The 57,671-nt window shown below is 45.0% G+C and carries 46 protein-coding genes and 5 pseudogenes (1 of these 51 running past the window's edge); 8 read left to right on the top strand and 43 right to left on the bottom strand.

Going from position 1 to position 57,671, the window contains the following annotated elements:
* The 6 genes from FU659_RS16345 to FU659_RS16320 form a co-directional block, all read right to left on the bottom strand.
* Positions 1-755: the 5' portion of a GerAB/ArcD/ProY family transporter gene (locus tag FU659_RS16345; RefSeq protein ID WP_147948562.1), read on the bottom strand. Its footprint begins 352 nt before the window's first position; only the first 755 of its 1,107 coding nucleotides appear in the window; the start codon lies at positions 753-755; its stop codon lies off the left edge, out of view.
* A gap of 63 nt (positions 756-818) precedes the next feature.
* Complete coding sequence (locus tag FU659_RS16340; protein WP_147948561.1) at positions 819-1,943, bottom strand: Ger(x)C family spore germination protein; 1,125 nt, start codon at positions 1,941-1,943, stop codon at positions 819-821.
* Entirely contained in the window at positions 1,940-3,046 is a 1,107-nt protein-coding gene (locus FU659_RS16335) for a GerAB/ArcD/ProY family transporter (RefSeq protein WP_261807859.1), read from the bottom strand. Before FU659_RS16335 ends, FU659_RS16340 begins: the two co-directional genes overlap by 4 nt.
* A gap of 40 nt (positions 3,047-3,086) precedes the next feature.
* Positions 3,087-3,506 (bottom strand): Ger(x)C family spore germination C-terminal domain-containing protein, encoded by a 420-nt coding sequence (locus tag FU659_RS16330; RefSeq protein ID WP_261807857.1) that lies wholly within the window; start codon positions 3,504-3,506, stop codon positions 3,087-3,089.
* Positions 3,503-4,207, bottom strand: a complete 705-nt coding sequence (locus FU659_RS16325; protein ID WP_147948558.1) for a Ger(x)C family spore germination protein — start codon at positions 4,205-4,207, stop codon at positions 3,503-3,505. Before FU659_RS16325 ends, FU659_RS16330 begins: the two co-directional genes overlap by 4 nt.
* A gap of 29 nt (positions 4,208-4,236) precedes the next feature.
* Positions 4,237-5,793: a spore germination protein gene (locus FU659_RS16320; protein ID WP_147948557.1), complete on the bottom strand. Its 1,557-nt coding sequence runs from the start codon at positions 5,791-5,793 to the stop codon at positions 4,237-4,239.
* 64 nt (positions 5,794-5,857) lie between these two features.
* Here FU659_RS16320 and FU659_RS16315 point away from each other — a divergent pair, with 64 nt between their 5' ends.
* The gene (locus FU659_RS16315; RefSeq protein WP_147948556.1) at positions 5,858-6,043 is read left to right on the top strand and encodes a hypothetical protein; all 186 of its coding nucleotides are present in this window, start codon (positions 5,858-5,860) and stop codon (positions 6,041-6,043) included.
* A 42-nt stretch (positions 6,044-6,085) separates the two neighbouring features.
* A pseudogene (locus tag FU659_RS16310) lies at positions 6,086-6,421 on the top strand (alpha/beta hydrolase); the annotation flags it as partial.
* A 508-nt stretch (positions 6,422-6,929) separates the two neighbouring features.
* On the opposite strand, the gene FU659_RS16305 reads toward FU659_RS16310, so the two are convergent.
* From FU659_RS16305 to FU659_RS16250, 12 genes and pseudogenes are all read right to left on the bottom strand, one after another.
* Entirely contained in the window at positions 6,930-10,478 is a 3,549-nt protein-coding gene (locus FU659_RS16305) for an Npt1/Npt2 family nucleotide transporter (protein WP_147948555.1), read from the bottom strand.
* Positions 10,479-10,658: 180 nt separating this feature from the next.
* Entirely contained in the window at positions 10,659-11,396 is a 738-nt protein-coding gene (locus FU659_RS16300; protein ID WP_147948554.1) for a discoidin domain-containing protein, read from the bottom strand.
* Positions 11,393-14,593 (bottom strand): BNR-4 repeat-containing protein, encoded by a 3,201-nt coding sequence (locus FU659_RS16295; RefSeq protein WP_147948553.1) that lies wholly within the window; start codon positions 14,591-14,593, stop codon positions 11,393-11,395. Before FU659_RS16295 ends, FU659_RS16300 begins: the two co-directional genes overlap by 4 nt.
* 99 nt (positions 14,594-14,692) lie before the next feature.
* On the bottom strand, positions 14,693-15,727 hold the full coding sequence (locus FU659_RS16290; RefSeq protein ID WP_147948552.1) for a glycoside hydrolase family 88/105 protein: 1,035 nt from the start codon (positions 15,725-15,727) through the stop codon (positions 14,693-14,695).
* Positions 15,682-16,971, bottom strand: a complete 1,290-nt coding sequence (locus FU659_RS16285; protein WP_147948551.1) for a hypothetical protein — start codon at positions 16,969-16,971, stop codon at positions 15,682-15,684. The genes FU659_RS16290 and FU659_RS16285 overlap by 46 nt, the downstream gene beginning before the upstream one ends.
* A 25-nt stretch (positions 16,972-16,996) precedes the next feature.
* Entirely contained in the window at positions 16,997-17,860 is an 864-nt protein-coding gene (locus tag FU659_RS16280; protein ID WP_147948580.1) for a carbohydrate ABC transporter permease, read from the bottom strand.
* A gap of 24 nt (positions 17,861-17,884) precedes the next feature.
* Positions 17,885-18,846 (bottom strand): annotated as a pseudogene (locus FU659_RS16275) (ABC transporter permease).
* A gap of 76 nt (positions 18,847-18,922) precedes the next feature.
* Complete coding sequence (locus FU659_RS16270; protein WP_147948550.1) at positions 18,923-20,548, bottom strand: extracellular solute-binding protein; 1,626 nt, start codon at positions 20,546-20,548, stop codon at positions 18,923-18,925.
* Between the two features lie 234 nt (positions 20,549-20,782).
* Positions 20,783-23,053 (bottom strand): helix-turn-helix domain-containing protein, encoded by a 2,271-nt coding sequence (locus FU659_RS16265; protein ID WP_147948549.1) that lies wholly within the window; start codon positions 23,051-23,053, stop codon positions 20,783-20,785.
* Positions 23,054-23,316: 263 nt separating this feature from the next.
* The gene (locus FU659_RS16260) at positions 23,317-23,757 is read right to left on the bottom strand and encodes a DUF6526 family protein (protein WP_147948548.1); all 441 of its coding nucleotides are present in this window, start codon (positions 23,755-23,757) and stop codon (positions 23,317-23,319) included.
* Positions 23,754-23,981 (bottom strand): helix-turn-helix domain-containing protein, encoded by a 228-nt coding sequence (locus tag FU659_RS16255; protein ID WP_147948547.1) that lies wholly within the window; start codon positions 23,979-23,981, stop codon positions 23,754-23,756. Before FU659_RS16255 ends, FU659_RS16260 begins: the two co-directional genes overlap by 4 nt.
* A gap of 276 nt (positions 23,982-24,257) precedes the next feature.
* Positions 24,258-25,013: a GTP pyrophosphokinase gene (locus tag FU659_RS16250; protein WP_147948546.1), complete on the bottom strand. Its 756-nt coding sequence runs from the start codon at positions 25,011-25,013 to the stop codon at positions 24,258-24,260.
* A gap of 252 nt (positions 25,014-25,265) precedes the next feature.
* Between FU659_RS16250 and FU659_RS16245 the strand changes: the two genes are divergently transcribed.
* Together FU659_RS16245 and FU659_RS16240 are read left to right on the top strand one after the other, a co-directional pair.
* Entirely contained in the window at positions 25,266-25,844 is a 579-nt protein-coding gene (locus FU659_RS16245) for a hypothetical protein (RefSeq protein ID WP_147948545.1), read from the top strand.
* Complete coding sequence (locus FU659_RS16240) at positions 25,837-26,076, top strand: hypothetical protein (RefSeq protein WP_147948544.1); 240 nt, start codon at positions 25,837-25,839, stop codon at positions 26,074-26,076. The genes FU659_RS16245 and FU659_RS16240 overlap by 8 nt, the downstream gene beginning before the upstream one ends.
* Here the strand turns inward: FU659_RS16240 and FU659_RS16235 are convergent.
* Complete coding sequence (locus FU659_RS16235) at positions 26,073-26,969, bottom strand: LysR family transcriptional regulator (protein WP_147948543.1); 897 nt, start codon at positions 26,967-26,969, stop codon at positions 26,073-26,075. The two genes, FU659_RS16240 and FU659_RS16235, sit on opposite strands and share 4 nt — an antisense overlap.
* A 113-nt stretch (positions 26,970-27,082) precedes the next feature.
* Here FU659_RS16235 and FU659_RS16230 point away from each other — a divergent pair, with 113 nt between their 5' ends.
* Both FU659_RS16230 and FU659_RS16225 read left to right on the top strand, forming a co-directional pair.
* Entirely contained in the window at positions 27,083-27,469 is a 387-nt protein-coding gene (locus FU659_RS16230) for a tautomerase family protein (protein WP_147948542.1), read from the top strand.
* A gap of 37 nt (positions 27,470-27,506) precedes the next feature.
* Positions 27,507-27,842: a carboxymuconolactone decarboxylase family protein gene (locus tag FU659_RS16225; protein ID WP_147948541.1), complete on the top strand. Its 336-nt coding sequence runs from the start codon at positions 27,507-27,509 to the stop codon at positions 27,840-27,842.
* 146 nt (positions 27,843-27,988) lie between these two features.
* Here the strand turns inward: FU659_RS16225 and FU659_RS16220 are convergent, their stop codons facing one another.
* The 7 genes from FU659_RS16220 to FU659_RS38325 form a co-directional block, all read right to left on the bottom strand.
* Positions 27,989-28,942: an acetylxylan esterase gene (locus FU659_RS16220; protein ID WP_147948540.1), complete on the bottom strand. Its 954-nt coding sequence runs from the start codon at positions 28,940-28,942 to the stop codon at positions 27,989-27,991.
* Positions 28,943-29,111: 169 nt separating this feature from the next.
* Positions 29,112-31,682 (bottom strand): winged helix-turn-helix domain-containing protein, encoded by a 2,571-nt coding sequence (locus FU659_RS16215; protein WP_147948539.1) that lies wholly within the window; start codon positions 31,680-31,682, stop codon positions 29,112-29,114.
* Positions 31,683-32,017: 335 nt separating this feature from the next.
* Entirely contained in the window at positions 32,018-33,754 is a 1,737-nt protein-coding gene (locus tag FU659_RS16210; protein WP_147948538.1) for a methyl-accepting chemotaxis protein, read from the bottom strand.
* A 305-nt stretch (positions 33,755-34,059) separates the two neighbouring features.
* A complete protein-coding gene (locus FU659_RS36400) occupies positions 34,060-34,407 on the bottom strand; it encodes a hypothetical protein (RefSeq protein WP_222708562.1) in 348 nt (115 codons plus the stop codon).
* A gap of 367 nt (positions 34,408-34,774) precedes the next feature.
* Positions 34,775-35,506: a hypothetical protein gene (locus FU659_RS16200; protein WP_147948536.1), complete on the bottom strand. Its 732-nt coding sequence runs from the start codon at positions 35,504-35,506 to the stop codon at positions 34,775-34,777.
* A gap of 14 nt (positions 35,507-35,520) precedes the next feature.
* Positions 35,521-36,177, bottom strand: a complete 657-nt coding sequence (locus FU659_RS38330) for a double zinc ribbon domain-containing protein (RefSeq protein ID WP_315971328.1) — start codon at positions 36,175-36,177, stop codon at positions 35,521-35,523.
* A gap of 52 nt (positions 36,178-36,229) precedes the next feature.
* Complete coding sequence (locus FU659_RS38325; RefSeq protein WP_315971327.1) at positions 36,230-36,742, bottom strand: SPFH domain-containing protein; 513 nt, start codon at positions 36,740-36,742, stop codon at positions 36,230-36,232.
* 772 nt (positions 36,743-37,514) lie between these two features.
* On the opposite strand from FU659_RS38325, the gene FU659_RS36395 reads away from it, so the two are divergent.
* A complete protein-coding gene (locus tag FU659_RS36395; protein ID WP_147948535.1) occupies positions 37,515-38,159 on the top strand; it encodes a transmembrane-type terpene cyclase in 645 nt (214 codons plus the stop codon).
* A 98-nt stretch (positions 38,160-38,257) separates the two neighbouring features.
* Here the strand turns inward: FU659_RS36395 and FU659_RS16185 are convergent, their stop codons facing one another.
* Genes FU659_RS16185 through FU659_RS16175 form a run of 3 tightly spaced genes read right to left on the bottom strand, consistent with a single transcriptional unit; the run spans position 38,258 to position 43,021 of the window.
* Positions 38,258-39,397: a response regulator gene (locus tag FU659_RS16185; protein ID WP_147948534.1), complete on the bottom strand. Its 1,140-nt coding sequence runs from the start codon at positions 39,395-39,397 to the stop codon at positions 38,258-38,260.
* A 4-nt stretch (positions 39,398-39,401) separates the two neighbouring features.
* On the bottom strand, positions 39,402-40,283 hold the full coding sequence (locus tag FU659_RS16180) for a CheR family methyltransferase (protein ID WP_147948533.1): 882 nt from the start codon (positions 40,281-40,283) through the stop codon (positions 39,402-39,404).
* Between the two features lie 8 nt (positions 40,284-40,291).
* On the bottom strand, positions 40,292-43,021 hold the full coding sequence (locus tag FU659_RS16175) for an ATP-binding protein (protein ID WP_147948532.1): 2,730 nt from the start codon (positions 43,019-43,021) through the stop codon (positions 40,292-40,294).
* A 252-nt stretch (positions 43,022-43,273) separates the two neighbouring features.
* On the opposite strand from FU659_RS16175, the gene FU659_RS16170 reads away from it, so the two are divergent.
* The gene (locus tag FU659_RS16170; protein ID WP_261807856.1) at positions 43,274-44,017 is read left to right on the top strand and encodes an SGNH/GDSL hydrolase family protein; all 744 of its coding nucleotides are present in this window, start codon (positions 43,274-43,276) and stop codon (positions 44,015-44,017) included.
* 135 nt (positions 44,018-44,152) lie between these two features.
* Here the strand turns inward: FU659_RS16170 and FU659_RS16165 are convergent.
* The 14 genes and pseudogenes from FU659_RS16165 to FU659_RS16110 all read right to left on the bottom strand — a co-directional run.
* Positions 44,153-45,423 (bottom strand): annotated as a pseudogene (locus FU659_RS16165) (alpha-L-fucosidase).
* An 81-nt stretch (positions 45,424-45,504) separates the two neighbouring features.
* Positions 45,505-46,455 (bottom strand): ROK family protein, encoded by a 951-nt coding sequence (locus FU659_RS16160; protein ID WP_397355863.1) that lies wholly within the window; start codon positions 46,453-46,455, stop codon positions 45,505-45,507.
* A gap of 36 nt (positions 46,456-46,491) precedes the next feature.
* Positions 46,492-47,175, bottom strand: a complete 684-nt coding sequence (locus tag FU659_RS16155) for a copper homeostasis protein CutC (RefSeq protein WP_147948530.1) — start codon at positions 47,173-47,175, stop codon at positions 46,492-46,494.
* Positions 47,172-48,650 carry a M17 family metallopeptidase gene (locus tag FU659_RS16150; protein WP_147948529.1) on the bottom strand — a complete coding sequence of 493 codons (1,479 nt, stop codon included), beginning with the start codon at positions 48,648-48,650 and terminating at the stop codon, positions 47,172-47,174. The genes FU659_RS16155 and FU659_RS16150 overlap by 4 nt, the downstream gene beginning before the upstream one ends.
* A 62-nt stretch (positions 48,651-48,712) precedes the next feature.
* Entirely contained in the window at positions 48,713-49,711 is a 999-nt protein-coding gene (locus tag FU659_RS16145; RefSeq protein WP_147948528.1) for an ABC transporter ATP-binding protein, read from the bottom strand.
* The gene (locus FU659_RS16140) at positions 49,708-50,712 is read right to left on the bottom strand and encodes an ABC transporter ATP-binding protein (RefSeq protein ID WP_147948527.1); all 1,005 of its coding nucleotides are present in this window, start codon (positions 50,710-50,712) and stop codon (positions 49,708-49,710) included. Before FU659_RS16140 ends, FU659_RS16145 begins: the two co-directional genes overlap by 4 nt.
* A gap of 13 nt (positions 50,713-50,725) precedes the next feature.
* Complete coding sequence (locus FU659_RS16135; protein WP_147948526.1) at positions 50,726-51,637, bottom strand: ABC transporter permease; 912 nt, start codon at positions 51,635-51,637, stop codon at positions 50,726-50,728.
* A gap of 92 nt (positions 51,638-51,729) precedes the next feature.
* Positions 51,730-52,655: pseudogene (locus FU659_RS16130) on the bottom strand (ABC transporter permease subunit).
* A 96-nt stretch (positions 52,656-52,751) separates the two neighbouring features.
* Positions 52,752-54,343 (bottom strand): annotated as a pseudogene (locus FU659_RS16125) (glutathione ABC transporter substrate-binding protein).
* A gap of 85 nt (positions 54,344-54,428) precedes the next feature.
* Positions 54,429-55,433: an asparaginase gene (locus FU659_RS16120; RefSeq protein ID WP_147948578.1), complete on the bottom strand. Its 1,005-nt coding sequence runs from the start codon at positions 55,431-55,433 to the stop codon at positions 54,429-54,431.
* Positions 55,434-55,564: 131 nt separating this feature from the next.
* Positions 55,565-55,975 (bottom strand): ROK family protein, encoded by a 411-nt coding sequence (locus FU659_RS37230; RefSeq protein ID WP_261807855.1) that lies wholly within the window; start codon positions 55,973-55,975, stop codon positions 55,565-55,567.
* Positions 55,976-55,986: 11 nt separating this feature from the next.
* Positions 55,987-56,721 carry an ROK family transcriptional regulator gene (locus FU659_RS37225; RefSeq protein WP_261807854.1) on the bottom strand — a complete coding sequence of 245 codons (735 nt, stop codon included), beginning with the start codon at positions 56,719-56,721 and terminating at the stop codon, positions 55,987-55,989.
* Positions 56,722-57,164: 443 nt separating this feature from the next.
* Positions 57,165-57,338: a hypothetical protein gene (locus FU659_RS35515; RefSeq protein WP_187274187.1), complete on the bottom strand. Its 174-nt coding sequence runs from the start codon at positions 57,336-57,338 to the stop codon at positions 57,165-57,167.
* A gap of 207 nt (positions 57,339-57,545) precedes the next feature.
* A partial coding sequence (locus FU659_RS16110; protein ID WP_147948525.1) for an IS3 family transposase occupies positions 57,546-57,671 on the bottom strand: 126 nt, incomplete at its 5' end.

Genomic DNA, 57,671 nt, shown 5'->3' with positions numbered 1-57,671 from the left:
CCTGGCTCATTGTAGGCTAGTATTTCATCAGGACTAAAATAGGCAAAGCAGGCGATTGTGACGAACAAATACGCGAGCATCGTCAACGTATAGGAAATAATAATTCCTTTGGCAGCCTTCTGCTTGTGCTTCAAAAACGGATACAAAATGAACGTGGTTACAAATCCGACGTGAAAATAAATCGTATTTGATATCGCTGAAAGTAGAGGTTTCCAGCCCACATCGAGTATGGGAAGCAAATGGAGCCAATGGGCATCTTTGAGCGAAAGTAAATAAACAAGAGGTATCCATAAGGAAATAAGAATAACCATTTCCACAAATTTGCCCAAAACTCGCAGGCCACTGCGCACAATTACATAGGTGGGAATCAGCAGTAAAATCAGCAAGAGAAGTGCTGAAGTTTGCGGGAGAAGCCATTGCTTCGTAATAAGAACCGTGTAAACGAGACCCGTATACCCGTAAAAAAAGAAATAAAGCGCAAACAGAATGGCTCCCGCTTTACCTGCCCATTTGCCCAAATATCGCGTTAATAAATCCAAAATGGTACCATCTGGATACCTTTTCATCACTTGAATGACGATCAAGCTTGCTGCCAAAGTAATGGCCCAACAGAGGATAAGCGCGATCCAGCCAGACACACCCGCTTTTTCAGCTAATACTCGCGGCAAGGCCAAAAAACTGATGCTTACAACCATGCCGAAAGTGAGGAAGATGTACTGCATGAAGGTAATCTCATTATATGCATATTTTTTCATTGTCCATCCTCCTGCTCTAGCAAGCTATATTGCCGATTAAATTGCGTACTGGATTACTTTCTGTCATTTTACTGGTCCCATGCTATCGATTGTCGCTTTCACTGAAACGTGAATATCCGCTTTAGCCAACGACTCGCCCCAATGATCTTTCACTTTTTTGTACTGGCTATTTTCATGAGCTCGCGCGTAAAGTCCTAATCCGATCGGATCAATTTCATGCGCTTGTATTTTCTTAATAAGCCCCTCCAATTGCTTTTCTAATTGTTCAGCGATCTTTACCTCCAGCTCTTTCCCTTGATATCGCACATCGTAAGGAAATAAATGCTCTGTCAATCCAACATGCATGTTGATCTTTATTTCAAAATGGAATTTGTTCTGACGATAAGAGGTTGCTAGTTTGGCTTTTATGTTATTGGCAGTAAAGCTTAGTTTGTCGGTATCGAATGGACCGATCTTCTCTTCACCCGGAATGGATATCGTCAAATTGACAGACTTTTTTGCTTTATTCTGCAAAATTCGCAGTAAAATACTTTCCGTTGCATTTAATGAAACGATGTATTTGCCCTTATGATTAAGCAGTGCTGTTCCATTCAGCTTAATGGCTTGTTTTTTCTGCAATTTAACCTCGGAAATAGCAGGAGTTACACCCGTCTCATACATTTGTCTGTGCAGTTCCTGCACCGTTGTTTTTACTGTTTCAGATTGGGCGCTTTTCGTATCGACCATTCCCCGCAATAATATGGGCATCATTGGCTGGTCTTTCGGGTTCAAGTATATTATTTCAGAAACAGGCCCGTCGTAAACGACAACGCGATCGGATACACTATTCTTGGTATCGCGAAAGAGAACATCCAGCAGCGGAAACCAGTCTTCATGCTGCAGGAGACGTTTGCCCACAATCAGCACCTGATAGTTCCTGCCTTGAAAAACACCTGCCGAAAAGGCATCTTGCTTGGCTCTCGACTCTCGTAATGTTTGTGCACGCTCTATAGTTTCCAACGTTTTCTTCTTAGCTCTTTTACTAAAGGCAGGGCTCGTCGAATACATCATAAGCTTGTTTTCTTCGTTAAGATCCACGCCAAGCGCAAGAGCCAGTGTGGCATCCTCCATATCCAAACGGTCCGCACACCCCGGAACAACAACTATCATTGCTGTAATCCATAACGCATACACCAGCCGCTTGTTCATTCGTATACCCTCCACCCAAGACGATCATGTATACACACATATATCAACAAGCAAGCTGGAAATACATATTCACAACAAATGCCTGCCCATGCTAGAGCTTTATCCATTTGGTCGCTCTGATTAAAAGTTGGTATATAAAAGAAAGTAGCAACGGCAATTATTAGCCAAAGTAACCTCAAATGGCTGCGGTGATCCTGCTTTCCGAACAACCAGCTTGTGCAAAATACGCTTAAGTACATAGTCGGTATCCATGAAAATGAAAATATAAACAAATAGAACGCGACAAACAGCATTTCAACTCGTTCTATAAACTTAAACTCGATGGTTTTTAATACATTGACCACAGGTTCGTTGTACGCTTTCATTTCGTCTGGGCTAAAATAGACGAAACAGACGATCGTAATGAACAAGAATACGAGCATCGTCATCGTATTGGAGATCACAACACCCATGGAAGCCTTAGTTTTATTTTGCAAAAACGGGTACAAAATCAACGTTACTCCAAATCCCAAATAAGAAAAAATGGTTACTTGAGCCGCTGAGAATATAGGTTTCCAGCCTTCTTTGAAGATAGGGAACAGATGAAGCCAGTGGGCATCCTTTAGGGGGAATAAATAAACAAACACGATCCATAAGGAGAGGAAAATAATGAGTTCCACATAACGGCCTATGATACGAAGTCCATTACGGGCAATCGTATATGTAGGAATAAGGAGCAACAACATCGTGATGTAAGCCGAAGTTTGCGGCAAAAGCCAATCCTTCGTATAAAGAATCGTTCTCACAATCCCGAGATAGCCAAAAAACAAGTAGTAGAGGGCATAAAGAATAGCTCCACTCTTACCTGCCCAATTCCCCAAATATCGGGTCAGTAAATCCACCACGGTGCCGTCCGGGAACTTTTTCATCAGTTGGATAATAATCAAACTTGCCCCTGTGGAAAAGACCCAGCCGATGGGAATTCCAATCCAGCCTTCCGTACCAGCCCGTTCGGCCAAAACTTGAGGTAATGCCAACAACCCAATACTTATTTGAACGCCGAAATTCATAAAAATAAATTGCATAAGTGTGATCTCATTCAAGCCATATTTCTTCATGGACATCACCTTTCGGACAAATCATGAAACAATCATCAGATTCATCTCATTTCACTGGCCCCCAGCTTGCAATGCCTACCTTTACGGAAACATGTATATCCGCTTCAGCCAACGCTTCGCCCCAGTGATCTTCAACTTTCACATATCGGCTGTATTCATTAGCACGGGCGTAGAGCCCGAGTCCGATCGGATCGATTTTATTCTCCTGTATTTTTTTGATGAGGTTCTCCATCTGCTTTTGTACTTGCTCGCCTGCCATTTTCTCTAATTGTTTTCCGTTTTTTTTCATATCGTAAGGAAAATAACGTTCCGTCAGTCCAGCAGCTATTTTGATTTCAATGTCAAAATGAAATTTGCCCTCTAGATAGGAGGTCTTAATTTTCGTTTTCACTTTATTTGTACCTATACTTATTTTGTTTGTATCGAATGTACCTGGCTTCGGGTTGCCTGGAATGGACAGCGTCAAGTTGACTGGCTTTTCACTTGATTTTGTAAGATACATAGTAATACGGTTTCTGCCGTTTTCAAGGAAAGAACATATTTCCCCTTATGATCCAACAGAACCGTTCCGTTCAACTTAATTTGTTTGTTCTCCAAATTAATTTTGGCGATAGAGGGGGTCACTCCCTTCTCACTCATTTGCCGGTGCAGCTCTTGTGTAGTCGTTTTTACCGTTTCCGATCTGGCGCTCTTCGTATCGATCATTCCCCGGAGCAACAAGGGGAGCGAAGGCTGGTCTTTCGGATTTAAGTACATAATTTCAGAGAGTGGTCCGTCGTAAACGACAAATCTTGTTGTCAACGGGTTTTTCGGATCGCGAAATAAGACATCCATCGTTCGGAACCAGTCAGGGTGCTCCAAAAGGCGTCTGCTGACCAGACTGACGAGAACCTTCCTGCCCTGAAAAATACCCTCCGTAAAAGCACTCTCTTTTCCCCTCGCTTGACGGGCCGTCTGAGCCCGCACACTGATTTCTTGCGTTTTCTTCTTGGCATTTTTGCTGAACACAGGACTTGCTGTATAGAAAAGAAAATTGTTATTTGTATCAAGATCAAAGCCCTGTAATAATGGGATTGTGCCATCTTCCAAATCCAGCCGATCACTGCAGCCTGTAACCATGACAAGCACGATTGTGATAAGCAAAGAATATAGAAACCGCTTGGTCATTGGATCGTCCTCCGCTTACACCCGACGTTTCAACTTTCATCACCTTTAGGACGATTTGGACCTTTCCTTTCTAATTGAACGGGTCTTGCACTTAAAGGTCGATTCACCATTTTCCATAACGGCAAACGGACGAAAGTATCTTTCCAATCAGCAAATCGTACAGGAGCGAAGGGGGAACTGTAAGGCGTTCCAAGCGATTCAAGCGCTACGAGATGTCCGACCATCGTCATCATACCGACGATAATGCCGACAAAACCGAACATCGAAGCAGCAAGCATCATGGCGAAACGGATAAGCCGGACGGCGGCGACCATGTCATAATTAGGCAGGATAAAAGACGCAATAGCTGTAAAAGCGACAACGATCACCATAATATTATTAATGAGTCCTGCCTGTACGATTGCTTGTCCAATGACAATCCCCCCAACAATGCCTACGGTCTGCCCGACCGGAGCAGGGAGCCGCACTCCTGCCTCACGCATCATTTCAAGCGTTATCTCCATAATGACAGCTTCCACGAATGGCGGGAACGGCACACGCCCTCGGAATTCCCCAATGGTGAGCAGCAATTTAATAGGGATGATTTCAAAGTGATAGGATAGGACTGCTATATAAAATGCCGGCAAAAAAATGGCAACGAAAAACGCGAAATACCTTAACAACCTCATAAAGGTAGCAATCGACCAACGGGTGCTGTAATCATCGATGTTTTGAAAAAACGAGGCAAAGGTCACCGGCGCAATCAGCACACTTGGTGAACATTCAACGACAACCACGAATCTTCCCTGCAATATTTGCGAAGCGGCTGCGTCCGGACGTTCCGTCAAAATAAATTGCGGGAATGGAGAGTACGGGTTGTCCTCTATATACTCCGCCAACTCACCTGTGTTCATGATGATATCGACATCTAATTGCTGAATCCGGTCTACCAACTCTTGCAGCACTTCCGGATGCGCCACATCCGCTAGATATAGAATAGATAAGACAGACTGTCCTCTTCGTCCAACCAGCAGCTCCTTTATTTTTAGTTCTCGGTTGGGAATATAACGGCGGATTAAAGCAATATTCTGACTGCTGGTTTCAACAAAACCCTGGTGCGCTCCTTTCAAAGAGGTTTCGAGCTGTGGGTCTTCAATCGCCCTCTGCGGCCAACCTTGCGTACCAAGGGCGTAAGCTTCATCCCGTCCATCGACTAACAGAACGCTGCTGCCTTGAAAAATAACAGACTCGATTTGCCGCCATGTATGCAGTAAGTTAATTTGGCCGACCGTTAACGCAAGCCCACCGATTCCTTCGGCACTTCCTGTTTCAAACTGGAGCGGACGCAGAACGTAGTTATTAATTGCATTTTTATCTGTTAGCCCGTTTAAATAAATTAGCGCAGCTTGATGACCTGTCTGCTTGATTGTAAACTGCCTTACAATGAGGTCTGGGGTTTGAGTGAAAAGGTTGTGTATTTCGTTAATATTTTCCTGTAAATCCTTACTTATAGGATCGTTGGACTGCTGATTGTAAGACGGTTTGTACTTCTTGTGCTGTTCGACCGAATGATACTTCTTCCTTCCGAACCAGCTAGAGAATTGCATCGATCTTCACCACGCTCATCCATATAGTTTCTTTTATTATCCAGTTGTTTTGGGATTTTTATGCATGATTGAAAGTAGATCGGGGCAAATTCGAATCAAAGCCTCCAATTCCATTTATGGTGGGATCGGGGGCTTTGTCGTTGCTTTTACAGCAATCAAGAATCCAATTGCGGCCCAATGCGTATCTTCGGCTATTGGGTTTGAATTCCTACACCGAAGTGTAAGTACTAGTAAGCTTATTTTTACTTAACTCGCTGCACAGACTAGCTGTATGACAAAGGAGGAACTATTTATGTCTAACAGGGTTCAACTTGAAGCTGCCGCACAGAAGTTTGCCGATGATAATGCCAATCCCCCTTATCTATTCGATCTGGGTCCTGACAAGGGACTCGAGACCGTAGATAAGGTACAATCAGAGCCTGTCCACAAAGAACCCGTCGATATCGAGGATTTGATGATCGAAGGCGGCCCTAGCGGCCATGTTTCCATACGCATTTTACGTCCGAAAGATGCGCCGGAGATCCTTCCAGTCATCGTTTAAATTCACGGTGCGGGATGGGTTTTCGGCAACGCACATACGCATGACCGGCTGATTCTGGAGCTAGCGGTGGGCGCTCATGCCGCCGTATGCTGAATGCCCTAGCTGATACGGCCGCTGCCCGTGGTGCCATTACACTCACCAATGCTTGGCTGCGAGAATAAGCCCTTCGGCACATAAGTTTTTATCTTCTTTCTCATGTCCTTGACTGTAGCTCTCTACGCTAACGAACCGTAGGATGCTTATCGAGGAGAAATTAGCTTGTCCATTCCTCTAACGAACTGAAGCGACGTTATGGAGTCAATAATGCGTGAAGTGAGGCGCTTTTACTTGGAATAACACGTCTGGAGTGCGTTAAAACGATAATTCTTTGTATTTTGATCAAATAAGGTTTGCTGGGTTCGTAAGGAGTTCCCGGCAAATGTTGAAATTATCAATTTTCCTCTTTATGTTTTGCATACGATTACTTTCTGTTGTTTGCTTAGAGTAGGCATCCCTAGAAGAATCTATAGTAAATGTCGCTCGCTTAACCGAAAACCCAAAACATCTAAATTCTTATCTTTTGACAAAAGAGCACCCGCTAAGGTGCTCTTTCTTGTTAAAGCATATTCTTAAGCCGCTCTGCGATGACGCGCATCATACTTTTCAGCACGTTCATATTTTGGAAGCAAAAGCTGAAAACCTGATCCCTATGAAGCTCCAGCAAGACGGTCCTCTTCCTCGCCGTACAATCCGCAGAACGAGGTCCGCTGTCAATAATCGCGATTTCCCCGAAAAATTCTCCTTCTTGAAGAACAGCGTATTCTTCCACGCCTCTATGTACTCGGATGCTTCCTTCAATAATGCCGTACATGGTATCTCCATAATCGCCTGTTCGAAAGATCGCTTCGTCCTGGTCAAAGGCGACCTCCTCTACCTTATGAGCAAGCCATAAGAAATCATTCGGAGCCAAATGCGCGAACAAATCAATTTTTTGCAGGACTAATATACGTCGTAAAATAACATCTTCCTTCGTTAAGTCAACCTCACTCTTAAAAGCAGATAATCCATTATGAACTACACTGAAAGCCTGATCAGGCAGCGCATTGGCATTCACGGTTTCGTTGCTGCGGGCTAATTCTGATCGAAGCCTGCGCGAAAGCAGCTTCATCATTTCTATCGCGATACTTGTCTGATCGAACATCATTTCATAGAAATCGCTTGAATCCAGCTGCCATAAACGAATATCCGTTTCTGCGCGTATCGTAGCTGTCCGAAGTCCTTGCGTCAGAATGGCCATCTCACCAAAGCAATCCCCCCTCTTCAGCTCGACCAGCAGCTGATCATTTCGATAAATGCCAGCCTGTCCTTCGTCGATGATCATTAGCGAATCGCCCTGATCCCCTTCTTGAATAATGATGCTCCCTTTGTCTCTATTTACCTGATGCAGCTTCAAAGCAATTATCGATAAATCTTTACGCGTCAATCCCTGAAAGAGAGAAACATTGCGGAGCAATTGTACGCGCTCTATTTGAGCAGACAATTCTGCATTGGGCATGGTCCCGGCAATCCTCTGCCTTTGGTACGTAATTGTTTCACGAAGCCATTCGTCACCTTGTGCTGACAGCCATTTCATATGTTCCGTTAATTGTTCTTCTGTGGTACTCACTCTATTCATTTTTTGAGAACCTGACATGAAAGGAGTTAATGCCGTTCTAAGACTTCCCTGCAGCGTTTGATCGATCACTTCTTCCGCATTAGCCTGCTGCCTGGAGTCTCCCTCCGACCAGTCTTTATAAACCGCCTGCATCGTTTTTTCGTCATACAGAAGGGATAATAATTGAAATACGCGTTGACAGATAGCGGCTCTAATATCCGTAATCATTTCCTCAATATCGGAGTAACCTTCTACCCCAGCTATACAAGCGCTATGTTCTCCGAACTGGGCATGCAGCTGAATTTCATGTAAAATAAGCGACTCCACTTTCTTGCTCTCCACAGGAGGCAATTGTTTCTGCATGCGAAGCATTGCTTCCAATATTCGACCACGCATATCATATGAAGCTTCTTCGTAGTATGCGAACAGCATGTCAAAAGCCTTCTGCGTGCCTATTCGTTCAAATACTGCTGGTAGGTATAGCTGAATCTCTTTATCCGTTAAGCCGGGCCCGAGCTGCGGCAAAAGATCCTGTTCATCAAAAGCGGCAAGTGCTTGAATGGCATAGCTCCGGGTTTGACTATCTTTTAATAATTTAACAATCGGTACAATTAAGGGAGGTACGTGCAGTATCGCTGCCGATTCCAAAGCACGTATCCTTACTTGAGGACTGCTGTCACGCAATAAGGAAAGGAGTGGCTTATAGAAATTTTTGACCCCAATTTGCCCGAATAAGGCAGCCATGGCTATCCGTTCTTCTTCATATCCGCTTTCCATCCACTCTTTCAGCTTTCCAACTGCCCTAAACATGCCCTCTATACTATAATATTTCACTAAACCGGCAACAGCCGCTGCTTGAATCCCCACCGATGAAGCTTCCAAATGTACCGTGATTTCCTCCAAATATTCTTCTTTGGCATAAGCAGCCAGCGCTACCAACGCTTTGGCCCTTACCTGTTCACTCGCACTGGCTATCAACTCTTGTAAAGCGATTTCAAATCCATCCGGCACCTTCTGCTCCACATAGGACAACGCCGCTACGGCCACTTCCGGATTAGGGTGATGCAGCAAAGCATCTAAGTGAGGCGTGAAGTCGAAGGTATCAATCTCGCGTAAAATACCGAAAGCATACAAAGCTTGCTGTTTGTCTGAGCTAGATAACGCATCTACCAAAATTTGGCGACTGGCAGGGTCCATAAGATGGAGCTCAGTTTGCTGAAAATCGTCACCTTCTGTTTTTAAGTTGGATAAAAGTGTATGCAGATAGGCTTTCTTGACCTTCACACCCGCGAAAATCCCGACGCCAAGCAACACTAGCACAATATAACTTAGCTGTTCAGGAGCCAGCAGCCTTGATACGATCAGCAATGTAACGGCTGCGAGACCCTTGGCCCCATTCCGCACAACGCCATCCAAGAAGCTCTTCGCTTTGCCGCGCCATTCGGGAGAGACAGGGAACATCACAAGTTGGCTCACCGAGGAGTATAAGGTATCACCTACTACTTTATCACTGCCTTTAACAACAACTGCCATAGCCAATACAGGGAGCAGCAGAATGCCAAAGCTGCCAGCAATTAGTGTGATGGGAAACACAAGCAGTGCCGTCATGACGCCAAAACGCGTCAGTATGCGACCCGAAATGAACAACTGAACGAATAAAGCAATAAGTCCTGAAAATCCATAAAAGCTGCCCATAAATCCAGCCAGTGCTTCATTCTGTAAGGTTCCTCTTAAAATGACCTTGAATTGATAGTCAATTAAGGTTAATGACAACACGAGCGCCGCGGCTAAAATCGCCACATATTTCAAATGGGGCACGTTCGCAAATAACCCCGTTTTTCGCTGCACAGCATTTTTCGTCGAAGTAGACTTAGGCTGTACCCTTTTGGCCTCAACGGATTCTTTGGTGCGGAGCAAGATGAGGTAGACAGCTGCCATAGCTAATAATTGTAAACCAGCGTAAGCGTATATTAGATTTGCTGTACCTATAAGCGGAACGAGTGCCTTAAGCCCAAAGCCGCTTAAAATTCCGCCGGTGATGCCCCCGCTTCCGACGATACCAATCATTTTTTTCGCTTTTCTTTGATCCATTACCGATGTTGCAAACTGCCAAAAACAAACGATCATAAGAAAGTTAAACACGTCATAACCAATGTATATAACCGGAAATACCCAACGTAGCTCAAGTCCCACACCAAATCTGGAGGCGAGAACCAGCACCGAGATGAGCGGTATCAACCATTTAATGAGAGACTCCAGACGAACTTTAGGTGAATATCGCTGAAATAGCAAGCCTGCCAAAATCATAACAATGGCTTGGGGCAAGTACATCAGGGAGAGATAGGAATTATCAAAACGGCTCAAAAAAAGCGTATCTGCGGCAGTCCTACCAATGGTTGAAGCAGACACCACACAAAATAAATAACCAAATAACAGAAGAATTTTCACGTATTCTTCCTTGTCCTCTACCCATTTATGGAGAGGAAATTTACGACTAATGACATTGCTCATGACCGCACCCCATCTAATCTCTTCACTTAAAAGCTATTAATGAGATTGTAGCAGAATTCTAGTCTAAATTACCTATCTTTTTCCTAAAATACCTCGGCTCTCATCGTGATCCCGGCCAGAAACCCAAAGGGAACAGTCCCATCGCGACTGTTCCCTCTAACCAACCATCCTTTATTTCAGTTACGGAGACAAGACATAATCCGTCCACATCTCTCCCAACTGAAACACATAATCATTATTGTTGTCCACTCCCAATTTGGAAGCGTATATCCGTATATAGCGAGCTTCTACTGGCTGCGAAAAGGAAAACGTCTGGAGCACATTTCCCGGATTAGGGAATTGGGTGTAGGTCTGTCCCGGCACGACCGTCCAATTCAACGCATCTGTACTAGCTTCGATCTGGAAATCTACAGGGAAGCCATAGCCGTAATCATATCGTGGAGCCAGTCTCACTTGCTTCACGTTGAAGGACTGCCCCATATCCAAATAGACCGACTGGACGACACTTGTTTTGCTGGTCGGCGTAGACCAGAACGTTTTGACATTGCCGTCCATAATCCGGGCCACTGGAAACGTAGGGTGCGATTGCGATGCTCCGGCGCTTACACGCGGAGCTGGGTGCAATTGTCCAGGCGTCTCCCATGCTGCCACCGTGACGCCAACCGTATCCGTAGCCAGCGGGTTGCCGGCGCGATCCTGTATCGTGCCGTTGCCGCCGGCGGTATAAGTCGCTGTCACGCCTTTTAAAGCTGACGCTCCCATATTCGCTACCGTCAATACCACATGCCGGGCATCCGCCCCCTGGGCAATTGAGATTATGGCGTATTGTACATTCCCGTTCCCTACTTCACTCACCGCAAAGCCGCCATCATTCGCCTTGCTCAAGTTCACTGCTTGTTCGCTTAGGGCAACCGTCAACTGGGTATCGCTGTTCCTAACGGCTCCGTTAACTTCGGAGGAAGCAAGTCGAAAAGCGTCAGCGCTCCTGTGGTTTGAGCTGCGGAAATGGCTTTCCCTGCCTGATCGTAAAGCGATGCCCCATTCGCGGGCTTGATTTCAATCGTCTCCACGCCACTAGGCACTCCCGTTATCGTCAGGAAGACGCGAATCGTCGTTTCACCACCGGTCAAAGCGCTTGCAGTTTCCGGAGATGCCCCATCACTTTTTTTCACCGAGGCGATAGCAGCTTGGGTCGCTTCCCCTCCGTTGTTCGCAAAGATCAGCGCAAGATTAGACCCCGTCACAGCCCCGGTTCCCTCATTCGTACTATAAATGCCCTTGCTGACAGTCATGTCGATATAAGCATTTCCTGCCCCCAATGTGCCTCCTGATATAACGGGAACATTCGTGGCTTCGTCTGAAGGGAAAAGCACATAATCCGCCCAAAACTCTCCCAATTGCAGCACATAATCATTATTGTTGTCCTTCCCCAAGGTTGTCGCGTTTAATCGAATATAGCGAGCAGGTACCGTTTGCGAAAAAGTAAATGTTTGCAAATCATTACCAGGGTTAGGATAGTTACTGTAGATTTGTCCCGGCACCACAGTCCAGTTGACAGCATCCTGGCTGTATTCGAACCTGAAGTCTACCGGGAAGCCATAGCCGAATTCATTACGGGGAGCCAGTCTCACTTGTTTCACATCCAGCGTCTGCCCCATATCCAGATAGACCCATTGCCCCGCATTCGTTTTGCTTGTGGGCGTCGACCAAAATGTTTTTACATTGCCATCCATTAATCGAGATACAGGAAAATTGACATGCGACTGGGAAGCATTCGCAGCGACCCGTGGAGCAGGAAAAGACAGTTGATACAAGCTATCGGCTTTTTGCTTCCAAACGGATGCATGACTGAACTCCGGAAACAATGTTCCAGCCGCTTGAAGTGCCCCCGCCACCCGCTGGATCACAGCCGCTCCATCCGTTAAACCTGGATTGTAGTCGGCCAATAAATCGGCAGCTTGAGGCAGCAGACGAAACAGCGCCGCAAACTCTTCATCGTTCACTTCAGGGGCATCCAAAAATTGGTGAATATTATCGATAAGAGCTCCCGACAGTCGAATTCCCGTTGCGGATACACTCCACGGTCCTTGATCCTTTAACGCTTCAGGCACCGGATTATCATAGATCCAATCCATCATATCGTGCGCCCATTGACGCGCATATTCAGGGTTTCGCGTTGCGAAATAAGCTTGACCAAACGTACCTAGATGGGTCCAGGCATTTAAGTGATTATACCAACCGGCAATCGAATTTATTTGCTCCAAATCATCGTAGCCGATCGGCTTGCAAGTATCGAACTGGAGATCGGCATTCCAGCAAGCGGTCATCTCATCGTTATAAGGCCACCAGGTCTTAATGTCGTACGAAGCCGTTCGTGTTAACCCACTCCATGAAAAGCGATGCTTGAGCATTTCTTCACCTGCGGAGTCTTTACCGGGCGTATTCGTAGGAACCGCATGGGACATGGGATCAAATCGATAGACCAGCTGTGTCCGGTTCTTCAAATAGTTTCTCATTTGATGAGCGACTTCTTTATACTGCCCGGCCAACACCAAGGGCTCGATTTGCTTTAACGCTGGCGAATGATCAAAATTCACGCTCTGGAAAAAGGACGAAGCGGACGATGTCCGGGATTTCTCGGGAACATAAGGTCCTGGGCATACGAACGGCTCCGCCGATTGCAGGCAAGCAGGCGCTCCATTCACCGGAAGCTTCAATTCGCTATAATTTTTTTCTAATTCGATAATCTGCAATTTTTGGTTTTTGGGCAAATCATTCAGATTGACAATATCTCTGGCCGCGTCCAGCGTCTCCCAACGAAGAAGGAACACTTTGCCATTCGACTGGAATTGGGAGTAGTCTTCTATCAGATTTACCTTCATACCTGGGATAGCGGATTGAACCGCTCCCACCTCATCCGGATAGATCAGCACTGGCTGCGCCTTCGGCTGAAGCGTCGCCTCATCCAGCAAATAAGCGTACTGCCTGCCGTTGCCCGCCTGGCTAGTGTTGCTGAATTTCATCCATAAACCGATTTCAGGACCCATATAATCCACACTGCCCATGGATATGACATTCGGCAAGCTGCCTCCTCCGTTAAAATCCCAACGTCCGATCCAGTCGGTCATTTGATACGTCTGCCAACCAACCGTGTTCCGACGACTGGAGTAAATTTGCGTGTCTCCGTCTCCGTCGAATTTGATATAAGTCAGAATCGGGTTATTGGCCGAGTCAAATCCCATTTTGACATTATTTAATATGCCTGACTTTGATTCGACCGGGTCGACCACTTCACTGGTTGAGTAAGTAATCGGAAGCTGCAGCGGTTGCCCCGAACTGGTCGTCCAGTTTTGTAAATCTGCGCTTTCCATATAAGACAGCTTAGAGTTTGTTTCTGCACCGGGGGTATCCCTCCAAACCCAGCCGATATGAAACTTGCCATCCGCTCCCAGCCTCGTGGCCGAAGTGTAAGCACTTCTCAATGATTCTCCGTCAAACATCGGGGCAGCCAGAAACCGGCTCCACGTTTTGGAAGTTGTATCGTATACGTTGATCAACTGATTGCCGTTGCCGCTTGATCCGTTTCGATAGGAGAACAATAATCTCCCATCCGGCAATTTCATAAACAGCGGATATGTCACGTTGCCCTCTTCCGTGCCGACCATGGAAGTTACCCGAACGAAGCTGGTAATATCTCCGGGGATCTCAGTTCTCCAATATTTCAGGGGATTCACATGCATATTCCCTGACATATGTATGTATCCCGCACTGTCAACAGCCAACGTCACATAGTTGTGCGCATCGAGAGCCACATATTCGTCCAATTTGTAAAATTGCCACGTCGTTGAAGCAAGATCTCTTTTGCCAACGGTAAGCTGCCGGTCCGGATCGTAAAAGGCAACGTACTGATAACCACCGTAAGTCAACCATGAAATGCCTACGGGGTTGCCTGCAAACGCCGGCGCTACATCAATCACTTGCTTGACTTTAAAAAGCGGCTTTTCGCTCTCTTGAGCTGTACCCGTGTTAATCGAACCATAGACCAAATTGCTATTGTAAGGAATCAATAGAAGAAAGATCAATAACACCAAAAGCTCCGTTTTACGACGTTTCATGAATGACCTCACCCTTCTTTTAAATTTGCTTTACCCGCAGTCGTCTCCTTGCTTCATTGATTGCTGAACCCGCCAAAAAATGCCTCATCATCACCCCTTTCAAGTAAGCGCATGCAATTGCCATTTCGCCAATTCACACATTTCGGATGCAGCCAGTAAAACGATGCCTGTTCCATGGTCGTCATTGATGTAAGTCGGAATGTCAAAATAATACGATGCATGCATCGAACATCCGGAACCGAGGCATACCCCGTACACATTGCCCTCGTGATCGACACAGCGATTCAACAAACCGTCCCAGCCTCTATGGACACATGCCAGAAAGCCGGAATCCAGCCACCCATAGCGAATTCCCCTAGCGATCGATACGATGAACATCGCCGTACATGACGTTTCCTCATACGAATCACGTTCATCCAGCACCTGATGCCACAATCCGGAGTCGGCTTGATAAGTAGCGATCCCTTCAGCTAATTCCTTGAACTTTGCAAGTACAGGCTCCCGCTCCGGATGTTCACAGGCAAGATGCAGCAAAATTTCCGTCAATGCCAGGAGCATCCAGCCATTCCCGCGCCCCCAAGGCACGCCACTGTTAATGCCTTCATGGGGAAAATAAATATGCGCATACAGCTGTTTATCCTGCATCCACAAGCGATGATGGAATCCTGCCGCCTGTCGGATCACTTCGTCGTAATATCGGGCATCACCGGTAAATCGTCCCATTCGCACGAGAAATGGACAGCTCATAAACAAATCGTCGGCCCACATCGTTTCTTTGCGGTAAAAGGTGCCATCCGCCATTCGCGGCACAACGTTCATGACGGCTTCAGCCAACCGCTGAATAACAGGGAGCATGGCTGCTTCTTTGGTACGTTCGTATGATTCAAGCAGCATCATGCCTGCGGCTCCGCACGGGTCCAGTTCCTCTAACTGCCCAGCTCGCGGAATCAAAGAAGGAACCCCAAATTGCTGCGCATCCCAAAGTGCGTAGTCGTGATATTGAGCCATCACGGACATGCTGTCGGTCGCATATTGAACCAACGCTGCTTCACCAATCGTTTCCGCAGCTTTAAGCAGCCCGAACAGACCTACCTGGATCGCATAAAACCACTGTCCGAAAAAAAATCCGTCCATATACGGTCTGACAAAGGTAGAGGGAGAAGAAAGCCTCCAAAAGTAAACTTGCCGGGCTCGCCCGTCGGATACGGACGATCGAACCTTGCTTCGCGCTCAACGGGGAAAGTATGTTCCAACAAATCCCGTGGATCCGAGTTTGAACGGCCAAAGGGGCCAATATAGAGCCATCGAGCTTCGTCCCCCCGCCAGGTATCCAGATCAGGCAGCTCATCTACGCGTTGATCGGTTAACATATCGATGATTGCGGCCTCAAACCCCCACTTGACCTCTGAGCGAACGGATTTCACAAGCACCTGCCCTCGTGTCCCTCCTTGAGGAATAGGAATTTCCCTCCATCCTTCGCTCATCGAACGGTATACCTCTTCGCCGTCGATCCAGATCCTGACTGCACTTGTATGATAAATACGCAAAGCCAAATCGGTCAATCCCGTCCTCGCAGCAGCATAATAGGTCAGTCCATATGCACAGGCAGCTTCCTCCCCGTAAAGTTCATTCAAATCAACGAAGCCCGTTACGTTACGTTCAGAAGCGGTCGGTTGCCATGACAAAGCTCCTTCCGGAGCGTCTATTCGAAGTTCGTCAGTCTCCGGAAAATAAGGAAATTCCGGACCAGGAAGCAAGAACCCCTCGTTACCCTCTTCCTTTTCGGGCTCAAAAGGCCCGATATAGGCAAATCCTTCTTCACCTTGCAAGTCTTTCTGCGGAAATGTGGGGCGCGTAGCGAACAAATAATCTTTAGCCCACATCCCCGGATATCTCGGAAACCCGATTGTCAAATGAAACCCCCATCGCGCGTAATCCCGGATACTTTTCAGAAGCAGCTCATTCCAGCCTTTTCTCATACACACAGGTATCATGAAGGAACCGTCCGGCGCGATACCGTTCGGAGCTCCCTTCCATTCCGCGCCATCCAGAGTACTCAGCAGCAGCTCGTTGTTGAACCATAACTTAAGGGTTCCACCTACCGTAAGGATGACCTCCTGCTCACGGCTGGCATAGAAGCGTGCTGCCGCATATGCCGCCCAACCCACCTTGGCCTCAGGCCAGCATGCAGTGAAATCGGCCTCATACGGCCCGAATGGGGAATTCTGCCGAATCGCTTGCTCCATATAGGGCCGCAGCCGAATCGATTGTCTGGGTCGGGTATCGAGCATTCGCTCCGATATGATCCGGATGACTTGTTCGGGATTGGTTATTCCTGCATCTGACAAAGATTTGCCCATCTCCAGCTTTTCGTTCATGGTATACCTCTTTTCGCCTGTTTACCTATCCCTTTAATGCGCCAATCATCATGCCTTTAACGAAATACTTCTGCAGAAACGGATACAGAGCCAGCACAGGCAAAGTAGCCACCACAATAACAGCGTATTTTAACGTCTCCGCTGCTAATCCCCTATCGAATGAATCCGTGCCTACCAGCATCGCATTCGTGTCGTTCTGCACCAGAATCTCCCGCAAGACGAGCTGCAGCGGGTACAAATCTCGATCCCGGATAAACAACATCGCATTGAACCAGGCATTCCAGTGCCCGACGCCGTAATACAGAATCATGACGGCTACTACAGGCATAGACAAAGGCAGAAATATGCGGAACAAAATCGTCAAATGGGAAGCTCCGTCCAATTTCGCGGACTCCTCGATCTCATCCGGAATTCCGAGAAAGGAGGTACGCATAAGAATCAGGTTGAACGTATTAACGGCAGTCGGAATAATAAGCGCCCAATACGTATTGTCCAGAGAGAGACCTCTCACTGTTAAATAATAAGGGACCAAACCGCCGCTAAAGAACATCGTGAAAACGATCAACAGCATGATTGTATTTCTCCATAACACGCCTTTGCGCGACAGGAAATAGGCCCCAAGCGAAGTCATCAGCAAATTGATGGCAACACCGGCAGTGACAACTATGACTGTATTTACGTATCCGTGAATAATCATTCGATTGGACAATACCATTTGATACGCGTCCAGAGAAAATCCCAGAGGCCTTATCAGCAGTCCCCGATGTGCCAAAAAGTCCGCCGGGTTACTAAACGAAGCCAGAAAAACATAGAGGATCGGGTAAGCTGTCATCAACGACAGCAGTGTTAAGATGAAACCGTTCAAAATATGAAATCCTTTTCTGCCCATGCTTTCCTTCAAGTTCAAACCCTCCTACCACAAGCCGGAATTGTTCATTCTCTTGCTGATCCAGTTTGCACTCACCAACAGAAGAAAATTTATCGTGGAATTGAACAGCCCCACCGCTGCGCTGTAGCTCCAGCCAAATTCCTGCAAACCCTTGCGGTATACAAAAGTAGAAATCACATCAGATGTTTCGTAAATCGCCGGGTTATAGAGCAAAATGATTTTCTCATATCCTACGCTAAGGATGCCCCCGACCTTTAAAATCAGCAAATGATGATCGTCGACGCAATACCAGGTAATGTCACATGAAGCGTTTGCTTCCACCGATTCGCACCATCAATCGTAGCCGCCTCATACAATTGCGGATCGATCGATCCCATCGCCGCCAAGTAAATAATCGATCCCCATCCCACCTCTTGCCAAATCTCGGATATGACATAAATGGGGACGAAATTCCCCGGGTTATTCAACATCGTTGCCTTCTCGCCTCCGAAAAAGCCGATAACCGTATTCATAACGCCGCTGTCCATCGTAAAATCGATGATTAAACCGCATACTACAACCAAAGAAACGAAATGCGGCATATAGGTTACGGTTTGCACAAACCTAGAAAACAAACGGCTCTTTACCTCATGAATCAGCAATGCGAGAATAATCGGTGCAGGGAAGCCGAAAACGAGCGATGTAAGACTGATAACAAGCGTATTTTTTAATATTCGCCAAAAATAGTAACTATCGAAAAATTCTTGAAAATGTTTAAAGCCTACCCATGGACTTCCCCAAATCCCTTTTGTCGGGACATAGTCCTTAAAAGCGATGATGGCGCCATATATGGGAACGTAATGAAAAATAATGTAATAGATCAGCACGGGTGACACGAGAAGGTACAAGGAATAATGCTTCAACCAATCCTTGCGGAGCTTATGCCCTATATGCTCCCGTCCGGCCTGCCTCTCCAACCTTTGCAATCGCGATGAAGATACATTCATGTTGTCAGCCACTCCCTCTTCGAGGTTAATAAGCGAAGACCAGGGAGATTTGCAAGCCTCCCCGGCACACTGTTTTTTATCTTTTGTTATAGCGATCGAACGCAGCCTGCTGCATGTCAATCGCTTTTTCGATGCCTAGCTTTTTCATTTGCTGAACATATTTATCGAAATTGTCAATCGGTTCCGTTCCCATAATAAATTTCAACAACATTTCATTTTCGTAAGTCGTGACTTCGTTCATAATTTTGGCCATTGCTTCTCTTTGCTCGGGAGAGACAAACACGGGAGGCAGGAAATGTTTGGCCGCATCGGTATTGGCCCATACTTTGACCGCCTCAGCCTGTACGGGTATCATGGTCTGCATCACGTCTGCACTTTGGACAAATGGCCCCATGTCGTGGGAAAGCGTATAGTTAGCCATCGCTTGGCTAAGTGGGAGCTTATTCGGATTGTTCACAATAACATCTGTAAATTTGGGCTTGCCGTTCTCCTTGGTGTAGCTCTTTCCTTCAACCCCAAAATTTGCCAGCATTTGTCCTTCCTCGCTGTACAAGAAATCGAGAAATTTGGCAGCTGCTTCTTTGTTCTTGCTATTGGCGGAAATCGCCGACCCAAAGCCGACAAACGGAAGTGAATACTGCCCGAACTGTGGCTTATCCCCTTGCTTCAATACTGGATACGGCGCGCCGATCACCTTGAATTTGGGGTCTTTGTCTTTCATCGTTGTCGTCCATTTGGCTACGCCACTTGCGGCGCTTGCTACCGTCGCGCCCGATTTTCCGTCAAGTATATTGGCATCTACGGTTTTGGTATCCAATGTAGCAAAGTTGTTATCCAGCAGCTTTTCTTTAAACCATTGATTCATCGTCACTATGAAGTCTTTATAGGCAGGTTCAATTTGACCGTATGTGACTTTGCCATTGTCTACAAAAAAGCCTTTGGTAATTCCGTATGCGCCGATAAACGTACCCCATGAAAGGACACTATTTTGAAAATTCCAGTACGGACTAAACGGCGCTGTCGCCCCTTTCTTATCTTTAAAAGCTTTCAATACGGTATGCCATTCATCGATCGTTGTCGGCGTTTGCAGACCCAGATCATCCAACCAATCCTTCCGCAATACGGGGCCAGCCGAAACTAGCAATCCCTGATCCCCCCGGATAAACGGGAATGAATAGTAGCTGCCTTCATCCGTTTTTACCATCTTCTCAATATCGGGGTGTTGTTTCAGATACTTGGACCAGTTAGGCGCATATTGATCCTGCAAATTGTTCAGCTTGGCGATAATCTTATCCGAAATCGCTTTTTCCGGTCCACCCGGATACTTCGTCCAGTCGTACTCTATAATGTCGGGCAAGTCGCCGGAAGCAATCATCAGATTCAACTGTTCATCCTCTTTGCCTGAGGCAGGATGAATATATTCGACCTCAATACCGGTTCGTTTTTTCAGCTCTTTGGCAAATTCCGTTTCACCGATATTTTTGGCAATTGCCGAAGTGTTTGCCGGCAAATGCGTCCAGTACTTCAGCTTGATTCCGCCTTGAATCGGATATACCGGTCCTTGTCCGGCTGCTGTCGAACTTGGCTTATCCGTAGAACTGGCCGCGCCCCTGTCGCCCCCTCCTTGCGTACATCCTGCCGACACCCCTGCTAGCATCACCGCTGCGGTTAATGTTGGAATCCATTTTGCGCGTTTCTTCATGCTGCGCCTCCTCTTTTTTCTGTTTACTTGATTCCGGTTGTGTTGTGGTCAACCTAGCCCAAAGTATAGAAGCATACTCGCCAAACCTAAAGAGACAGTTTATGAACTAGGAGGTCAAAATCTGAATTCAGCTCCAGAGCCTGCATGTACGTGAGATCGGATACACGGGACATTTTTGAATTTCAAGGGACAAAAACAACAAAAAGCCATGATTTCCATGGCTCGAATCTACGTTTATTCAATTAAATCTGAGTATTTCCCCGGCGTGATCCCTTCATATTTAGCAAAGGCCCGCCGAAACGTGCGAACATTCGAATAACCTACCGATAGTGCAATGTTTTCCATCGTGATGTTTGGTCCCTTCATCATTTCCTTTGCTTTTTCAATTCTGATTTTCCCGATATAATCAAGCAGCGAGACCCCGTTCCGTTCTTTGAATAATTTAGAAACGTAAGCAGGATGAAGTCCGATTTGTTCGGCGATGAAAGCGATGCTCAAATTGAGATCCCTATATTGGTTATGAACCATCTCCATAATGCACTGCAAAACTTCAGTCGTTCGTCTGCTGCCCTGCTCCTGCCCGATATAGCTGCAGAAGCTTTGCAAGATGTCTTTCAACTGCTGCTTCATTTCACTGACCGTGTGGCAATTCAACAATTGCTCAATGGGGCTCAGCTCCTCCAAAAAGGAATTGTCGTAAATGCTGCCAATCTCATTGATCGTCTTCAGCATCGTGCTGACCAAATCGACAAACAAACATTTAGCTATCTTTAGAGGAAGTTTCCGCTGCTCTAGGTTGTCCTTGAAAATCTCATCGACGATCTTCTCCGCGCTTTCATAATCTCCTGTTTTAATATAGTTCATCAACGCTTGCTCTTTCTCAAGTGGATAATAGTACTCCTCCTTCGTACGAGGAATATCCATATCGCTGTAATGCATGATGCCTTTTACACCATAAATGTCTTGATATTCCATCGCTTCAAGAGCTTCGTCATAAGCCTTGGAAATACCGATGGATGCATAATGCGGACTGCTGATGGCGATCGAAACAGCAACGTGATAGTACATATCCATAAAGCTCTCTACCTCAGTCGCAATCTTGGATAGATCCCGCTTCCACTCTTCCGTCTCCGGACTTGTCAGATTGATCAAGCATACCAGCAGATCATCGATTTCGGTCATAAACCCTTGATGGATCTGGCCTGCCCATTCTTCCGTCACGTTCATAATTGCGAAGCGAATGAGCGGATATGACATATCCTGATCCTCCTCCACATTCAAAATCATGACGGCAAATGCATCCGAAACAAAGCGGGCTCCGTACGATTCAAGCGATTGTTCGAGCGGAATAGCACTGGCCCTGCCCTTGAGCAATTTCTCGATAAAATGCCCGCGCATGAAGCTTTTTTGCCGCCATAGCCTGCTGCTCATGTCCGTATTTTCCATTAAAGTGGAACGGATCGCTTGACGCATAAAGTCATACTCGTTTAACGGCTCTCTCTCTTCACCTATAGCTTCCTTTTGTTCCTTAAACAGCTCCATCATCGCTCGAACCGGCGAATAGTTTTTACGAACAAAGGCATAAGACAGTCCGCCACCGACGATCAGACACGCGAGCAAACTGATGGCCGTCGCTTTTTTGATATACTCCGATTTATCCCAGAACACATGCTGCGGCATCATAATCATATACTTCCAATCGGTTGCACCGGAACTGATGTATGAGATAACCACATCTTGGTCATTCCATTTAGCCGTGACAACGCCGCTCTTTTCATGAAGCTCACTATAGCTTACCGGCATTGGACCCGTCACAGGCTCCGAAGATGCAACAATCCGATCGTTTTTATCCAAAATCGCAGCGGTTCCGCTATGAATATAATTTTCACCGCCCTGAACCCAAAATTTATTCTGGTCCAGGAAAATGACGACGCTGCCCAAACTTATTCCGTTTCTTCCTATAGGCAGCGACCGAATATAGGCAAGTTCATCGCCCAAAACAACATACTCGCCATTGTAATAATGATTGAGCCCCTCGATCCATTCCGTATAAGAAACATTGTGCCCAGCGTATAAATTGTTGAAGATCACTTCACTCGTATTGCTGATATCCGGAGTTATTACTGTATCAATCGATCTGAAGTAAACCAAAAAATGATTGGAACGGCTTGAAGCTTGGAATACTTTCAAATTTTCAAACACTTTATAGATGGAGAAATATTGTTCGGGTTTCAAAGGCTCGCGGATCGATAAAAGTTCCTGCACTTGCGGATTATAGCCGATTTCAACGCTCAATCGCTTGATATCCTGCAGCTGATTGTCCATATCTATTTGTACTTTGGATAAAATGAGACTGTTCGACCGATTGATTTCTTCTGTAATCGTTTGATTCGTTTGCGTATAGATCACAATACTCATCAATACTGGCACAAGCAGAATAGCAATATAGGATAACAGCCACGTAAAAATGATGCTGCGCCGCTTGAATGCCACTTCGCGAAACAAATGCTCCACCCCTCTTTATTGCTACCGTTATAGAATCTCATTATACCATTGCCCAATTCTTCAATCTCCACATCAATGATTACGGTTACATAATGGTTTAAGTATAGGCTATTCTGCTTAGCAGAGCCATGAACAAGGTTACGTTTTTTACATAAAAAATCTAAGAAGGTCATCTCATGTACTAACCGCAGCATATAAATGCTATGTGCAAAGAGACACGTCCCAAGGGAACGTGCCTATATCTTCATTGCAGAAGAAACTTACTAGATTCTATAGTAGTCGCTTCTCCATGACCTGATTGCTTTCTTTATGGCGTCTGGCGACATATTTTCCGCAGCCGCCTTCTGACAGAGTGCAGGAAATTCGCTATCGGACGCAAAACGGAGAGCAACAATTTGACCCATAGTAAGTCTTGGATCAAATAGCTGTTGCGTTAGGACGTAGTGACGAAGATTTTCCTCTGCCCGAACCGCTCGATCCTGCGCTTTTAATGGGTAAGAACGAAGGAGCAAGAAAATAATAAGTACGATCAAAGAAACAAGCAGCATGAGAAACGCCGGAAAAACAGGAATTCCTGAACAAAACGAACGAACAAGCTCGAAGATAGAGGAGACGAATAGCACCAATATCAACAGCGAGAGTATCATGTGAAATAGGGGATGTATCCTTTTATGGTTTGCATAGTTTTGAGGGATATGGCTCATTGTTTGCTCATGATCTCATCGATTTCACTTTTCAATAACAGATAACGATGAACACTTCTCATAATGGGAACTTTGGTTAATTTATTTTTATCCACATAGAGCTTCATTTGATCTTTTGAAAGACCCAAGGATTCTCCTGCTTCCATAACCGTTAGCACCACTTCATTGCTTGTTGCATTAAACGTTGTCTTTACCTTTTGATTCCAATCTTCAAATGTATTCATGTGCCTGCAACACCTTTCCTTTTCCAATCTTTCTATTATACCACGAACAGGCGTCATTTACTTAACAACTTAGTAACTTATAAATAAAGGATTAAAATCTATAAAATGGTGATTAAATGGATGTAAAATAGAAAAGAGCGCCTGTTAGGCACTCTTCTGACAGGAAAATCCATTAAGAAATATCGGAGTACTTCATATCCATCTTTTCCCGCACATCCGCATACACGGAATTGTTTTGGAATTGCTCTAGAGGAAATGAATATGAAGGCGTTGAGATCAGTCAGTCTGATTAGTATCCAGGAGTTCGAGCAGAGCCTGTGGCAGTGCAAATTGCTGATTGTTGATAATAATTCGATTCAATTTCTCCGCAGGTATTTCAGACTGCTCCTCTTTAAGCACTTCAACTTCCTTATGCAGACGTTCCATTTGCTGATCCAAGGCAGCAGCAGCGGATGCGGCCTGCTTCAATTCCTCTAAGAGCCGCGCTGGAACACATTGATTTTCCTGATTGTACTTATAATAAATTTTGTGTTCCAAACTAGCCCAGAAATCCATAGCAATCGTGCGAATTTGTACTTCCATACAGACATTTTCCTGGCGGTCTGACATATGCACAGGGACTTCAATTAGAAGATGAAGACTCTGGTAGCCATTTGGCTTTGGATATTTAATATAATCCTTCTCTTCCACGACCTTAAGATCACCTTGATTTTTTAGCATTTGGCTAATCACATAAATATCAGATACGAATGAACACGTAATGCGCATACCTGCAATATCTTTAATGTTATCCTTTATACCTGAAAAAGAAATATTGCAGCCTTTGCGATTAAGCTTATTAAAAATACTTTCAGGCGATTTCAAGCGAGACTTGGTATGTTCAATAGGATTATACTCATGCAGCATTTCAAACTCCTGCACTAAAATCTCAATTCTTGTCTCCATTTCATCCAGTGCAAATTTATACATCATCATAAAACGAGTAATATCGTTTTTAAACCTCTTTATCTGATTAATGGAAAGCTGGCTCATCCTATCGTTCCTTCCGTCTTCGTTTTGTTTCTCAGTCATCGTTAGTTTAAGGTACTTCTATGGGTTAGCGCAAATACTGCGTTCGGTTGACACCGATTGCCGCGTCTTGTATAGTAATTCTTATATCTTCAATTCGATGGCTTACGATGGAAGCACCCGTAAGAAAAGGCGATTCGCCTTTCTTGCAGGTGCTTTTTTTGTTGTCTGATAAGGCCATCGACGATCAACCAATCGGTTCAAAGGAGGCTTTACATGCGAAATATAACCGCTTTACTCACAGCGCTGGCGCTGGCTTCAGCCATTCCAGCAGGTGCTGCTGCTGCTGCGCAGCCCATCGAATTCACATCCACGATCCAATCCTCACTGGACAAGACAATGGCTGGCGCAGGCCAGTCCCAGGCTAACAAAATCAATTCCCAGTACAATGAATTCCGCATGCTTCAATCACAAGAACAGGACTGGGATGTGAAAATCAATGCCCTGCATGACAGGAACGAAGAAGCCTTAAACACACTCAATCTGCAATTAAAACAAGTCGATTCGGCTAAACTAGACAAATTAGAAGCGGATATCGCACAAACAAGGGAACGGTATAAACCACTATTATCTCAATATACCGCCCTTAATAAACAGATCGAAGCCGCAAAATTGCTGAAAAGCAAAGACTTCAGCGGCTTGCTTCGCCTTCAAGCCGCTGCTATGAAAATCCCTGTGCAATTGGCGCGACTGGATATCAGAACCAAAGAAAAAGCATTGCAAACCGCGAAAGGCACTACTACAAAGACGACAAAAAAAACTTCGCACTTCTCTAGCGGACATCCCCATGGTTAAAACTCAGATCAAAGCCAAGCAAACCGCCATCCGAACATCCAAAGCCAGCATGTCCCCCAACTGGAGCGCTTTTAAACTAGCCGCAAAAAAAGAAGATCCCTCAGGGGTATTGAGCTCCCTATCCTCTCTCCTCTCCCTTTCACGCCAAATTATTGAAGAAAAACAAAAAATCCTTAAGCTCGAAAATAGGATTAGCGATATCATTGCTGCGGCCAAGGCGCAAATACCTTAACCTTTTGGATTTGAAAAATCCGAGCCAAGAAGCTCATCTTTTAATAATTGCAAGAAAATATTTTTAGTAGAAGACAAATATTCTTTTTTGCTGTTTTGTAAGAGGCCAATTGGAATATAAGGATTTGTCATAGGGATGGGAATTCTCACAACCTCGGCTGACAAGGGCAATGAGGCAAGAACAACTCCAACCGAAGGGATATTTTGTACAAAAGACGGGATTGCTGAAATCTGGCTAACCGAATAAAAAAATGGTTTAGTTGAAAGCTGCGATAGCTCCATTTCTAAACGCATATGATACAAGCAATTTTGTCCTCCCATGATAAGCGGATATGCGTTCAGATCTTCCAGATGAAGTGTGCTTTGCTGAGCAAAGGGGTGACTTTTTGATGTAATAAAGGAGATTTGCTCGTTGTATATGAACTCAAACTGCAGGGAAGAATGTTGCTGAGACTGTGCGCAAATAGCAAAATCAATCCAATTATGAAGTAAAGCTTGCGTGAGAGAATCCGTATTTCCAACGATAAAATGACAAGTCATATTCGGCTTAAGGGCACGAAATTTTTGGAGGACAACTGGCAGTATACTAGCCGTTATCGTCTCCGTAACACCGATATTCAGTACGCCAATTTCTTCCTTTTGCAGAGACTTCGCTTGCTCTAATACAAAATTCCAATGTTTGATGAGTCCCTCGACCTCATCTGCATATATTTTGCCGGAAGCTGTTAACTCCGCGTCCCATCCTCTTTTAAAAAGCTGAAGACCTAGTTCTTTCTCCAGCCTTTGCACCTGATTGGTTACTGTAGACTGAGCATAATTCAACTTTGCGGCTGCCTTGGAAAAGGTTCCTTCCTCAATGATAGTTCGAAAGGTCGTTAACTCTTTGAGATCCATAGACGCTCATCTCCATCTAATAATATGAATATATTTATCAATTAATTCAATTATACGAATGAACTATTGAGATGTAAAATGAAGTTATGAAAAGGAAGGGAGTACACCACGAGATGCCATTCGTACGCGTAAGTTACTTAGAAAATCAATACACGGATAAAGACTTGCCCAGGATTAGCCAATGTATACTGAAAGCTTTGATTGAACATTTCAACGTCCCTGAAGATGATTATTTTCAAGTTTTCCATGCTCATAAAAAGAGCGAGTTTTATTACAGTAAAGATTATTTGAATGCATCCAGAACCGATCAGCTCCTATATATCCAAATCACATTGAAGTCAGGCAGAAGCAGAGATCAAAAATGCAGTTTCTATAAAAAGTTGGCCGAGTTATTATCATCTCAATGCAAGATCAAGGAAGACAATGTATTTGTCGTCCTGAATGAAACGGAATTCGAGGATTGGACATTTGGAAAAGGAATTGCACAGATGATTTTATAAGTGCTTTTACTAAATCGAAGAGGGAGAAGGAATGACCGTGAGACATAAACCAATCACCTCCACCGCTCGCGAAACCTTTGGGGACTTCGCCCCTGCCTTTGTCAGCTATACGGAAAATGTGCTCTTCGGTGATGTATGGAGAAGAGAAGAATTGTCCCTCAGAGAACGGAGCCTCATTACGCTGTCTGCTTTAATCGCAGGGGATCATACCAGCCAGCTTCCTTATCATTTCCAGCTTGCTAAAGAAAATGGTCTTTCTGAAGCAGAACTGATTGAAGTGATCACACATCTTGCTTTTTACGTGGGTTGGCCGCGAGCAGCTTCAGCTCTTCATGCTGCCAAAGAAGTTCTTATCCAAGAAAAGAAAGAGTAGGGAACGTGACAAAAAGATCAAGCACTCCACCTACGTGGAGTGCTTAAATAATGAGAACTTATAAGATGGAGCGCCCAGCCAATTATGGATTCATTATAGCGGGTGGAGCGGCCACAGAGCTGGCACAATTAGACATGGTAATTTCTCTAAAGCAACCTTTGCCGGATAAAATCAAGCGATAACCGATTATGATATCCACTCACACTATGACCTTCAAAAGGGTAGACATGAATCGATTTATCTGTCGAAGCGATACGGTTGTACGTCGCGAAAACTGTCTCCGGCAGGCAGACCGGATCTTTCAGCCCAACGGAAACAAGGACGGGAATACGAATCCGATTAGCCAGATTCAGGTTGTCAAAGTAGCTTAAAGTCGATAGGACAGCATCCAGCTTGTCCGGAAATATTGCTAACCAATCTGCGATTTCTGTTAACGAACTGACCGAGTGCATCACCCCGAAATCCATGTGGCACATATTCGGAATACCGGCTACAGCAACCGCAGCTTTGCTGCTTAGCGCTGCGGTGGTCAGTGCTAAACCGCCACCTTGGCTGGAACCTGCCAGAGCAATTTTACCGCTGTCTATTTCGGGTTGCTCGCTGACCCAGTCAACTGCCCTTAAACCATCTACCGTGATAGCCTTGTAATAGCAGCTGTCTTTGTCCAAAATTCCTTGAGTGACCCATCCCTTCGTCATTCCGAAAGAGTTCTCAAGAAGGTTTCCCGTTTCTCCTCCCTGGCCGCGAACGTCGATGGCAAATACGGCCAACCCCATCAGCAGCCATTGAGAATAATCTTCAGGATATCCTTTTCCTCCGGTATATCCGTGGAAAATCACGACGCAGGGAAGCTTCTCCTGCTTAACAAACCTCGGAAGCAAGTACCATCCATGAATCGGCGTATTGTCAAAACCGTGATATGAAACCTTATACGCATCGATATGTGCTAACGGCGTATCGATTTTTACACGATTAGCGTTTAACGGTTTGCCGTCGAACTCCCGCAGTGTAGATTCCCAATAAGACGCCAGATCTTCCTTAGCCGTTAGCGGCGCGTTGTATTGATGCAGTTCAGAAATTCTTTTGTTTACAGCGTTCATAGTGTCCTTTCCTTTCTATTATTTTCTATATTTGTATAAAATATTTTACATGATTAACGCTTTAATTGATACACCCGCTCCTCCGTTTCAATCCTCGCCAATGTATATACAAAACAAGCTTAGAAAGCCCATAGGGACCTTCCAAGCTTGTCTGGCGATGACTTATATATTACTCTTCGGCACATAAAACCGTTATTAATTCTTGGGCACGCTGCAGCGCTTGCACACGATTATTAACGCGAAGCTTTCTATACACATTTTTAATATGAGACTTTACGGTTTCACCTGTGATATTCAGCTGAAGAGCCATTTCCTTATTCGACAATCCACTCGCGATCAACCGCAAAACTCTTTTTTCTTGCCCAGTTAGTATGGCTTCAATTGACACATCTTCTTTCGACGTGACAAGCAAAGCTTGAAGCAATTGCTCTACGTATGTCAAAGAAACAGAGGGCATATTTCTTAAGTGAATTTCTCGCTGATTCTTCAAATAAACAGAAAGCAGTTCGCCCATCTCAGCACCTTCGTCTACAAAGCTGCGAATATATCCCTCTGGTTCTGCCAACTGTAAAGCGGTCTCCAACTGAACAAGCGCAGCCTCCGTTTGACCTAAACGCTGAAGTGTCACACTTTGCAGAATGAGGACCTTAATTCGATCCCGGAGTCGATCTTCCTTGCCTAGTAAATGGTTCAAGCGATCTAACAAATACAGCGCTTCTTCCATCTGTCCGCATGCTGCAAGTACTCTAGCCAAAACCAGATGCTCTGGCACATGATACAAGGAAACTTCATCCGTATGCGCCAGACCGCATCTTTGCAACCAATCAACCGCATATTCAACGGATTCTTGCTGTAGGGAAAGACTTGCTTGTTCGGCTTCAATTCTCAACATAAATAATTCATTATCAGGGGTGTCGATCTGCAACTTCAACTGTATAAGCAGCTCAGAAGCTCGGTTTGAATTTCCTAGGGCTTGGTGAATCCGCGAAGCGCTAATGACAATAGGTATCAATATCCGCGCAAAGGGCTGCAGATCCTTGCGTCCAAGTACCTGATTGACATAAAACTCCGCCTCCTCCAGCCGATTCCACTCGTATAGCAATTTGCTGTAAGAAGCATACAAGAGACCGACGAAAGGATAGTTCTCCTTGTTCACCCAAGCTGTTATCCATTTCAACAGGAATGCATCCGCCGCATGAAGATCATTAATAATGGCCAAATGATCATCAAACGAATCATAGCCTTGATATCGGTTGCGCCCCATCGTTTGAAATAAGCTGCCTTCCGGCATATATTGTTCTACCAACTCGAAATATTCAGATGTTCGCTCCAAGTCCTTTTGAAGATAAGAGGCGACCGAACAGAAGAAATACATGTTGCCCATTGCCTGCTTCCATTCTGCATCGCTCCATTTCCCCTGCATCCTTTGAAATTGGATGGTGGCCTGCTCTATTCTTCTAAAAGCGGCTCTCCATTCTCCGACTCCCAACAAGACAGAGATATAAAACATTTCAATCATGGGCTTCTCCGCAAAGGCGTTTTCCGGTAAAACAGATACCCATCTATGGAGTGCCACACTTTTCGATTGCATCAGAGTCTGTAGATTTTTTTCGATTAATCGAATGGCATCTGTATATTGTTTAGCCACTAAAAAATGCTCCATCGCTTCTTCATCCAAACCATGACTCTCCAACCAACACGCCGCATCAATATGCGCCTGTACCCATTCATCTGGATATGTCCGGGACAGTATGCGCTGCAAAAAGTCAGAAAACAAATGATGATATCGGTACCAGTCCCTTTGATCGTCTAAAGGTATAATGAACAAGTTTAATTGCTCTAATCTTTCCAGTTGTTCTTGACTGTTCAGTTGACCTGTTACAGCCTGACACAAAGAGTCATTCATTCGGCTTAAAACGGACGTTCTCAGTAAGAAGGTGAGTAAAGGCTCCGATTGATGATATAAAACTTCTTCCAGCAAATAATTGGATATATGATGCAGTTGGCCACTAAATCGATGAATGGACTCTGCTATATTATCACTGCGCTTCAAAGAAATTGCCGCTAGCTGCAGCCCACTGATCCAGCCCTCCGTCTGATGGAATAGCTCCGTCACCTGCTCTTTCGTTAACATTAAATCCGTCGTATCCCGAAAAAAGGCAAGCCCTTCCTCCAGTTGAAAGCGCAAATCCTGCATGACAATTTGGTGGCACTCACCTTTGGCCAGGAGTCTGGCGGTAGGTATCGCCACATCGCTGCGGCTCGCCATATAAAGATGAACATGGGTAGGCAATCGCTCAAGCAAATAGCTCAAAGAGTCGTGAATAGCGGGAAGTTCAATAAACTGATAATCATCAAGGATGATTACGAGTTCGCTCGTTAATCCATTCAGCTCATTTAATAATGCCCCGATCACAGACACCAAAGGTACCGAGGAACCTTTTTCAAGAAGGTCTCCTACTGCCAAGCCAAACCCAGGAACTCTCTCCTGGATGGAAGCAAGAACGTAACTCCAGAACGGAATGCCATCATTATCCTGCTTATCTAGAGAAACCCACGCCACGAGGTTGCTGCTTTGTCTTACCCATTCACTTAAAGCTGTTGTTTTCCCATACCCAGCCTGGGCGGAAACTAGAGTCAATTTGACTTTCATTCCCTCATTAAGCTTGTCCATCAGCCTAGGCCGGGATACCAATGAGCTGCGAACATGAGGGATATGGAGTTTTGTACTTACAATCATAGACAATCCCTCCGAGTTATGAGCTGCCCTCCACGGATAACAACTTCGTTTCCTATACTTCTTTAGTTACAGAAGCATACGCAATTTAGGGTTTGAGGGTAAGAGCAGTTCCGTATATTTATAATCTCCCACCGCGCTAAAATCCTTATTATGGGAAACATGTATGATATTTAATTAATTGGGACTTGCGAGTTATATCCTATGATAATTCCCTGATAATTAGTATACCAATTTAGATACTATTAAACTACTAGCTTAAACGTCCAGCCCCTTTGCATAAGCCAGAAAAATAAAAGCTCAAGCATGATTTCAGCTTGAGCTTAGGTCCATTCCAGCTACATTTTAAATTTATTCGCCAACTGTTTCATCTGTTCTGACATTTGACTTAACTTCTGTGCAGATGAAGCAATTTCTTCCATCGAAGCTAACTGCTCTTCCGTGGCCGCAGAAACGTTCTGCGCTGCTCCTGCCGTGTTGGACGATACTCGCTCCATCTCCTGTAAGGCAGCCGCAATTTCTTGCGAACTAGCGGACATCTGCTCCGCTGCTGCTGAGGCCTCTTCTACTTGCTCCACAACACTGCGTGTCGCTTGCAAAATGCGAGTGAAGGCATCTCCTGTTTCGCGAATAGCTGCAACACTCACTTCCACTTCATGTTCTCCTTTTTGCATAGAGCCCACAGCATCATGAATATCACTCTGAATGTCTTCAATCAGCTCAGCCACCCGAGTCGCAGAATCGTTGGATCTTTCCGCCAATTTCCTAATTTCACTTGCTACGACAGCAAACCCTCTGCCATTCTCACCAGCTCGCGCAGCTTCAATAGAGGCATTGAGCGCTAATAAATTCGTTTGTGCTGAAATTTCCTGAATAACTTCTACAATCTGCCCGATCTGCTGAGAACGGTCGCCCAATTGATGGATAATTCCACTCAAATCTCCTACGGTGTTGCTTACGGCAGTCATTTGCACCGTGGATCTGTTGCTTAATTCATTGCCATTTTCCGCTTCCTTAAGCGTGCCGAATGATGCTTCGAATGCGGTAGTTGATGTGATTGCAATTCGCTGGATGCCAGTCGCCATCTCTTCCATCGCTCTGGACGTCTCCTCAATACTACTCGCCTGTGTTTCATTACTGGCTGCCACTTCCGCAATAGCATGCGAAGTCTGATTCACCGCTTGCGTCGTTTCTGTAATTACGCTAGAAAGGGTCTTAGAGGAAGACGCTAACGCATTGGCGCTCAAAAGCTGATTCCCTGCAAGCTCTCTCAGACTATTGGTCAATGAATTGAAAGAAACAGCGAGCTGCCCCGTTTCATCACGATTGGAGACTATAATTTCCTCACCGCTTAAATCTCCTTTAGCCACACGCTCTGCCTGATCGGCTACACGGATAATCGGTCTAGAGATATGAAGGGCGAATAAAGTGAAGAGCGTTATTCCTACTGCTGTGCAGATCCCCAAAGTAATTAACAGAACGGAGAGAATATGACGTTGACCCGAATCATAATCCTGCATATAGGAACCTGCACTAATAATCCATCCCCATGAGGTTGCTAGTTCGCTATAAGTAAGCTTACTGGCTTCTTTCTTTGAATTAGGAAGCGGCCAATCATAATAGGTAAAGCCGCCGCCTGATTGCGCCGTTTTAATCATATTTTGTATATAACGGGTACCGTCCGCTGTTTGCTTGTCCCAAATATTTTGACCTTCAAGCAGTGGGTGAGCCAGTAATTCTCCTTTCTCATCGAGAACGAAAAAGTATCCGTTTTCCCCCAAATCGATTTGTTTATTAATCGGTCTTGTATGATCAGCTCGTTGTTCCCCTAACAGCATAACACGTAGTTGGTTCTGAGCATCTTCTTTTGTGAGAACCCCTTTTTGCACATCTTTATCCAGCGCATTCAACATCTCAACAGCTAATCTTACGTTATTTTTTAGACCCGTTTGAACAAGGGCATGGGTTGAATCCCCCGATAGCTTATTGGTCACTAATCCTAACGTTATAATAGGTACAACTAATAACAGGAAAGATACAAGCAAAAGCTTTTTACGAATCGTAAGTTTAAACATGATTTTTCACTCCATTCGACAAGATCCGCGTTTTCTTAGCAAAAATTGGTTATCCCTCCCCTTCAGACTAATACTATTAGACTATAAATTCAAATTTTCCAGCCTTAAAAATTTATTTACAATTATTTTTTTGACAATTCTGTGAAGTTGCCTAGCACCTTCCCCTACACGATTTGAAAACAAAAAGAAACTGCACCGCATTCAAGCGATCCAGCTGCTTTTTAATGAATAAAAGCCACCTTGACTTCATCATTTTTTTCATTCATTCGGACAACGACAATACCATAGAATTATTAAACCAGATTTCAGCGATAAGTCAGACTTGTATCACAATAAGGACACGGTTTAATTTCACTCGGTTGAAGCAGGCTGCTTGAACCACAACCCGAGCATTCCACCATCTTCGGCAACAGCTGAGGGGACTCTGGGCCATTATCGCTTATCCAATCATCACGCTCGATGATTGGATTGTCGACTTCCCCATTCTGCGTCGTCCTATCATTGTAAAAAACGATTCTCATCGATTGTTCATCCATATAACAATTCGTTAACAGACCTTTATTAATCATGCGCAGGAAATCATTTTTAACAGTTGCGGGAGCCAGTTGGTTAATATCCGCTATCCCAGTAATGGATCTATTTCCTTGTACCATAATGAGGTTACGATAATACTCGTATCTCGCCTGAAGTTTCTTAAGGTTCTTCTTTCTTCTCCTATTTATCAATAGAGCAGGAAGCAAAAAGAATAGAGAACTTGTAAAAGTACCTGATATCGCTGCTCCTTTATTTTGTGGCAACATAGTTAAATCCATAATTGATATCATAATAAATAAGACAAGAAGTATACCAATAAATATTCGTGAATCTTCAATTTTCTGATAACTCAAATGGCGATGCTTGATTAAACGAATGATAGTAAGAATGGCACCTATTGGAAAAAACAAAAGTAAGAAAATACCAGTCACAGTATTGCTAATAGCCGGCTTGTCACTAAATTCAGTCTGTATGTCCTTCTCCCCCTTATTTTAAAGCCACTAATTGGCTGTTTCTTTTGGACAAATCGTTCGTGATGTCAGCAATGAGTTTGCGGGAAAGCTCCACATTCCCGATGTCCGCCTCATTCTTTATAAGCAGCTGCACACATTGCTCCAGTGCCTCCATCTGCCAAAGCAGATTGTCTTCTAAAACCTTCATTGAGAGGCTTGATAGGGGATCACTGAACCGCACCTTCTCGCTAAGCTGCTGCAGCTCGGCCTTTAATTGTCCATACTCAGCTTCTTTCTTCGTTTCTAGCTGCTGTTTCATAGCACGTAAACTAAGCTGCATTTGCTTAACAAGCCGCGTAAGGGCTTCTGTGTGTTCCTCTTGACGCCTAACATAGCCATTAAACCATAGTAAAATGCTCGTACCCATAGCCCATATGGCTAGTGTAATCAAATGAATGAGGATATAGGCATATAAAGAAACCCCTACACTCATCCAGAAAAAAACAATATGGAAAATGACTGCTAGCGCATATAAACTCCTTAATACAACTACCGCCAAAAAACCGGCGACTGTTTCTTCCTTTCTGGTAACCTTACTTACGACGTACACACTTTGATAACAGATCGCCGCTGCGAACAAAAGAGCAGCAAATGAGATTAACCCCTGCCAGAAATCTGTTCTCCATGGGGTTATCCCTGTGAATACAGCTATCATCACGATAAGGCCAATACCTAATATCAGAATAGGGAAACGATTCGCTTTCACAGAGAATCCCCCACTCATGCTAAACTATGCCCGCATTCGAAACAAAACTTCTGTCCTGGTTGTACGGTCTGCTTGCATTGACCACAGGTCAGCTGAAAGTTTGTCCCGCATTGCGTACAATGAAGCGCCTCTTCCTTATTGTCGGCTTTGCAGCTTGGACACGGGCGGTAGGCATCTCCACAATGGGGACAGAACTTTGCACTTACGGGAATAGGTTGACTACACCCACTGCAGGCTACGGTCTCAGGCGCAGGCGGCACCGTTACCTGAAGGGAGGCTCCGCATCCCATACAAAATTTAGCTCCTTGCACATTGGTAGCTCCACACTTGTTGCAGTTTACATGCTGAGCAGGATTCCCGGGCGTTCCTGACAGATTATTCGAGAACAAGCTGCCTAGCGACGAACCGACTACTTGTCCCATCCCAAATCCAAGTCCTGCCTCCGCATACATAGACGGTCTTCCCTGGTTCTTCGCTGCGCCTTCTAGCGTATCAAAAGTTCGCTCTTGCCCATATGTATATCCAATAATGTCCATTTCCGCTTTTTTAGCCAAAGCTTCTTTTAAACGAGCCGTGGCAGGATCATTTTCTGGAATGTTGATTGAATCGACTGTGAAATTAACCAGGATAAGGCCATATTCCTGAAAGATAGGTTTAATACGTTCTTCCATATGCTTAGATATTTCCGTTACATACGCGTTAATGTTTAAAATACTAATTTTCTTATGTTACCAAATACTCCGAAATAATTTCAACGATATTCATCATCAAAATACCTCTGAAATACTTGACAAGCGATGTTTGGTCGAATTCCGAAACCGTCCCTATTAACTTGAGCAAAAATTTCCGTGTATCCTCTATCTGTATGCCAAACTGTCCAAAGGATCGTACGGATACGAACATCTGATATTTAGGTTCTTGCAGTTGAATCGGTGTAGGCGTTCCCCACTTGACGTCCAACTTGCTAAGCTTATTAACAAACCATACTTCCGCCGCAAAAGGTGATTTCCCCCCAAAGGGCAGGTTCACAAAGGTGGAGAGAAGTGGAATATTTTGCGTCTTTAACGTATGTCTGCCTGCTCCGAAAAGGTCCAGCGCCTGCCCACCTTTAAACAACAACGCTTCCTGTTGTTCACTTACGATGAGCTGAGTCCATGTGCTCAACTCCTGATTCGGAAATCTCCATACCAATATGTCAGAAGGACCATCAAATTTCGCTACATCAATAATTGCCATATCCGCAACCCTCACATCATATAAAATTTACCATATTACACACTATTACTATACTACGAAATAGATCCTTTGAGGTGTCAATATTAAAAATTTTCAGACCTTTTCTGGGTTAATCGACGCTATGCTCGCGGTTGCCTTCCATGCGTCAGCCTGAATTCGTTTCTCTTGCCTTTGATGCATGAAAAAAACACCGAAATTTCCTAGAAAGGAGGGATGATATTAATTCTAGGTCCGCCATTCCATTTGTCCTACTTTTTTTCGATAAGTTATTACAAAATATAACATGTAGTGGTATAATAGTCCTATACATCATTGAAAAGCGAGTGGTCATATGGTCACGATAATATGGAATTTAATTGGTTTCAGTTTATTCGTATCCGTTCTATGGATATCCTTACCTATTATATGTAAGAGAGATACCCCCGAACAGCGGTCTTCTGATGAAATAAAAGTAAGCACAAATTATGATGAACGATTGAGAATGTCGATGCAACCATTAGTCTGGACCATGGAATTAGCAGAGAACAAGACAACCACACATGAATCACGAGCACCTTTTGCAGAGATCATCCAGAACGCTCACGACGAGGAATGCAAGAACATGTCTCTACATCGAACATCACCAGAATCGTAAAAGTACTAATCATGAATATGTACGATTAATTGCCCAAGGAGCTCCTCCTTGGGTTGTTTTCATTTATACAGGCATAGACAAGCTAATTGAATCATATCTATGAAGGAGAACTCCCTGAAAGGATGCGATTCACTCCGTATGGAACATCTTTTTTCAAAACAAGTCGAGCAGCTTCTGCAGTTTGGGGTTGCCTTTTTTTGGACAATCACTTATATAATCATTATATATAAAGGCTTTCGGGATCGAACTTGTGGGATGCCAATCGCCGCTCTGTGCGCAAATATCACTTGGGAATTTCTATTTTCCTTCGTTATGCCCTTTCACCCGCTCCAACAAATCATATCCATCGTATGGTTTCTATTAGATTGCCTCATCTTATTCCAATTTCTTTATTATTCAAAAAACTTATATCCAAAATGGCGTATGCAAACGATTGTCTTCTCTTTACTTATTATTGCTCTTCTGCTGCACTATGGAATGGCTATCGAATTTGACGATCCCCAGGGCAAGTATTCCGCTTTTGGAATCAACCTCATGATGTCCATACTGTTTATCAAAATGGTGATCGAACTAGATCTGTACGGGCAATCTAAATACATCGCCTACGCCAAGATGATTGGTACCGTGTGTGCATCACTTTATTGCTACTCGCTATACCCACACTCCTTATTATTAAATATGATGTATATCCTTACCTTTATTCTGGACGTCATTTACGTCACGCTGGTGGTGAATAAGTCCATAAAGGTTATCCATAGATCTGCTAAATATAAGCAGTTCTGAACAGAGAAGCGTACCTACCTCTGGATGATGTGGGCAGGTACGCTATTTTTCGTTTGGATTGAACATAGAGGATGAGTGAAGTCTCATCCTGGATCATTTTACTTTTTAAACTTAATAAAAAATGCAGTTCCGTCATCTCCGCTTTTCAATTCGATCAACGCGTTATGTCGCGCGGCAATACTGTAACATACGGCCAAACCGAGTCCCGTGCCCGTTTCTTTTGTAGTAAAAAATGGCGTCCCTAGCTTCTCTACATACTCTTCTTTAATTCCGCTCCCTTGATCCTCTATTTTTAGTATGATTTCCTTCCCTTCCGTATAGGTACTGATCGTAAAAGCACCACCCGCGGACATAGACTCCAGACCGTTCATCGCCATATTTAGAATTAGCTGACGGATTTCTTTTTCATCCAATTGCAAGTCCGTAATCATGCCGTAATTCACATGAAAATGCTTACCCGAGAGCATAGCTTCCGCTTGAATAAGCGGATGCATGGACGTAATAATGTCATTCAAATTTGTTAATTGAAGATGGGTCGTTTTATTTTTGGCTAAGGACAAGAATTCAGTGATAATGCTATTGGCTCTGTTGAGTTCCTCCAGCATAATGTCAATGTATTCAACCGCCATATTCTGGTTTCTTTTCGACATCTGCAAAAAACCGCGAATCGTTGTCATTGGGTTTCTGATTTCATGCGCAATCCCCGCAGCCATTTCGCCGATCAAATTAAGACGGGCCAATTTCGCCATTTCCTTCTCCATAGTGACTCGCTCTTCGTTGGCGATAATGAGTTCCCTAGTCCGTTCTTTCACTATTTGCTCCAGAAATTCATACTGATTTTTATGAAAACGATGCATCTGTACGAAGGCATCCACCTTTAATTTCAGAACGGCAGGATGAAAGGGCTTAAAAATGTAATCAATAGAACCAGCTTGATATCCCTGGAGAACATGATCTGCCGATTTGTTGATAGCCGTAATGAAAATGATTGGTATATCCTTCGTTTTTTCTCTATTTTTAATGAGTTTAGCCGTTTCAAAGCCACTCATTCCAGGCATCTGCACATCAAGCAAAATGACCGCAACATTTTGCATGTCCTCTCGTATCGTGTATCGCAGCGCATCCTCACCTGATTTTAGACCGATTAAACGATATTCAGGAGAGGCAAGCGCCGCTTCAAGCGTCAGTAGGTTTTCAGTACGGTCGTCAACCATTAAGATATCGATCTTGGTTTCCATGTTTCTACCCTCGTGGATTCAGAATTTGATGATCAGCAGGTTCGACTCTTTTTCGAAATATTTTTTCTTTTGAATCCATTTCTTCAAAACTATTCGCATGTGCCCTAAGGAGTCCTTCTTTATTTCCAAGGCCTAAATATCCTGACCGAACCAGACTTTCATTAAATAGCTGAAGAACGCGCCGCTGAAGCGTTTCGTTAAAGTATATCAGTACATTTCTGCAAATAATGACGTGAAATTCATTAAAGGAGTGATCGATAGCCAAATTGTGCTGCGAAAACATCATATTTTCGGAGAGATACGGCTTGAATTCAACTCCATTGTCATTAACCGAATAATATTCTGAAAAGGCCTTTTCCCCGCCTGCATGCAGGTAATTTCTCGTATATAATTGCATCCTTTTAATAGGAAACATTCTTCCGGCTGCCCGATGCAAGACTTCTTCGTTCATATCCGTGGCGTACAACATTGACTTGTGATATAAGCCTTCTTCGTGTAAAAGAATGGCCATCGAGTATACTTCTTCTCCGGTGGAACAACCGGCATGCCATATGCGAATAGCAGGAAGGGACCGAAGCAGAGGAACAATTTTTCTGCGGAAGGCAAGAAAGAAACTGGGTTCTCTGAACATTTCCGTTACATTAATAGAGAAATCCGCGAATAATCGATCCATCGCACTTCGTTCATGAAGCACTTTATCCAACAGTCCCAGAATCGAGTTCACTCTCTCACCTTGCATACGATTCATTATTCTTCTTCTTATCGATTGGAATGAATAATTCCTGAAATCGTAACCGTAGTGTCGGTAAACACCTTCCAGCAGCAAAACAATTTCAAGTTTTTCGATATCTTCTTTATGTATGGAAGCGTCCATTTTTTTAATCATTTAAGCTCCTATCTATACAACCATACTCGAAGTAACGACATCAGTTGATCCAAAAGTATTGGTTTGCTGATATAGTCGCTTGCACCTGCTTCTATGCACTTTTCCCTGTCATATTTCATCGCTTTAGCCGTCAAGGCGATAATAGGCAAGCTTTTAAACTGCGCATTTCTGCGAATTTCCTTAATTGCTTCATATCCATCCATTTTTGGCATCATAATGTCCATGATAACAAGATCAGTATCCGTGTTCTCGTATAAGAGATTTATGCCTTCTTTTCCATTTTCAGCAAAAATAATATGAATGTGATGAGCTTCCAGCGCTGTAGTCAACGCGTAAATATTACGCAAATCGTCGTCCACAAGCAATATTTTCTTCCCTTTTAAGGAAATGTCCATTGGCCCATCTGATTCTTTAATGGCGTCGGAGCTATTTGAATCGATCGTTGCTGCCGCTTCCTGGTTGGTTAAAGCCGGTAACTCGCTGCGAACTCCACTGATCGGAATGTAAACTGTAAATGTACTCCCTATTCCTTCCTCGCTCTCGATCCGAATAAAGCCGTTTAATAACTGAGCGATTTTCTGGCAGATGGATAACCCTAATCCTGTCCCTCCATATTTACGACTGGTCGTCCCATCCGCTTGGCGGAACGCTTCAAAAATGACCGCTTGTTTTTCCTTGGCAATACCTATCCCTGTATCCGATACGGAAATGGCAAGCGTTAATTCACTTAAACTATCATTCGGTGCGCCTTGCACTTCCTCCTTCGCAATCATTTGTATCTCCAAGGAAACGCTTCCTTGTTCTGTGAACTTAAAGGCATTAGAAAGCAGGTTTTGCAATATTTGTTGTAATCGTTGTTCGTCCGTATAGATCATAGTGTCAAAGATTTCATCGGCTACCCTCACGTGAAACTGAAGCCCTTTGTTACTGGCGATGGGGTCAAATTGACGTTCGACAACGTTGGCAACCTTCTTTAAATGGACCCAATCAAAATCTAATTCAAGTTTCCCCGATTCTATCTTTGATAGATTTAACACATCATTAATTAAACCGAGCAGATCTTTTCCCGAAGAATGTATGGTTTGCGAAAACTCGACCTGTTTGGGACTGAGATTGCCCTCTTTATTTTCGGCTAACATTTGAGATAAAATCAGCAGACTGTTCAGAGGCGTTCGCAGTTCATGCGACATATTCGCCAGAAACTCCGACTTATAGCCGGAGGCAAGTAGGATATGCTTATTTTTTTCTTCAAGTACTGTTTTGATCTTTCCTAGCTCCATACTTTTCTTCTCTGAAGCTTCAATTTGTTCTTCCAATTGTTCGTTTAATGTCTTCAGCTCTTCTTGCTGCAACTGCAGTTCTTCGGACTGCGTTTGTAGTTCTACGGTAAACATTTGCGATTCATTCAATAATTGTTGGATCTGCATTTGTCCCGCAACGCTATTGACAGTAATGCCTAATATATCCGTCAGTTCCTCGAGAAGCTGCAGCTGTGATGGAGTAAACTCTCGAAATGAAGCTAGCTCAATGACAGCTATCACATTGCCCTCGAACTGCACGGGCACAATCGCAATTTGAACGGGAGACGCCGTTCCCAAACCAGAGCTGATTTGTATGTAATCTTTCGGTGGCTCGGTAAGAACAATCACTTTATTCTCCGCTGCGCATTGGCCTACAAGTCCCTCTCCAAAGGCAAAGCTGTCGAAACCAATTTCTTTATTGTCTGCCGCATAAGCACCAGCTCTTATCAAACGGGGTAAGCCCTGTTCCATCTCCTTCCGATTATAGAAAACGCCATAACTCGCCCCAATAGCAGGACAAATCGCTGTTATAAAAATTTTAGCCAACCCGGTTAAGTTCTGAACCCCTTGGTACATAGCTGTAATTTCGGCAACCTTCGTTTTATTCCAGTTTTGTTCCTGTAGAATGAAGTTCGCCTGTTTTTGATATTTGGCATGCTCTTCAAGAGCAATGGCCATTACATTATAGACATGGCCAATGCTGGCCATTTCGTCCTTGGTTTCTACTTCTATTCTTGGCAGCTGATCACTGCGTTCAGATAGTGCGGCTTGCTTCATGACTGAAATAATATGGGCCAAACTCTTGGTCACGCTTCGAAAAACCCATATAGCGACAAATATTCCACATAATAATGTAATGATAACCAATCCAATAATCAGACGGATAGTGAAATAATAAGTATCCGTTGACTTTGCTAAAGATTGATCCATATCATATTCCTGCAGTTTGTTGAATTTCATAATACTCTCGAATAGGGTAACTTTGATAGGCTCAGTGTTACTGTTATGCCAACTAATAGCCTGTTCCTTCTTATTATTTCTCAAAAGTTCGACAGCGGCATCATTGCTTTCAATAAATAATCCATGCAGCTGCTGGATCTGCTGTGCCAATTTATTTTCATCTGACTGGCTTTCAAACATTTGTTCAAGCTTGTTCAGATTGGTGTTCAAACTTATTTTCGTTTGACGAATCCTATTGGACCTTTCATTCAACAAATCCATATTGGCGTCCAGCAGAAGTTCGTTGGTTTCCATACTGAGACTGTTAATATCTGAACGAACGTTGTTCGCAAGTCTCACCTTCGTATAATTGTCGTCAACGATTCCGTGCATGTTTTGATTCATAATAAAAAACATGCGAATAACAATAAAAGAAAAAATGAATAACAATGACAGAATCGTTGCGAAACCGACAAATAGTTTTGTGCGAAATTTCATCCGAAATAGCACCTTCCTAGAATTGAGAAATAGCCTTCAATAATAGTTATATCTGAAATCTATGAGATGTACCAGTAAAAAATGGAAGTCGATAGAATTCGCCAATTTAATTCATTTCCTGCAGCCCTTAAATCTATTTTTGGCAATCACATGTTTCATCTTTTCTGCTTGGATCGATTATGCAAAACATTAGTTGTTATTGTCCACACACACTGTACATGTTGGCAATATGATATTTCTAAGATGCACTTAATGAGGTGCACGAGCAAGCAAGAAGTCGTCGTTAACATTGATCTTTCATTTGCTATTTTCGAAGTATATATGATTAAAGCATGGGGTGATGATATGGTTATGATCTATACAGCTCTTGGAGATTCCATCACATTTGGGGAAAATGCTTCCTCTTTGGTAAAGGCCTATCCTCAATTAGCCGTATCTACTTTACATTCAGGCTCCCGTAAGGTAACTGGGTATGTTCTGGCTCGTCCTGGTTGGAGCAGTTATGATTTGTTAGATGCTGTGATATGGCATAGGGCCTCCATTCTTAGACAATCTGCCGTTATTTCGATATGGATTGGGGGTGTTGATTTGGCTAGCGCAGCACTATCTTCACTCAGAAACCAGCAATCCTTAAATGCAAAACAACTTATAGCGGACTATAGACGAAATATTGGTGCGATTCTAACTCAATTAACAAATTGGAGCCAAGCTCGAATTATTTGCTGCACGCAATACAACCCATTTCCGAACAGTCCTCTTGCTGTTGAGTCCATAGGCCAATTAAATCACATAACAAAAGAACTCGCCCAAAGTCACGGTGTAATTATCGCTCCCGCCCATTCGTGGTTTGAAGGCAAGCAAGCCGATCTTATCTATGGATATCGAAAAGGGAAGATTGAAGATGCTATAAGCGGATTTCTGCCCATCCATCCAAACGATCGGGGACATCAGGTGATTGCAGCGGGATTGGCTCCTTATCTTATGCCTCGCAAGTAGCTGAAAATTGAAATGGCACCAACCTATGTTAGGTCAATGCCATTTTGTCTAACTAGTAACCAGCCATCGCGTGAGACAGCATCCAATGGCAGCCCTCTCATTTCTTTGACAACGGACAATCGAATCTTGATTTCATCAAAGCTGCAGTTCAATGACCGTATCCATCTCGTCCGGCAGCATGGCACCTGAAAGTGTAATGAACGCACCGCCTTCAATATCGGAGTATTCTTGGGCCATCCATGGAGCTTCCACTTTCAGCTCGGTTCCATCCCGCAACAGTCTGGCTTTCATGATCTTGCCCTTCAGCCCCTCTAAATAAATCGGTCCAATTCCACGATCATACACGTGTGCGTACAATTTATTGCCATTCAGCGTAAAACGGCCCCACTCTGGCTTCGGTAATGTCGCGCCTCCACAACCGTAGATGCTGTCACCGTTCAACCGCAGCCATTCGCCTACATCACGCAACACGTCCAGCGATTCCCGGTTGATTTCACCTTTGGCATCAGGGGCAACATTTAACAGCAAATTGCCATTTTTACTGACACACTCAACCAGTGTGCGAATGACCTGCTTAGCAGACTTATAATTTTTATCTGTGGAATGATAGCCCCAGTTGTCGTTCAATGTGATGCAAGCTTCCCAGGGAATCGATGCACCCTTTACATCTAGAATGCCGCCTGGCGGAATAATTTGCTCCGGTGAGAAGAAATCACCTGCGTATTCTTCAGGCTCTGCTGCACGGATATTCCCACCGAGACGATTATCGATGATAATGTCCGGCTGAATGGAACGAATCATTCTGATGAGCTCCGTTGCTTTCCATTTCTCGCCGGTCATATTATCATAGGAGAAATCGAACCACATGATGTCGATCTTACCGTAATTCGTCAGAAGTTCCTTAACTTGACCATGCATGTAGGTCAAATACCGGTCAAAATCAATGGGTTTGTCCTTGGCCAATTCGTTGTCACGATCCGGATGCGCCTTGTCCCCATAACCAGGATAATCATCGTGATGCCAGTCGATGATAGAATAGTACAAGCCTACACGAATGCCTTCCTCCCGGAACGCGTCCACGTATTCCTGAACAAGGTCGCGCCGGCCGGTGTATTGGTGGCCTTAAAGTCCGTCAGCTTGCTATCGAACAAGCAGAAACCGTCATGATGCTTCGTCGTCAATACAGCGTACTTCTGCCCAGCGGCCTTGGCCGCCTTAGCCCATTCTCTTGGTTTATAACGGGAAGCATCGAATTCATCAAAATAAGTTTTATATTGCTCGTAGCTCATTCTCTCATTGCCACGAATCCATTCCCCACGAGCGGGGATCGAATACAATCCCCAATGAATGAACATACCAAACCGATCCTGCAAAAACCAACGGGTTCTTTCCTCTCTTGTACTCATTCGGCAATTCCCCCTATCTTTATATGAATGACGGCTGTTGCACGGATACACCGTCCAACAAGAGCCGACTCATTGTCCTATTCAGAAAGTGTGAAACAGCGCGGCTGCACCGATTAGACCGACATCGTCCTTTAAATCAGCCGATACAATGTTGTAGGTGCCGCGGTAAGGTTTCATTACGAGCTTATCAGTCTGAGCTCGCAGAGCATCGAAAAGTTCGTTACCAACTTTGCTCACGCCCCCTCCGATCACAATCCGGTCCGGATTGAAGGTGTGAACCGCGTTCGCAATACCTAATGCCATGTAATGAATAGTCCTGTCAATAACTTCAACAGCTACTGGATCTCCTTGCTTTGCTGCATCGAACACATGTTTAGCGGAAATAGCTTCCGTATCTGAATCGGTAAGATCTGAAATCAATGATGATCGGTTCTGCATGAATTGCAGCGCAGTGTCCCTGATAGCTGTCCCCGAGGCAAACACTTCCCAGCAGCCGCGATTGCCGCAGCTGCATGCCGGTCCATTAGGATCGATAATATTGTGTCCAAGCTCGCCAGCGAATGAGGAGGTGCCCAGCAGTAGCTTTCCATCCAATACTATCCCGGCTCCGATCCCTGTACTGAAAGTGACGTAGACCATATTCTCCGAGCCTTTGCCGGCTCCTCTCACATACTCGCCCCAAGCTGCCGCATTAGCATCGTTAACAACTTGAACCTCCACCCCGAGATCCTCTTCCATCCAGCTCTTCAAAGGGACATTCTTCCACTCGGGGAGGTTGGTCCCATGAAGAACGATTCCATCCCGGCTGTTAACCGCACCTGGGGAAGCAAGCCCTACGCCAGATAGTGAATAACCCTCCGAGACGGTATGAATCATACCGAGCATACGCTGCACAACCTCTTTCGCGGTATGCGCTCCAGCAGTTTCCATACGTTCGCGGTTCACTAACGTTCCCCTCGAATCGAAGAGCGCTGCTGCGATCTTCGTTCCTCCCAGATCGATTCCAACTACATATTTTTCAAGATTTTGCAATATCATTCACCTTTTTTTCAAATCAATAATCAGCCCTTAATGAAGGCTGTCCGCTAAAGCTCGCAGCTGTTTCGGATCTATCGGCGCAAGGCCTGACCTGCCGTAACGAACTGCGGAGCCAAAATGTACTTCCGTCACCCCAGTCAGTTCAATGAAGGGCTTAATGACTTCCGGCGTCAGACCGTTACCAGCCAGAATTCGCAGCGAGCTGCCGTATGACTCCTCGACCAGCCTCCGAATGGTTGGTATAGCTTCAGACGCAGGCTGTAATCCGCCGGAAGTCAACACACGGGATATTTGTGGATAACGAGTGAGAATGCGCAATCCGGCAATCTGATCCTCCAGTTCATCGAAAGCCCGATGAAAGGTTACGTTTAGTCCGCCTGCCCAAGCTAGCATAGACTCCAACGCTTTCTCGTTAATCTTTCCTTCCTCCGTCAAAGCGCCGACAACGATGCCAGCTGCTCCCGTGGACGTTATAGCCTTTATCTCAGCTATCATCGTCTCCAGATCATGCTTATCGTAGACAAAAGATCGGCTGTGTGGCCTAACCATTACATGAACTGGTATGTTCACCGATTTCGCCACCTGCTCAATCATACCGATGCCAGGCGTTAATCCGCCTTCAGTAATGGCCGTTATCAATTCGAGTCGGTCGGCCCCGTTCTCTTCAGCTCTTCGTGCATCATCCATACAAGTAGCGATGACCTCCAGAATCATAACGAAACCTCCCGCTCTCCACTTTCATGCTTCCGAGCGTATTGTACCGCATAGTCTGCAAGCAACCTCGCCCCGTAGCCCGTAGCACCGGCCTCTGCGTAACCGACATCCTGCTTGAATTGCACGGTCCCGGCCATATCAATGTGTACCCAACCCATCGCCTCGGCTACGAAACGCCGTATAAAGAGCGCTGCAATAATCGCACCCGCAAGCGTTGAGGTACTCACGTTTCGCAGATCAGCATAATTACTTCTGAGCTCGGCTTCATACTCCTCCATCAGAGGCATCGGCCACAGCCGTTCCCCATTCCGTTCGCCGATTTCGACCAGGCTGCGCGTTATATCCTCATCGCCCCATATTCCTGCGATGCCTAGACCAAGCGCAGCCCCAACATTGCCAGTAAGCGTGGCAATGTCTATCGCTTGAGCAGCACCCAGCTTTGCCGCATGGATTAGCGCGTCAGCTAATACTAGTCGACCTTCCCCATCCGTATTTGCGACTTGAACGGTCAGACCGTTCGGATAACGAATAACGGAGGATGGCAGCATAGCTCGGGCATCCGGTAAATTATCCGCTACAGCTATCAGTGCAGTTACACGAACTTGGGCACGCTGCCGGACCAGAATATCCAGGCAGCCAATGACGGCCGCCGCACCGCCCATATCCATACGGGCATCGCTGATGTCGCTCCCCGTCTTGACATTCATACCACCCATGTCGAAGGTGACCGCTTTACCAACCAAAGCAAGCAGCGGCAGCTCTGTGTTGCTTTCGTACCGAAGCTCTACGAGCGCCGGGGCATACTTGCTGCCTGCTCCCACTGCGATCAAGCCGTTCATACCGCGGTCAACCAAATCTTGCCCGCGATACACTTGAACGCCTACAGGCTTATCCTTGAAATGGTCGATGATCCAATCTACGAAGGCATCCGGATTCAATGTTTCGGGAGATTCATTCACCCAATCTCTAGCCAACATGGTTCCCTCAGCTCGATTACGTGCAGAGTCGACTACTGCCTCCAGTTCAACTTGTGACAGCTCCTTCCAATCTTCCAGACGAAGGTTTAAGTCCACTTCACGGCTGATTTTGGTGGCGTTTCTGTATTTATCGAAACGGTACAAGCCGAGCAGCCAGCCTTCTACCCAGGCCTGTAGCCATTCAGCTGCTGCAACCTTACTGTCGTCTCCTGTAGGGCTTGCATGCCGAACGAGCGTTCCACTGCCGCTGCGATCTTCCCGCAGCAGAGCGCGGGCGGAGGCTCCGCCTGCTCGACGTACCTTCTCAAGCGTCAACTTCTTACGCTCGCCAAGTCCTGCCGCCAATACATCGGCTTCACCTTCAGACCTGCCGTACAGCCATGTCACGGTACCCGCCTGTTTGTGACTTTCGCTCAACCGGTGAGGAAAGGACTCGCCCTGATACACCGGGTAAATAAGAATCTGTTCCGGTTCTACGGTATCGATTGTAATTCGCATGGGGATCCCTTCTTTGACAAATAGTGTTGTTATTTTCTTCTTATTTCAATTGATACACACGATTACCTGGGTAATTTCATCATTTCTTCATCATATAAATGACAGGCAACCTGATGCCCCGGCTCGACTTCCCTGAAAATCGGTTCATGCCGCTTGCAAACTTCCATACAAGAAGGACAGCGTGTATGGAAACGACAGCCCGTTGGGGGATTTACAGGACTTGGCAGATCTCCCTTCAGAATAATGCGTTCCTTCTTCTGACTTGGATCTGGAACAGGCACGGATGATAGTAATGCCTGGGTGTAAGGATGAAGCGGAGAGTCATATAGCGTGTCTTTATCCGCTGTTTCAACCAGCGTACCTAAATACATAACGCCAATACGATCGCTAATATGCTCCACAACGCTTAGATCATGGGAGATAAAGAGGTAGGTCAGACCGTACTGCTCTTGAAGATCCTGCAGCAGGTTAAGCACCTGAGACTGAATGGATACGTCTAGTGCGGACACCGGCTCGTCCGCCACGATCAAGCTCGGCCGAACAGACAGAGCCCGTGCAATTCCGATCCGCTGCCGTTGTCCCCCGCTGAACTCATGGGCAAAACGTTCCGCGTGAAAGCTGCTTAGACCCACTGTGTTCAGCAGCTCATGGGCCAGTTTGTCGCGTTCCTTCGTACTCAGCTTCGTATGAATAAGCAGCGGCTCAGCAACAAGATCCTTAACTTTCATCCGAGGATTAAGAGAAGCATATGGGTCCTGAAACACCATCTGCATATCTTTACGAATTGGTCGCATCTGATCACTAGTCAGTGAGCTAATATTTTGCCCGTTAAACCATACTTCTCCATTATTGGGCTTCAGCAGTCGAGTCACCAAGCGTCCTGTCGTCGACTTGCCGCAGCCGCTTTCTCCAACAAGGCTGAATGTTTCACCTTTATGAATAGCAAATGAGATGCCATCGACCGCTTTCAAATATTTAGTGGCGCCGAACCAGCCTTTTTGGATGGCAAAAGATTTTTGCAACTTTTTTACTTCTACCAGTGGAGTCTGAGTCTCCTTCATGCATGTTCTCCTCCTTCCGGCTTCTCTGGCTGCGTTAACCAACAGCGGCTCTTACGCTCTGATTGTCCTTCTATCGGAAGAAGCTCCGGTTCTTGTGTCAAGCATCGATCCCTAACATCCCGGCAGCGGGGCGCAAACTTGCAGCCTTGTGGCATTGCGGTCAAATCTGGTACGTTACCTGGAATTGAATCTAGACGTCGAACCTTCTGACGCAGCTTAGGAACCGATTGAATAAGCCCCTTCGTGTACGGATGCTGAGGCGTCTCGAACAAATCCTTAACAGATGCTTCTTCTACGACCCTTCCTGCATACATGACAACAACCCGATCACACATCTCCGCTACGACACCAAGATCATGTGTAATGAGCAGCATGCCCATCCCTTGCTCATCTTTCAATCGCTTCATCAAGTCAAGAATTTGCGCTTGAATCGTCACATCGAGTGCAGTTGTCGGTTCATCAGCAATCAGAAGCTTCGGATTGCACGCCATCGCCATCGCGATCATAACCCGCTGCCTCATCCCACCGGATAGCTGGTGAGGATAATCGTTCACTAACTCCTCTGCCCGCGGAATGCCTACAAGGGTCAACGTATGAATCGCATGCTCTCTCGCACGCTTGCGCCCATAACCCATATGCAGCATAATCGGCTCTTCCAATTGTTTTCCGATTCGCAGCACCGGGTTAAGTGACGTCATCGGCTCTTGAAAAATCATGGCTAATTCATTGCCGCGAAACCGACGCATCTCCTTCTCTTGGATCTTCGTTAGGTCGGTGCCTTCGAAGCGGACTGTTCCGCCAGCAATCCGTCCCGGTGTGTCCTTAAGCAGCCTCATTATCGATAGGGAGGTAACGCTTTTGCCACAGCCTGATTCACCAACTAGACCCAGTACTTCACCTTTATTTATATAAAAGTCAACGCCAGCTACTGCCATTACACTGCCGCCTTCGCGTTTAAACTCCGTTTTCAATCCTTGTACTTCAAGTAATCTTGACGTCACTTTCTATCCCCCCTTAGTTTTTCGTCTTGGGATCAAGGGCATCGCGCAGTCCGTCCCCAATCAGGTTAAAAGCAAGTACAGTCAAGAAGATAGCCGCACCAGGAAAATACACGATATGGGGTGCGATACTCAAGTAATCGCGTCCCATGCTCAGCATGGCTCCCCAGTCGGGATTGGTTGGCGTAGCACCCATACCTAGAAAGCTTAATGATGCTGCGGCCAGGATCGCGCCGCCAATTTTCATAGTCACATTCACAATCATGCTTGGCACCGTTTCTGGAAAGATATGCTTCCAGATAATTCGTCTGTTCTTCGCACCCATCGAGTGGGCTGCTTCCACGAATAACGTCTCCTTTGCGGACAATGTCACGCTCCGGATAATCCTGGCGAACGAAGGAGTGCCGAATACGGCTACCGCAATCACCACATTCATCAAGCCAGGACCTAGAATGGCCACTATACCAATCGCAAGCAAGAGATCAGGAAATGAAAACAAAACGTCGCTGCTCCGCATAATAAGGCGATCCAACCATCCACCATAATATCCGCTCAACAAGCCTAGAATCGTTCCAAGAACAGCCGCAATCCCAACTGCACTTAAGCTTACAGCTAAGGTCAGTCTAGTCCCTTCGATAAGACGACTTAAGATATCTCTGCCATATTCATCTGTCCCCGCCCAGTGGGCCATGGAAGGGCCAGACATCAACACATTATAATCTGGATCATTCGAATTATACGGAGTTAGATAAGGACCGAATATCGCAATGATGATTAGGATGACAATAAATATACCAGCGGCAAGCGACAACTTCCGTTTACGAAATTTGCTTAAAAAAACAGCTGCTGGGCTTTTCTTTCTTCCAGAAACAAGCGTCTCTCCAGGAACGGCAGAACCACTCCCAGTTATCGCCGAATTGTCGTTCATAATATCTCCTCCTAAGAGTTTTGCTTTAGCAAAACCTGCATCGTAAGCGTAAACTGAGCTTTCCGTAGGAAAGCTATCTTCGTAAGCATTGTCTACTTCGACGCATACCGGATTTTCGGATTAAGTACACCGTACAGCATATCGACGATTAAATTAATGAGTATAAATTGCGTGGCAAACATCAGCAGCAGCGCCTGAATGACGGTATAGTCCCGGAATGAGATAGAATCGACTAGTAATCTCCCGAGACCCGGTATACTGAATACCGTTTCCACCATAACAGAGCCGCCCAGTAAAAATCCGAATTGCAAGCCAGCAACGGTAACGACTTGGATAAGCGAATTCCTCAGCGCATGACGACCGACTACAACGAATTCCCGAAGACCCTTAGCTCGTCCAGTACGGATGTAATCTTCCCGCATTGTCTCCAGCATGGATGAGCGGGAATACCTGGCTAGCATCGACATGATACCGGCTCCGAGTGTAATAGACGGAAGCACGTAAGATGTCCAAGAATCAACCCCACCAGTTGGAAACCAACCCAGCTGAACTGAAAATATTTGGATCAATACCAGACCCAACCAAAACCCGGGCACAGAAATACCAGAAATTGCAGTCAACATACCTGCATGATCCTGCCATTTATTTCTATTCACCGCAGAGATAACGCCGATTAGTAGACCCATGACAAGCGCCCATCCCATGCTTACAAAGGTTAAAATAATGGTAGGCATAAATCTGCTCTTCAGCATATCTGAGACGGCAAACCAGATCTTAGTGAATGACCCATATCACCTTGCAACAGTTTGCCCATATAGTTAATATATTGCTGCCACAGCGGCAGATTGAGTCCGAGCTGCTCGCGAATGCCGTTAATTTCTTCAAGCGTAGCGTCCTTGCCCGCGACAAGCCGAGCCGGATCGCCGGGAATTAAATGGATGAACATGAAGACCAGCACCGATACGACGAACAACAACGGAATAACCCCGAGGAGTCTTTGCAAAGCATATTTTCCCAACTCGTGAGCCTCCCTTCAGTTTCAACATCCTTAAATAGCAGAGGCCGCTTCTCAGCAAAATATAGAAACGGCCCGTTTGCTATTATTACTTCACTTTTATTTCTTCACTTCTGCATCACGAACGGTAATGGAACCGTCAGGCATTACTTTAATGCCGTTTATATATGATCTTTTACCTGAAATAACTTGATCAACACCTAAGAATGCCCATGGAGCTTCATTCCATATTGTTTTCTGAATATCCGCGTAGATCGTTTTTGCTTTTGCCGGATCAATAGCCTTGTTCGCCTCAGCAATCCATTTGTCTACATTCGCGTTCTTGTAATAGGCTGTGTTTGATCCAGCAGGAGGGAACATCTCGCTGCTGAACAGACCTCTTGTCGCACCGTCTGCATCACCTGAAGATGGAGACCAACTCACATACCACATTTGAATCTTAGCTTCTTCCGGTGTTTTTGCGGAGTTAATTTGTCCTGACAACGTACCGCCTTCCATCGATTTCACTTCTAGCTTGATACCAACAAGCGCAACTGTTGTTGGATGAACTGCATGCCCTTCATAGTTTCCGAGTCGTTCTCACCCCAGATTTCAGCCGAGAAACCCGTTGGCAAGCCTGCTTCAGCAAGCAGTTTCTTTGCTTTTTCTGGATCGTAATCATAACCCGTTTGCTTGGAATAATGCTGCGTTTTGGAAGACATTGAAGAGTCTAGCTTCGAACCCAAGCCCGATTTCACCACTTTAATATAAGCATCTTTATTGATTGCATAGTTGATTGCTTGGCGTACCTTAATATCATCATATGGTTTTTTCATTGTGTTCAAAGTAATATAGCGCACGATTGTAGAATCGATCTTGTCTAAAACGATATCCTTTTGTCCTTCAACTTCGGTTACTTGCTCGGTAGGCATCGGATAAATAAAGTCAGCCTCACCCGTCTTCAGCATAGCAATCCGCGAGCCATTCTCAGGCACTGGCTTAAAGGTAAGGCTATCAATCTTAGGAAGTCCTTGTTGCCAATAATCAGGATTCTTTACGACAACCAGACGGTCGCCCTGGACCCATTCCTTGAACTTGTATGGACCTGTTCCTACCGGGTTCTTCGAAATGTTGGCGCCTTGCTCTGTCAACGCTTTAGGGCTGATCATAAGAGCCATAGCCATTTTGTTCAAAAAAGCGTTATACGGTTCGCTAAGTGTAATGACGACCGTTTTAGCATCAGGTGCTGTTATGTTAGTCACTTTTGCAAAACTTTTACGCAATCTCAGATTGTTTTTCTCATCGCGGAGGCGATCTAGATTAATTTTTACCGCTTCAGCGTTAAAGTCTGTGCCATCGTGAAATTTAATTTTTTCTTTAAGAGTGAATGTGTAAACAAGTCCGTCATCGCTAATTTTATGGGATGCTGCCAAAACCGGCACTACATTCATGTTCTCATCAAAGCCCATCAGACCTTCATACATCGTTCTTGCACCAGTAATCGAATGGGTGTCGCTCGTGTTATGAGGGTCAAGCGTAATAAAGTTGGTATTGATCGCAACAACGACATCCTTATTGTTCTTAGAGACCGCCTTGGTGTTCTCGCCTTTCCCTTCATTTGTTTTCCCCGCATTTCCTCCGCAACCTGCGGCTACAACTGCAACAATCAGCAGCAGCATGAGCATCGACCATGATTTTCTTTTGACTTTCATGTTTGTTCACTCCCCTAAATAATGTTTATTAGAATCTCTCATCATCCTGTAATTCTTAATATCAGGGTTAGAGGTTATTCTTACGTTAAGCTTTCAGTTCAAATACGGCACATCGTTCGCCAACTATCGTTCCTCCATCATTGACGATGGTATTCGGAACTAGCTCTAACAGCCTGTCGATCGTTTCTCGGTTGCTGTACCCAATGCTCTCTAATATGGAAGCAATAATACAAGGCCACACTTGCTCAGAACCGTCGGATACTTTAAGTGAAATAGCGATTCTTTCTTTTCTCAATCCAATTCCGTATACGCCTTTCGCCCCACCCTTCGCTACCAAGTTTGCATCCTTAAGCAGCGCCGAGCACACGAATTTTGTATCCGCTATCATATTGGGGTATTCATTCATTAGTTGGGCCATTCTGGCGGCTGCATCCTGTGTATCTATGTCTTCGATGAGATCGGGACATGCCAGCTTCAAAAATGAATAAGCAATTTTATTTAAAGGAAGTGCGAAGATTGGCAAACCGCAGCCATCTACTCCTTGTGGAATAGAGTTTGTGGGAACCCCGGCCATGTAAGCTAGTGTCTCCACAATTTCTTGCTGCACAGGATGTTCAGGATCATAGTAACTATCCTCATCCCACCCCATATGTTTGCTAAGCGCGATTAATCCAGAGTGCTTGCCGGAACAGTTGTGGAATATTCTCCGCTTGGATTCATGTGCCCGATGGCGCTCTGCCTTGGCGTCTTCGTTAAGCGGGTAAGTGGCGCAGCAGTGAAGCCTTTCCTCCTGAATTCCTGTTTTGTGCAAAATAGATTCCAGTGCATCAATGTGAAAAGCCTCTCCTCGGTGCGAAGCCGCAAACAGTGCAGTTTCTTGGCCTGTCAATCCGTAGATCTTGTCGATCTTTCTTTTCATAACCGGAATGGCTTGGAATGGCTTCGCGGCTGACCGCAGGAACGTCATATGCTTCGGATCCCCCGCTGAGTAAAGTATAGTCCCCTTTTCGTCGACCACACTGATGGCTCCGTAATGTACATTTTCTAAAACGCCGCCACGATATTCATTAACCAGTGCTGTGAATCCCATCATGATTGCCTCCCCTTATGCGAACCTGACATTACGTCTTACCCGCAAACAAAATTTCTTATTCTACTAACTGATTGCTTAGCTGTCTGCCCTACAATTCTTCCAAACAGTAGTATTGGATTAGGCATCCCTTACTCTAATTCGAATAACCTGATTTGAGATAACAGCCCCGAACCAATCATGACACCTTGTTCCTGTAGCTCCGAACGAAAAATGCTAAACGACTCACGCAGAGGCTCCCAAACAAATCGCGACATACAGAGTTCTTCAATCTCCTCGTAAACTTCTGGGTACTTGTCTGCCAACTCTACGCTCAATATCACACTATCAGGGTTGTACATACAAACTACGTTATTGACTGTAATGGCGATGTACATCAAAGCGCGTTCGATCAAATAACACGCCCATCGTTCTCCTGCACGCCTTGCTTCGAATAGCTCCTCAATGGTGCGAATCGGCCGAATTTTGTTCGCTTCCGACAATAGAGAGCTGATATTAATGTAAGTTTGCAGACAACCTGCTTTACCGCAATCACACATCATCCCGTTAGGATCTACCGTTGTATGGCCGATTTCACCTGCGCTATTCGTTTACCTCGGTAAATTTCGCCTTCAAAGATGAGTGCAGAACCTACCCCATTACCAAAGCCGAGCAGCGCAGTCCGACTAGATCCCTTAGCAGCACCCTTCAGATGCTCCGCAAGCGCTTTCACTTTGAGTTCGTTGTCAACAACCACATCATAACCAGTAATTTCCTTCAATCGTTCAGCTAAACGTACGTTCTTCCAGCCAAGTTGAACAGAGAAGACAACAACTCCCGCATCATTGTCTACAATCCCGGGGAGTCCCACACCGATTCCAATTACTCGATTGCCATCGATTTCATTCAAAAGCGTTAACTGATTGATCTTATCTCCAATAAGCTCTAGCGTAACATCCGGGCTTTCTTCCGTAGACCGGGGATACTTGCCGCTGCATACTACATTACCCAGAATATCGACAATGCCGACAATCATCTGGTGGCGATCCAGCTCGACTCCAACTGACAATACGGAAGCATCAACCATCTCGAGCAGCGTAGACCTTCTTCCGAGTCCAACAGACACTTGTTCGGATTCCAACAAATATCCTCGTTCCGCCAGTTCTCCGACAATGCGACTTACCGTAGTAGGGCTCATTCCAGTTCGCTTGGCTATAGAAGCACGGGAAATGGGTTGATTGTGCTTAATGATTTCAAAAACGGTTAGCCTATTTTGCTGCTTCATAAAGTCTTGATCGTGCTTTTTCATGACATAATCACCTTTTTTTCTCCAATGAATTAAATCATGGGAATTTTCATGTATTATCAGCGAAATTCATGTGAATTCCATCTTGAATTGTTATTAATCATATTATATTCTCCAGTGGTATTAATAATAAAGGACATAATAGGAGTAAGTCAATATAAATAACATAAGAACTTCTCCATTTCCGTTGACAAGAAAAGCTGTTTCAATTGCATTTCGATGGAAGTGTTCCAGATAGTGCAGGAGAAGATTTTCAACGAGGAGGCCCTATCGCTGCTTACTAAGCAACTAAATGACTTTCAGAAGTCCAAGGAATCAAGGTAAAAGGCGAGAAAGAACGCCTGGCAAAGAACCTTGAGGGCATCGAGAGTGACACATCCAATGCTGCGATGCTAATGCCTCCATAAACGTTTCAGATCCTGATGGGAACTCACTTTTAAAAATATTTAATTACTATGGAGATATTCCAGCAGCGAAAAAATTCGAAATCTCTTAGAGGCCAAAGGAGCCAAATAATTAATTCGCGAAGTGGCTACACTTTCAAATCCTGGCGTACCGTTTGTACCAGCATAAATGCCGAACTTTACTGGATCGATAGCAGAAGCCTGTAAAGGACCCATAGTAGCCTCCTGTACGATATTATAATCCGAACTATTAAGAGGCTCCGAATGAACAAGCCAGCCTCAGACTTATTCATTCGGTTGTCGATCATGTATACATCCTTGAATTCGAAAATATCTTAATATTCCATATATAAATAAAATAAGAGCAGGCTCTTTATGATCTGGACCCTCTGTCAAGGACACTTGAAAAAAGCCTGGTTTAGTTTAGGCGGCTAACAATAGATGATTCCTGTATTGTACAGGGGTCATCTTTTTTAATCCCCATTGATATCGATTATTATTGTAGTAGCGGATGTAACCGTCAATTTTACGTTGTAGTTCTATTAATGT

The sequence above is a fragment of the Paenibacillus sp. N3.4 genome (assembly GCF_008017805.1).
GTDB lineage: Bacteria > Bacillota > Bacilli > Paenibacillales > NBRC-103111 > Paenibacillus_E.
Note: the sequence above shows the minus strand (reverse complement) of the source record. Positions and strands in the feature narration are given on the sequence as shown.

Bases quoted from the DNA above. Each gene is read 5' to 3' on its own strand.
- FU659_RS16340 (WP_147948561.1), bottom strand. From the start codon at position 1,943: ATGAACAAGCGGCTGGTGTATGCGTTATGGATTACAGCAATGATAGTT.
- FU659_RS16335 (WP_261807859.1), bottom strand. From the start codon at position 3,046: ATGTCCATGAAGAAATATGGCTTGAATGAGATCACACTTATGCAATTT.
- FU659_RS16325 (WP_147948558.1), bottom strand. From the start codon at position 4,207: ATGACCAAGCGGTTTCTATATTCTTTGCTTATCACAATCGTGCTTGTC.
- FU659_RS16320 (WP_147948557.1), bottom strand. From the start codon at position 5,793: ATGCAATTCTCTAGCTGGTTCGGAAGGAAGAAGTATCATTCGGTCGAA.
- FU659_RS16315 (WP_147948556.1), top strand. From the start codon at position 5,858: ATGATTGAAAGTAGATCGGGGCAAATTCGAATCAAAGCCTCCAATTCC.
- FU659_RS16305 (WP_147948555.1), bottom strand. From the start codon at position 10,478: ATGAGCAATGTCATTAGTCGTAAATTTCCTCTCCATAAATGGGTAGAG.
- FU659_RS16295 (WP_147948553.1), bottom strand. From the start codon at position 14,593: ATGAAACGTCGTAAAACGGAGCTTTTGGTGTTATTGATCTTTCTTCTA.
- FU659_RS16290 (WP_147948552.1), bottom strand. From the start codon at position 15,727: ATGGACGGATTTTTTTTCGGACAGTGGTTTTATGCGATCCAGGTAGGT.
- FU659_RS16285 (WP_147948551.1), bottom strand. From the start codon at position 16,971: ATGAACGAAAAGCTGGAGATGGGCAAATCTTTGTCAGATGCAGGAATA.
- FU659_RS16280 (WP_147948580.1), bottom strand. From the start codon at position 17,860: ATGGGCAGAAAAGGATTTCATATTTTGAACGGTTTCATCTTAACACTG.
- FU659_RS16270 (WP_147948550.1), bottom strand. From the start codon at position 20,548: ATGAAGAAACGCGCAAAATGGATTCCAACATTAACCGCAGCGGTGATG.
- FU659_RS16260 (WP_147948548.1), bottom strand. From the start codon at position 23,757: ATGAGCCATATCCCTCAAAACTATGCAAACCATAAAAGGATACATCCC.
- FU659_RS16255 (WP_147948547.1), bottom strand. From the start codon at position 23,981: ATGAATACATTTGAAGATTGGAATCAAAAGGTAAAGACAACGTTTAAT.
- FU659_RS16250 (WP_147948546.1), bottom strand. From the start codon at position 25,013: ATGAGCCAGCTTTCCATTAATCAGATAAAGAGGTTTAAAAACGATATT.
- FU659_RS16245 (WP_147948545.1), top strand. From the start codon at position 25,266: ATGCGAAATATAACCGCTTTACTCACAGCGCTGGCGCTGGCTTCAGCC.
- FU659_RS16240 (WP_147948544.1), top strand. From the start codon at position 25,837: ATGGTTAAAACTCAGATCAAAGCCAAGCAAACCGCCATCCGAACATCC.
- FU659_RS16235 (WP_147948543.1), bottom strand. From the start codon at position 26,969: ATGGATCTCAAAGAGTTAACGACCTTTCGAACTATCATTGAGGAAGGA.
- FU659_RS16230 (WP_147948542.1), top strand. From the start codon at position 27,083: ATGCCATTCGTACGCGTAAGTTACTTAGAAAATCAATACACGGATAAA.
- FU659_RS16220 (WP_147948540.1), bottom strand. From the start codon at position 28,942: ATGAACGCTGTAAACAAAAGAATTTCTGAACTGCATCAATACAACGCG.
- FU659_RS16215 (WP_147948539.1), bottom strand. From the start codon at position 31,682: ATGATTGTAAGTACAAAACTCCATATCCCTCATGTTCGCAGCTCATTG.
- FU659_RS16210 (WP_147948538.1), bottom strand. From the start codon at position 33,754: ATGTTTAAACTTACGATTCGTAAAAAGCTTTTGCTTGTATCTTTCCTG.
- FU659_RS36400 (WP_222708562.1), bottom strand. From the start codon at position 34,407: ATGGTACAAGGAAATAGATCCATTACTGGGATAGCGGATATTAACCAA.
- FU659_RS38330 (WP_315971328.1), bottom strand. From the start codon at position 36,177: ATGGAAGAACGTATTAAACCTATCTTTCAGGAATATGGCCTTATCCTG.
- FU659_RS38325 (WP_315971327.1), bottom strand. From the start codon at position 36,742: ATGGCAATTATTGATGTAGCGAAATTTGATGGTCCTTCTGACATATTG.
- FU659_RS36395 (WP_147948535.1), top strand. From the start codon at position 37,515: ATGGAACATCTTTTTTCAAAACAAGTCGAGCAGCTTCTGCAGTTTGGG.
- FU659_RS16185 (WP_147948534.1), bottom strand. From the start codon at position 39,397: ATGGAAACCAAGATCGATATCTTAATGGTTGACGACCGTACTGAAAAC.
- FU659_RS16180 (WP_147948533.1), bottom strand. From the start codon at position 40,283: ATGATTAAAAAAATGGACGCTTCCATACATAAAGAAGATATCGAAAAA.
- FU659_RS16175 (WP_147948532.1), bottom strand. From the start codon at position 43,021: ATGAAATTTCGCACAAAACTATTTGTCGGTTTCGCAACGATTCTGTCA.
- FU659_RS16170 (WP_261807856.1), top strand. From the start codon at position 43,274: ATGAGGTGCACGAGCAAGCAAGAAGTCGTCGTTAACATTGATCTTTCA.
- FU659_RS16155 (WP_147948530.1), bottom strand. From the start codon at position 47,175: ATGATTCTGGAGGTCATCGCTACTTGTATGGATGATGCACGAAGAGCT.
- FU659_RS16150 (WP_147948529.1), bottom strand. From the start codon at position 48,650: ATGCGAATTACAATCGATACCGTAGAACCGGAACAGATTCTTATTTAC.
- FU659_RS16145 (WP_147948528.1), bottom strand. From the start codon at position 49,711: ATGAAGGAGACTCAGACTCCACTGGTAGAAGTAAAAAAGTTGCAAAAA.
- FU659_RS16135 (WP_147948526.1), bottom strand. From the start codon at position 51,637: ATGAACGACAATTCGGCGATAACTGGGAGTGGTTCTGCCGTTCCTGGA.
- FU659_RS16120 (WP_147948578.1), bottom strand. From the start codon at position 55,433: ATGGGATTCACAGCACTGGTTAATGAATATCGTGGCGGCGTTTTAGAA.
- FU659_RS37230 (WP_261807855.1), bottom strand. From the start codon at position 55,975: ATGATGTGTGATTGCGGTAAAGCAGGTTGTCTGCAAACTTACATTAAT.
- FU659_RS37225 (WP_261807854.1), bottom strand. From the start codon at position 56,721: ATGAAAAAGCACGATCAAGACTTTATGAAGCAGCAAAATAGGCTAACC.
- FU659_RS35515 (WP_187274187.1), bottom strand. From the start codon at position 57,338: ATGGGTCCTTTACAGGCTTCTGCTATCGATCCAGTAAAGTTCGGCATT.